Origin of the sequence: Giesbergeria sinuosa, from assembly GCF_042652905.1 — a bacterium.
GTDB classification, from domain to species: Bacteria; Pseudomonadota; Gammaproteobacteria; order Burkholderiales; family Burkholderiaceae_C; genus Simplicispira; species Simplicispira sinuosa.
The window spans coordinates 1-57066 of sequence record NZ_JBHSHJ010000015.1; the positions used below are offsets into that span (position 1 = coordinate 1).

A 57066-nucleotide genomic window follows, 5' to 3' on the forward strand; every position below is an offset into this window, starting at 1 on the left:
CATCGGCCAGCTCCACTTTGCTGGCAAAGGTGGCCTGGGGCAGTCCGGCCAAGGCGGCCAGCATTTGGCCGGTTTGGTTGGCATCGTCGTCGATGGCTTGCTTGCCCAAAATGATGAGGCCGGGTTGTTCTTTGTCCACCAGCGCCTTGAGCAGCTTGGCCACGGCCAGCGGTTGCAGTTCGGCCTCGGTTTCGACCAAGATGGCGCGGTCGGCGCCAATCGCCATAGCCGTGCGCAGGGTTTCCTGGCACTGGGCGGTGCCGCAGGAGACGGCGATCACCTCAGTGGCCAAGCCTTTTTCTTTCAGACGCACGGCTTCTTCGACGGCAATTTCGTCAAAGGGGTTCATGCTCATTTTGACGTTGGCGATGTCCACGCCGGTGCCATCGGATTTGACACGCACTTTCACGTTGTAGTCCACCACGCGCTTGACTGGGACCAATACCTTCATTGCTGCGGCTCCTAAGAGAGTTGTCGATTGAATTGACGTTACGTAAACTGAGACATTCTATGTCCTACTGCGCTGCTTGGGCAGACTGTGCATAGTGTGCACATGCAGTGGCCTGGCTTAATGGCTGGCTTGCGGCGTAAAGCACAGAGGAGATACTGCTGTCTCAAGAGGCGATTGGCCCCACCGATGGGGGTGGATTTTGTCCTACCAATTCCACCACTCGGCGCGGATAAGGAATATCGATGGCATGGGTCTGCAAGGCGCGCAAAATGGCAAGGTTGATTTGCGAGCGCAAGCCCAACAGGCCATTTTCTGGATCAGCAATCCAGAATCCTACGGTGAACTCCAAACCATCGGCGCCAAAGGCCGACAAAGCCACACTTGGGGCTGGATCGCGCAATACGCGATCACTGACCAATGCCGCTTCTTGCAACAAACGCATCACCAAATCGACATCACTGTCATAGCCCACACTGACCACTGTGGAATGCCAAACACGCGGATCGGCAAGCGAAAAATTCTCTACCCGCTGTGTAATCAGCATCTCATTGGGCACGATGGATTCACGGCCAGCACCAGAACGGATGACGGTGTAACGGGTGGTGATATCGGTGACGCGGCCCTCAAAATTGTCGATACGGACATTGTCACCAATGCGCACACTGCGTTCGGCCAAGATGACAAAACCACTGACATAGTTGGCCGCCAGTTTTTGCAAACCGAAGCCAATACCCACGCCCACAGCACCACCCAAGACAGACAAAGCCGATAAATCAATGCCCACGGTGGATAAGGCGAAGATCAGCCCAAGAAACACGAACACGGCCCGGGCCACGTTGCTAAGGGCTTTGCGCACTGACAAATCACTGCCACTGGCCGAATGCAGTAAACGGGCCTCGATAGTGGAAGATACCCACAGCGTCAGGATCAGCACCGCACCCGAGGTCAGGATGCCCTCCAAAATGGTACGCACTGACAAGGTAGAACTGCCCACCTTCCAGCGGATGTCGTCTAGATCCTGCAACACCAACGGCAGCAGCCCTGTGACCCACAACACCATGCAGCCCCAAGCCAGCCAAGAAATAGTACGCTCGATGGGGTGCAACCAAGTGGCCCGCGGAAAGGCCACTTGCAACACTTTGACACCGATGCGAATCACCATCAATGCCATTAAGACTGGAATGGCAACCTTGAAGACAGCCAGCGTAATCCATTGAGTCAGCAGGGCTTGGGCCAGATAGCCCAGTCCCAAGAGGACGGCAGGAAACAGCGCACCATCCAAGATCTTGTGACCAAACAAGATGGATTGCGTGTCACTGCGGCCCAAAGCCCGGCGCAGCCCCGACACCAGCAACCAAGCCAGCAGCACACACAGCGCCAGCGAACCCAATTCGATCAGCACGGTGGGTTGCAAGAAGGCTTGGAACCAACGTCCTACATCGTCAAACATCACTGGTGGGGGAGGTGTCTTGGCCATTGCTAGCGCGGGGTCCTTGCTTCGTGTTGGCTGGGAGGCTTCCACGCGGGGGTGCGTTTCTCAACAAAGGCACGGGCACCCTCTTGAGCCGCTGCGTCCATCATGTTGACTGCCATGGTCTGGCCTGCCAATTGGTAGGCGGCATCCGTGCCCAGCTCGCGCTGTTGGTACACCAATGCCTTGCCCATAGCAATGGCAGCACGGGGCTTCTCCAAAATGGAAGAGACCAGTTTTTCCACCTCGGCGTCCAGTGCCTCCACAGCAACCACCCGGTTGAGCAGCCCCCGCTCCAGCGCCGTACGGGCATCCATAAAATCACCGGTGAGCAGCATTTCCATTGCCTGCTTGATAGGTACATTGCGCACCAAAGGCACACTGGGCGTGGCACAAAACAAACCGTAATGGATGCCACTGGTCGCAAAAGTGGCCTGTTGCACCGCTACAGCCAAATCGCACTGCGCAACCAACTGGCAGCCCGCAGCAGTTGCCATGCCCTGTACTTTGGCAATGACGGGCACGGGCAACCGCTGAATGGACAACATCACTTTGCTGCACTGGGCAAACAGTGCTTGGTACCAAGCCAACTCGGGGTGGGCAGCCATGTCTTTCAGGTTGTGCCCAGCACAGAATGCCTTGCCAGTAGCGGCCAGCACCACTACCCGAACACTGTCATCGCGGGCGATAGCGTCGAGCGCCTGCTGCAAAGCCACCAGCATCTCGGCACCCAAGGCGTTGAAGCGGGTGGGGTCGTTCAGTGTCAGGGTGACAACGCCACGGGCATCGTGCTCCACCTGCAACACGGTCGTGGAAAGGGAGGTAAGGGTGCTCATGGGCGTTACAGGTCAGCCAACACGCGCAAATGCGCCTCAACGCTGCGCGCCAAGGCGCTGGGCACATAGCCACCCTCCAGACAGGACACAATGCGCCCTTGGGAAAAGCGGCGGGCAATATCTTTGATACGCAAAGTGATCCAAGTGTAGTCTTGCTCGACCAAACCCAACTGGCCCATGTCGTCTTCGCGGTGGGCATCAAAGCCCGCGCTGATAAAGATCATTTCGGGCTTGAACTCCTCCAAACGTGGAATCCAAGTCATCTCGATCATCTCGCGGATGTCCATCCCTTTGGTGTAGGCCGACACCGGGACATTGAGCATGTTGGCGGCGGGGTTTTGGTCGCCGCTGTAAGGAAAGAATGGATGCTGAAAGAAGCTCACCATCAGTGCGCGCTCATCGCCCGCCAAGATGTCTTCAGTCCCATTGCCGTGGTGAACGTCAAAGTCGATCACGGCCACACGTTGCAGGTTGTAGCGTTGCAGAGCGTACTTGGCAGCAATAGCCACATTGTTGAAAAAACAAAAACCCATCGCCTTGTCACGACAGGCGTGGTGTCCGGGTGGACGCACCGCGCAAAAAGCGTTTTCCAATTCGCCAGCCATCACCGCATCGGTGGCCGCCAGTGCCGCCCCTGCCGAACGCAGCGCCGCCTGCCAAGTATGGACGTTGATGGAGGTATCAGGGTCTACCTGAGTGTGGGTAGGGCCACCAGCGGCCACTTCTTCGCGCAGCCAATCGGTCAAGCCACGCATTGCAGCAATGTGCAGGCGCCCGTGGGCCAACTCGATATCGGCCAGTGCCGCCTCGGGCGCTTCGCAACGCTCCAACGCATCACTGACACCCGTCACCAGTAAACGGTCTTCAATAGCGTCCAAACGCTCAGGGCACTCGGGGTGGCCTGGGCCCATTTCATGTTTCCAGCAATCGCGGTGGGTGTAATAACCTGTCTTTCCCATAGGTGTGTCTCCGTCGGTCGTTTTTTTCGGATAACGTTGCGCTATGCATGCACAGCAAAAAATCAAATCGCTTTTGGATCAGCTTAACACGGTGATTGTGGGCAAGGCAGCACGCGTGCAAGACTGTGTGGCCTGTTTGCTCGCGGGCGGGCACCTGCTGATTGAGGACGTGCCCGGTGTGGGCAAGACCACTTTATCTCACGCATTGGCACATACTTTTGGACTGCAGTTTGCCCGTGTGCAATTTACAGCCGACCTGATGCCCAGCGATCTCATCGGTGTCTCGGTCTATGAGCGTGGGCAGGAAGCGTTTGTCTTTCATCCTGGCCCCGTGTTTACACAGGTGTTGCTGGCCGACGAGATCAACCGTGCCAGCCCCAAAACACAAAGCGCACTGCTAGAAGCCATGGAAGAAAAACAGGTGTCGGCAGAGGGAGAAACACGCCCATTGCCACAGCCCTTTTTTGTCATTGCCACGCAAAACCCACAAGATCAGTTGGGTACCTATGCCTTGCCCGAGTCGCAATTAGACCGTTTTCTGATGCGAATTTCACTGGGCTACCCCGACCGACGGTCTGAGCGGCTGCTGCTGGCAGGCAGCGACCGACGCGCGATGGCAGCCACTGCCAGTCCAGTGCTTTCAGCGGCAGACTTGGCTGCATTGCAACAGCAGGTACTGGCTATTCATGCCGCCGATCCGCTGCTCGATTATGTGCAAGACCTGATTGCCGCCACCCGCTCTGGTCATTGGTTTGTGCAAGGGCTGTCGCCACGCGCAGGCATTGCCTTGGTGCGAGCTGCCAAGGCACAGGCACTCATCAGCGGGCGCGACTATGTGGCACCCGACGATGTGCAGGCCATCATCGCCCAAACCATTGCCCACCGCTTGGTGCCTGTGGGCAATGCTGGGCGGGGTGCCATAGAGCAGGTGCGGGCTATGGTCGATAGCGTACCGCTGCCCTGACCATGCGTTCTATTGCCCAAGCCACCGCTGCCAGCCCAGCCACTGCTCGGGGTTGGCAGGCACGGTGGGCTGCCATCGACCCACTGGCCGCTGCACGGCGCCGACTGGCGCGCTGGTGGCAGGCACGGCTACCACTGTCCGACACCTTGACGCTGACCCAGCGCAACGTCTACATCCTGCCCACCGGGCCAGGATGGATGCTGGCCTTGACACTGTTGGTGCTGCTGGTGGCATCCATTAACTACCAGCTCAATCTGGGCTATCTGCTCACTTTTCTGCTGGCTGGCAGCGCCGTGGTGGGCATGCATGTCTGTCATGGCACTTTGCGTGGATTGACCTTGCATCTACAAGCCCCAGAAGCCCATTTTTTGGGCCAAAGTGCCGTGCTAGATGTGCAGCTGAGCAGCGAGCGACATACACCTCGCTTTGGCATTGCCGTGGCAGTGCATGGTAGTAGCCAATGGGCGTGGACGGATGTGCCCGCACAAGGATCGGCCAAGGTACAGATTGCCTTCGCACCCAGCCACCGAGGGCTACACCCAATACCCATGCTGACGGCAGAGACTCGCTTTCCACTGGGCACGTTCCGGGTCTGGACGCTTTGGCGCCCAGCAACGCAGGTACTGGTGTACCCAGCCCCCGAAATTCCAGCGCCGCCTTTGCCTCCGGGCGAACCCCATGCCAGTGGCACAGGCAGTACCCATAGCCAAGGTATGGGAGATTTTGAAGGCGTGCGCGCCTACCGCCGTGGTGATGCCTTGCAATTGGTCGTATGGAAAAAAGCGGCGCAGGCTTTGGCCAGCGGCAGTGATGCCCTGGTCAGCCGTGACAGCCTACAGATGCAGCGGCATGAGCTGTGGTTGACCCCAGAGCGCACAGGCCTGGCGGATACCGAGGCCCGCCTATCTCGCCTGACGGCCTGGGTACTCCAAGCAGACCGACTGGGACTGGACTACGGCCTGCGCCTGCCAGGCTTAGAAATTCCCCCGAGCAGTGGTGCTGCCCAGCGCCAACGCTGCCTGCAAGCACTGGCTCTGTGCTGATAGCAGGCCGCCCCTTTTTGCTGCAACGCCCATGTCTGTGACTTCTGCACCACCACCAGCCTCTTCTGGCCATCTGCGCCAAACGCTGGCTACATTGCCACGCGACACCCGCGACACCTTGTTCATGCTGGGCGTGATTGCTTGGGTGATTGCACCACAGGTGGGACGCCTGCCTTGGTGGGCCAGTGCCTTGGCCGCATCCTTTCTGTTCTGGCGTGGCATTCTGTCTTGGCGCGGACAGGCACTGCCCAACCGCTGGCTGTTATTAGGGGTAGTGGTGATCGCTGTGGGGGCCACGCTGATCACCTATCGCACCATTCTGGGGCGGGATGCGGGTGTTACCTTGATTGTGCTGCTGCTGACGCTCAAAACACTGGAACTGCGTGCCCGACGCGATGCACTGGTGGTGTTTTTTCTGGGCTTTTTCACCATGCTCAGCAATTTCTTTTTCTCGCAGTCGCTGCTCACTGCCGTGGCCATGCTAGTGGCCTTGATGGGGCTACTGACCGCATTGGTCAATGCCCACATGCCTGTAGGCCGCCCCCCCCTGCTGCTGCCTTTGCGTACCGCAGGCATGATGGCGGTGTTGGGAGCGCCGATTATGTTGGCGCTGTTTGTTTTCTTTCCGCGTATGGCACCGTTGTGGGGGATGCCCAGCGATGCCCTGAGTGGGCGCAGCGGCTTGTCGGGAACCATGGAGATAGGCCATGTAGCCAAACTGGCACTGGACGACAGTGTGGTGATGCGTATTCGCTTTGACACCCCTGGTCATGTTGCACCACCCGCCTCGCAGTTGTATTTTCGTGGCCCGGTACTGTCGGAATTTGATGGTTGGCAGTGGCGTGCCCCCACATTGCGTCAAGACCCGTGGCTAGGGCAATGGAGCCTGCTGACGCAAATGCGTGTGCAGGGGGAACCGATACGGTATACCGTGACATTGGAGCCGCACCAGCGGCCCTGGCTGATGGTGCTGGAAGCAGCCACCGAAAAACCAGCACTCAACGGGGCCAACCCGTTCATGACCCCAGACCTTCAATGGCTGTCCACACGCCCCATCACGGATGTCGTGCGTTATAGCGCCGAAAGCTATCCCGATTTTCAGCATGGCCCAACGCGCATGACAGATGCTTTGCGTGACTTGGCCCTGTTACCAGCCAGTTCTAACCCACGCACCGTGGCATTGGCGCAGACACTGCAAGCCGACCCAGCCATTGCCCAAGGCGGCACACAGGCTTTGGTCGATGCCGTACTGCATCGTTTGCGCACAGGTGGCTACGAATACACACTAGAGCCAGGCCTCTATGGTCAACACAGTGCTGATGAGTTTTGGTTTGACCGCAAAGTCGGTTTTTGTGAACACATTGCGTCATCTTTTGTGATTTTGCTGCGTGCCGCCGGTGTGCCAGCGCGCATTGTGACCGGCTACCAAGGCGGCGAGTCCAACAATGTTGATGGTTATTGGACTGTACGCCAGAGTGACGCACATGCTTGGGCAGAAGTATGGATGGAGCAGCGTGGCTGGGTTCGTGTTGACCCTACAGGCGCCGTGGCTCCAGGGCGGATAGGCCAGTTCCAGCGCCTGACAGCCCCCAGAGGCGTGTTCGGCGAGGCGATGGGCACAGTCATCAGCCCCGGCATGGTGCAGCAACTGCGTGCGGTCTGGGAGGCCATGAACAACCACTGGAACCAATGGGTGCTGAACTACACACAAAGCCGCCAACTGGATCTGCTCAAGGCGCTAGGCTTTACTGCGCCCAGCTGGCAAGACCTGGCCCGTGTATTGGGTGGTCTGCTGGGGGTGGCTGCACTGCTCGGGGCCGCCTGGACACTCTGGGAGCGCCGCCAGCATGACCCTTGGCTGCGCCTCTTGGCGCGTACCCGCCAACGGCTGGCCCAGGCCGGACTGGTACTGCCCGATAGCACCCCACCACGCACCATCGCCACGCAAGTACAGGCGCAATTTGGTGACAGTGCCCATGCCCTGTGCGCTTGGCTGCTGGAGTTGGAACAATTGCGCTATGCGCCATCTCCTGCGGCGTCTGGGCAACTGCGGCAGTTACAGCGGCGCTGGCACAGCCTGCCTTGGCCTGCCCCCCGCAGTTCTTGAACCTTTTGCTGAAAGTAGTCTGCCAATGCGCTCTCTTGTCTCCCACCTGATTTTTCTGCTGGCCGCCAGCACATTGCCTGCCACCGCTATAGCAGAAAAGTTACCCCGCTCTGGCCATGCCGCACCAAGCCACCATGCCTATGCGGGTCGGGCAGATGCAATGCTGTTGGCACAGGACATGGCCGCACGCCATCAATGGGATGTGGATTGGGTACGCGACGTGATCGGTCAAGCCCGATTTTTACCCCAAGTTCCACCCTTAATGCTGCCCTCAGGCGCTGCTGGAGCCAAGAACTGGCAGCTCTATCGCAGCCGCTTTGTCGAACCCGTCCGCATTCGGGCTGGGGTGCGTTTTTGGAAAAAATACCGCGCCACGCTGGCCCAAGCCGAGCATCTGTATGGCGTCCCTGCCGAGATCATTGTGGGCATCATTGGTGTAGAAACCCTATATGGTCAGCAGATGGGCAACTTCCGCGTCATCGATGCCTTGGCAACGCTGGCTTTTGACTTTCCAAGCGCCCACCCACGCGCACAGGCACGGCAAGCCTATTTCCAAGGGGAACTCGAGCAGTTGCTGACCTTAGCCCAGCAAACGGGCATCAATCCACTGGTACCACGGGGCAGCTATGCTGGGGCGATGGGCTTGGGGCAGTTCATGCCATCGAGCTGGGTACGCTATGCTGTAGATGGCAATGGCGATGGCCATATCGACCTGTTTGACAACGTGCCCGATGCAATTCACTCGGTGGCCAACTACTTTGTGGCACATGGCTGGCACCCAGGCATGCCCACCCATTACCCCATCGAATTTAACCCTGCGGGTGTAGACCTAGAGACACTACTGGCCCCCGACATACGCCCCACCTTCAGTGCCCGTGACATGGACGAGCATGGCGTGCAACTGGGCGCCACAGGCCAAGCCCACGGGGGATTGCTAGCACTCATTGAACTCAAAAACGGTCAGCAGCCTGCCACCTATGTGGCAGGCACCGACAATTTTTATGCCATCACGCGCTACAACTGGTCTAGCTATTACGCAATGGCAGTGATTGAACTGGGGCAGGCTGTCCAACAAGCTCTGCGCCAACGCGCTGCACCTTAGTCGCTGGCTGGCGTTGGGTGGGGGGCCGCTGCCTGCAACCAGCCGTTGGCCAGCTCCACAGTGGACACACGGTCGGCACCCGCCAAAGATTGCAGGCGCAATTGGGAGACCAGGTACAAATAACGGGCCTGTGCCAAATCGCGCAAGGCCAGTGTTTTTTGCTGTTCGGCATTGAGCACATCAATCGTAGTGCGCACACCTGCCTCAAAGGAGCGGCGGTTGGACTGGACGGCCTGCTCTGCCGAACGCACAGCCTGCTCCAGCGCCTGGATGCGCAGCACCCCCTCCGTCACACCACGGAACTCACGGTGAACGCGCACACCCAAGTCACGCCGAGTGGCCTCTAGCATCTCCTGCGCCCGCTCTTGGGCGGCCAAAGACTGGCGCACCGTGGAGCTGATCTGCCCACCCGCATACAACGGAATCGACAGTTGCAAACCAATGGTCTTGTTGTCGTAGCGGGTGTTGACGCTGGTGACGTTATCGCTGTTGGTACGAGACCATTGGGCCACCGCGTCCAGCGTAGGCAAATGGCCAGCACGGGCTTTGTCCACCTCTAGGCGTGCAGCCTCCAACTGGGCGCGCAAGGAGCGCAACTCGGGGCTGTGTGCCTCGGCACGCTCCATCCAGGCCTCTACTGCACCGGGCACAGGGGCGCTGGCCTGAAAACGTTGCACATCCAACCGCGCCAGCACATCCATCGACTGGCCGGTCAGCACCTCCAGGCGGTGGCGCGTGAACTCCATGTTCTGCCGTGCCTCCAGCTCTTGCGCCACCGTCATGTCTAGGCGGGCCTGCGCTTCGTCAATGTCGGTGCGGGTGCCTGTGCCAGCAGCAAAGCCTTTGCGGGCTGCATCCAATTGCGTACTGTAGGTGGTCTTCTGCGCCAAAATCAGCGCCAGCTGGTCTTCAGCCAGCAGCGCATCAAAATAGGACTCGCCCACACGCACGACCAGATTCTGCTCATCACGCTCTAATGTGGCGTCGGCATCTTCCACCTGGGCTTGGGCTTGCCGCACCTGCGCTTGCTGATAAGGCCGGTAAATGGGCTGGCGCACCGACAACGACTGGTTGCTGGAATAGTAGTGGGTCTGGGTGGTGACTGGGCTACCCAGCAAACCGCGCCCAGTGGTGGTCAAGTCGTTGTAATTGCGCCCCATATTCACGGCCACATTGGGCCGCAGTTGTGCTTTGGCTTGGGGCAGGCGCTCACGGGTGGCATCGGCACCGGCACGGGCAGCACGCACTTGGGCATCATTGGCCTGCGCTGCTTCATAGGCTTGGCGCAAATCCATGGCCCAACCCGCTTGGGGAAAAGCCGCCACCACCCCAGCGACCACGGTGCTCAAGGCCAGCAGGCGAGGAATTTGCAGGGATGTTGTAGCCTGGCGTGGTTCAACACAATAGGGCATGGCTCACTCCTCTTTCATGGCCGCAGAGATGCGCTTGGTCAATGGGTGCAGCAAATAGGTCAACATGGTGCGTTCACCTGTTTTGAACACCACTTCTACTGGCATACCCGGCTGCAACTGGCGCGCTCCAAGCGCCTTCATGCCTTCGGGCGTGACTTGCACCCGCGCCAAGTAGTAGCTCATGTTGGTTTGCGGCTCGGTGAGCAAATCGCCCGAGACCGACACCACCTGACCATCCACCACCAACTGTGGCGAATGGGCAAACGAAGAGAAACGCACATCCACTGGCAGCCCAGCCTTCACACGGTCAATCAGGTGTGGCGCCACATGGGCTTCGAGCAGCAAGGGCTCCTTCTCTGGCACGATATCCATCAGTTTCTGGCCGGGCTGTACCACCCCCCCGACGGTTTGCACCGCCAGACTGACTACCTGACCAGAGACGGGTGCCTTGATCTCCGTGCGTCCGAGATCATCGGTCACGGCTTTGAACTTCTGCTCTTCGGCCAACACATCACGGCTCACATCTGCCAGCTGGGTTTCCACCTCACGGCGAAAATCCTGCTGGCGTGACAACGCGCGCTGACGCAATTCACCAATAGTGCGCTGCGCCCGTACGGTATTGCCTTGGAGATCGGCAATGGAGGAGCCGGACTCGGCCACCATGCGCTCAAGCTCCAGTTGACGATTGCGTGGCGCATAGCCTTCCTTGACCAACCCCCGAATCTGGCCCAGCTCTTCATTGAGCAAGGCCTGCTGACTCTTGCGATTGATCAAAATGCTCTCGTAGCCCTGCAACAAACCATGTTGCCCCTGAATGCTTTCTTCAATCGATTGCAAATCAGAACGCAACAGACTGCGCCGGGTCATAAAAAGCTGTTCTTGGTTGAGCATCTGCTGGCGAATCAGTGGATCGCTGCTGGCCTGCTGCAAATCTGGGTGATAGCGAATGCTGGGCTGGCCGGCCTGCTCAGCCTGCAAACGCCCCTGCATGGCCCGCAAACCCAAATAACGTTGGCGTACCGACTCGTAGTTGGCACGGGCCACGGCCTCGTCCAAACGAATCAACAACTGGCCGTCTTTGACGATATCGCCTTCACGCACCAACACCTCCTTGACGATGCCACCACTCAGGTGCTGCACCGCCTTGCGCTTGGTGTCAATGGCGACCATGCCTTGACCGGGCACCCCCTCATCCAAGGGAGCCAAACCCGCCCAGAGCAAGAAACCACCAAAACCAACACCCAAGGCCCACAAGCCCATGCGCCCAATACGCCGGGCATCACCCGGTGTCGGGGCGGTAGCGCCCGCCAGACCACCCACTGCCACCGGTGCCTGTGCGGCACTGCTGGAAGAACTCAAAGTTGCTTTACCCATGTCAAAACTCGACCGTGTTTGGATTACAAAAAAAGAGGGCGCCAGAAATGGCGTTCAGACAGGCTGCACAGCCATGGCCGTGCCAGGCTGGACAGGTGCCGCCGCTGCGCGCAAGGCAGCCAATACCTGATCGCGGGGGCCATCAGCTTGCACCTGACCATCGCGCAAAATCAACAGCCGGTCTGCCACAGCCAAAATGCCAGGGCGGTGGGTGATCAGAAACACTGTGCGCCCTGCGGCCTTCAAGCCCTGCACCGCGCGCACCAGTGCGGCTTCACCCACATCGTCGAGGTTGGCATTGGGCTCATCAAGCACTACCAGCACGGGATCGCCGTAAATGGCACGGGCCAAACCGATACGTTGGCGCTGCCCGCCCGAGAGCAAGCCCCCCGCTTCGCCAATCGGGGTGTCATAGCCTTTGGGAAAGCGCAAAATCATGTCGTGCAATCCCGCACTGCGTGCCGCGGCAATCACCTTCTCTGAGTCCACTTCGCCAAAACGGGCAATGTTCTCGGCGATGGTGCCTTCAAACAATTCAATATCCTGCGGCAGATAGCCCAAATGGGGGCCCAGTTCGGTGCGATCCCAGCCCGCCAAGGGCAGACCATCGAGCAACACCTCGCCCGATACATCAGGCCAAATACCCACCATAGTGCGCGCCAGTGTGGATTTGCCCGAACCAGACGGCCCCAACACCACTGTGACGGTGCCTGCTTCTACCGCAGTGCTCACGCCTTGGAGGATAGGGGTCTTGCGACCGGGGGCACTGGCGACCACATTGCGCAAAGTCAACGCCCCCTTGGGTGCCACCCGCGACAGTGCAGGGTCACGCTCAGGATAGTCACGCAGCAAGGTCTCGAGCCGCTCAAAAGCCGAACGCGCCCCAATAAAAGCACGCCAAGTGCCCACCATCATGTCGATGGGGGACAACGCACGGGTCATCAGCACATTGGCGGCAATCATGGCCCCCGGAGAAATTTGACCATCAATGACCAACAAAGCCCCTGCGCCCAACGACAACGATTGCTGCGAATACCGAATGAACTTGCTCCAAGCCGTGATACGGTGCGTTAGCGACTGGGCATGGGACTGCAACGCCAATGCCGTTTGGTGGCGCTCGGCCCAATGGGGACGCAGGTTGTGCACCATGCCCATAGACTCCAGCACCTCGGCATTGCGCAACTTGCTTTGCAAATAAGCACTGGTCTCTGACGTGGCCTTGGAAGCCACCTCGGAGGGTTCCACCATACGGCGGTGGCCAAACCAAGCCAGAGCCAACTGCACCAAGGCAAAACCAATCGCCAACCAACCCAACAATGGGTGCAGGAAGAACAACACGGCAATGTAGATCGGTGCCCAGGGTGCGTCAAAGAAGGCAAAAATACCATTGCCAGTAATGAACTGCCGAATCTGGATCAGATCATTGAAAGCCCGGGCTGGGCCACTGCTGGACTGGCCCAGATACGACTCAAAGCTGGCATTGAACACGCGGGTGCCCAAGGCAGAATCGAGCTGCACCCCAGCGCGCACCAGCACCCGCGAGCGCATCCACTCGGCAAAGGCCATGACACCAAATAAGAACAGTGTGATCAACGACATGGCCAGCAGGGTCAGCTCACTGCGGCTCATCATCACCCGGTCGTAGACCTGCAACATATACAGCGTGGGCGAGAGCATGAGCACATTGGCCACCATGCTGAAAATACCCACAGTGATGAACTCACGGCGAAAACTCCACAACACCTGTGTGAGTTCGCTGCGCTGGAAAAAAGAAGGCTTGCTCATAAAATCGTTTCTGTTGCCATCACTCAAGCCGCTGTGACCACCGCAGTAGCCGGACGTTGTGGGGGCTGGGCTTGTTGCTGGGCGGCCTTTTGTAGAGCGGCCAGCACTTCGTCGCGCGGGCCAAAGGCTTGCATCTGGCCGTCACGCAGCACCATCATTTTGTCGGCCACTGCCAGCACGCTGGTGCGGTGCGTCATCACCACAAAAGTGGTGCCGCGCGCCTTGAGACCAGCAATGGCACGCGCCAAGGCGGCATCGCCCTCCTCATCCAAACTGGAGTTGGGCTCATCCAGCACCACAAACACCGGATCACCATAAATCGCACGCGCCAACCCCACGCGCTGGCGCTGGCCGCCCGACAGCATGGCCCCTTCGCGCCCTACGGGGCTGTCGTAGCCCTGTGGCAGCGCCATGATGAAGTCATGCAAACCGACCGCACGTGCTGCAGCTTCTACTTTGGCCCTGTCCACTTCGCCAAAACGGGCAATGTTTTCGGCCAAAGAGCCATCAAACAATTCGATGCCCTGGGGGAGGTAGCCCACATGGGGGCCAAGTTCGGCCTTGTCCCAAGCAAAGACATCCACGCCATCCAAGCGGACTTTGCCCATTGCAGCAGGCCACAACCCCACCAATAGACGTGCCAAGGTGGTCTTGCCCGAGGCAGAAGGCCCCACCACCGCCAATACCTCGCCGGGAGCCAAGGCAAAGGCCACGCCTTTCAAGATACTGTTGTTGCCGGTGCCAGGGGCACCGGCCATGAGCTGCTCTACCTGCAACAGGCCACACGGTGCAGGCAAGGCCATGTTGTCGGGGCGGGGCGGAATAGCCTCCAGCAACTGTTCCAACCGATCCCAAGAGGCCCGCACATTCACCACGCTTTGCCACTGGGTAACCACCTGCACCAGCGGCGCCAGCACCCGTCCCCCCAGCACCGAGGCAATGATCAACATGGCATCGCCACCGTTGAGGCTGTTGTGCAGCAGCAGCCAGCAGGCCAGCCCCAGCAGTAAAGAACTCAAGACGTTTTGCAACAACTTGGAGACCGCTTGGTAACCCCCAGCACTTTCCGATGCTTTGGCTTGCAAGTTCAGAAATTCGCGCTGCTTGTTCATCCAGCGGGCGTGGATGTCACGCAACATCCCCATAGACTCGATGACCTGTGCATTGCGCAAAGAGCCATCAGCATATTGCTGCGCAGCCATTGCACTGCGGTTGGCGGCCATCAGCGGGGGTTTGGTGCTGCGCTCGTTCATCCACCCCACCAGGGTGAGCACCACCGAGAAGGCCACCGACGACCAACCCAACACCGGACTGATCAGGAACAGCAACACCAGAAAGACGATGGATACCGGCGCCTCCATCATCGCCAACAGTGCAGGAGAGTAAAGAAACTCGCGCACCTGCTTAAAGTCGTTGAAGGGCTGCTGGTTGCCACCCGGAATCCGCTTGAGATTGGCTTCAAACACCGCACGAAAGATGCGGCCAGACAGGCGCTGGTCTAGCTCTACGCTGGCGGCACGCAACATTTCGGCACGCGCCCATTCCAGCATTTCCATCACTACATACACGCCCAATATCAACAGGGTCAGCATCCACAGCGTCATGTGGCTGCGGCTGTTGACCACCCGGTCATAAACTTCGAGCATGTAGCCCGATGGGGCCAGCACCAACAGGCTTGACAGCAGGCTAAACCAGCCAGCACGGACAAAATAAGGACGCAAATCGGCCAAGGCCGTGCGCAATTCAGACGGGGGTTTGTTGGGGTTCATACCGCTTCTTCAACCATCACATACTCGGGAATTTCTGCATCCACCGCAGCCGGGGCTGCACTGGAGGCCACAGGCTCATCAGGATCGACCAGCACAAAAGAAAGCTCATACACACCATCAGGCCGACGCGCCAGCACAATCTCGCGCAATTTGCTGGCATGGAATGCGGCATCGTCTTCGGGGCGCAGCGCCAACTGGAAACGCATCCGGCCATCCAAGGTGAACATGGACAATTGCCCGCCTTTGAGGCTCAGGGTGTGGCGGTCAAAGTACACCGGGCAGGAATCGGCAAAGCGCAAGAGTGGCAAGGGCTTGTCGCCCAAGCGGGTCAGATGGAACGGGCTGCCGGGATGCTGGAATACCAACCGACAACTGCGCGAGACCGAATAAATGGCATTGCATACCATCTGGGAGCCCATCTCGGGAAAACGCTCACGCAATTGCCGATAGGCCAAGTGGTGCAGGGCCACCCGGTTCCAGATTCTGGTCTGCTGCACCAGCGGTGCCAGCGCATTGCACACCTGCGCAAAGCCTTGCTGCAAAGCTTGTAGGCGCTGCACCTGTTCGGGTGAAGCGTTGAGCGGAATGCGCAAAGTGGAATTCATATAGGAAGCAGAGTATATCTGATTCCTATATGAGATTCATATAAGACTTTTAAAGGCCAGCGCGGTTGTACCCAAAAACTGTGGATAACTCTGTGGGGAACCCTCCATCGATAGGCCGCAAACCCGCATCTTTATTGAGTCTCTACACTTTGCTCAAAAAAAAGGCAGCACGCTGTCACGACAGGGCGAGAGTCAAAAGACTATAATTTTGTCCCTCCTGGCGGCGCTGGTGGGGCGGTTGATCTGCGTTTTAAGCTACAGGGTAGGCATTAAAAGTGCCGCTGAGCAGCTCCGACAAACGCTCAACACCCATCCGAAAACCACAAGCTTGGGCATGCCCGCCGCCACCCATGCTCTCGGCCAACGCAATGCAGTCGAACTCGCTGCGTGAGCGCAGTCCCACCTTCACCCCTTTTTCTCCCGCACTCCACATCAGCGCAAAGGTGCCAGACTTGCGCGCCAAAATATCGCCCACCAAACTGTGAAACATGCCAGGGGCATTGACCATCAACCCGGCAATGCCGTTAAACACCAAGGGCTGGGCGTTTTCAGCCAGATCGGCACACAGTTTGCGGTATTTTTCGTCCATCGCCGTACCACGGGCCACAAAAGCGGCACGCTGCTCGGCGTCGAAACTGGCAATCTCCTGCCAGCGGGCCAGGTCTTGCGGCTCCATATCCAAGGCAGACAAAAAGGCTGCGCTTTCTGGGAACTCCCATTTCCAGATGTCGCGGTCTTCGATGTAGCGCAGCAAATCAGGAATCGGCCGATCAGGATGAAAAAACTCCCAGGCCAAGCGAGCACCCGACTTGTGCATGTCAAAGTGAATGACACCACAGCGGCAGGCAAAGCCAGTGAGTTTTTCGGCTGCACTCTTATGGTGGTCGAGCATGACCAACTTGGCGGCCTGCTCCTCAATACCGCGCAAAATATCGGCACTGAAAGAAAAGTCCAAGATATACACCGCACGCCCCGACACCGGGGGCAAATCGGCCAAGGTTTGCACATCGCCGTGGTCTAGGCCCACCAGCTCGGCTTGGCCGCCGTAATACAACCAAGCCGCCAAGGCTGCGCCAAACCCATCCGGACAACGACGGCCGTGGTAGAGAATCAGAGGACGGGGGTCATCCAGCGCGGGAGCCACCAGCAGTTGCAGAGGAAGAATGGTTTTCATGGGGTGCCATTGTCGCGCTCTGCACAGACTCTGGCGCTGGCATGTCCAACAGACTGCCACAATGCTGACAATAGCGTGCATGCAGGCTGTGGTCACGACTGCCGCAGCCAGGGCAGGGGGTCTGTAAGGCAGGTACCTCATGAACGCGCCGCTGCCAGCTCATCTCGGCAGTGACGATGCCCGTGGGCACCGCCAATGTGCCCCAGCCCAACAACATCATCAACGAGGCAATCAATCGCCCCAGATCGGTCTTGGGCGTGATGTCACCAAAACCCACCGTCGTCATGGTGGTGATGGCCCAATACACAGCGGTGGGGATATTGGTAAAGCCGTGGGCCGGCCCTTCAATCACATACATCAAGGTGCCCATCACCAGCACAATCATCAGCACCACCGATAAAAACACCATGATTTTGCGCCAGCTCGCGGCCAAAGCACCGCCCAGCGTTTGGTATTCCATGACGAAGGCGGTGAGCTTGAAGATACGAAAGACCCGTATCAACCGCAGCACGCGCACATCAATCAGCACATGCAGGCCAGGCACCAACAACGCCAAATAGGTGGGGAGGATAGAGAGCAGATCAATGATGCCAAAAAAACTGCGTGCATAGCGCCAAGGACGGCGCACACACAGCAGCCGGGCCAAATATTCGAGCGTAAAAATGCCCGTAAATACCAGCTCTGCCACCGCCAGCGTTTGGTGCAACCAAGCAGGCAACGCCTCCATGCTCTCCATCATCACCACCAGCACGCTGGCAACGATCAAGACAATCAGTACCTTGTCAAACCATAACCCCGCAGGCGTATCAGAGCGAAACACCACCGTATGCAGGCGTTGACGCCAACCCGCATCGGGGGTGCCGAAATAATCGGTATGGGACTTGGGTACCGGCACAGCGCCAGCAGAACGATTGGAAGGTGAAGCAACAACAGACATGGGCCTGAAGATAACGCAGCCACAGCCCATCTGACCGTTGTCAGGACTCCACGACAGGGCTAGACACCCCCTTGCGACCTTTTTTTCGGGCTTCACGGGCCTGCTTTTTTACCGCGCGTTCCGCATCTTGCAAGGCCGCAGCTGCGCGCCAAGCCTCAAACTCCTGTGGCGTCTCTAACGTAATACAGCCCAAAATAGCAGTACGAAAATCGGTCAACACGATCTCGGCGGCTTTTTGTAGGTTGATCCGTCCCCCCCCCATCATCGCGCCACGTTTACGACCAATGGCCTCCAGCAGTTCGTCATCACGCATGGTGGCTAACCTGTCAGCAAGCTGCCCCAGCCGATAGCGCGCCTCCAGCAAAGGTGCATAGGACACTTGCAACCGCCGCAACAATTCCAGTGCCACCAACTCTTCGTCATAGGCATTGCGCCCCACAGCCCCACTGGCTGCGAGGTTGTAGCCACTCTCGACCACGCTGATGCGCGGCCACAACATCCCTGGGGTATCCCAGAGATAGAAATCATCTGCCAGTGTGATGCGCTGCTCCAGCTTGGTGATACCGGCCTCATCGCCCGTTTTGGCTTGGCGCTTGTTGCTCAGGGTATTGATGAGGGTGGATTTGCCCACATTGGGTACGCCACAAATCAGTACACGCATCGGCTTGGCCATACCACCCCTGTGGGGTGCCAACCGATGGCAGGCATCAATCAGCTTGCGCGCCGGTGCAGGATCGGCTGCATCGAGGGGCACGGCAGCGGTATCGCTCTGGGCGTTGTACCAATCTACCCACAGCGCCGTGCGCGCTGGATCGGCCACATCCTGCTTGTTCAGCACCTTGAGCGTGGGCTTGTGCCCAGTCAGTTCGGCCAACAATGGATTGGCGCTGGAGCCGGGCAGACGCGCATCTAGCACCTCAATCACGACATCGATGTCCTTGATGCGTTCGGCGATGGCCTTGCGGGTCAGATGCATGTGGCCAGGAAACCATTGGATAGACATGGATTGCGCTCTTTCTGGGAAATGGGGGGTGTTGTATACAGGCTGCCATTGTCGGCCGGTGGCGCCCTTCAAGGTGCTGCCCACCACAAACCCACCGTCAATGCCAGACCATGCACTACCGCAGCAGCAATGCCCAGCACCAAGGCAGGCCGCAAACGCTGGGGTTGGGCGCCATGACGCCACAGCAGCGCGGCGGCTGCCAGCGCCAGCGGTGCCGCCAGCAAGGCCCAAGCGGCTCCTGGGGGCAATACACGCCACCACACCAGCACCCACACCCAACCATGTGCCAACAAGGCCAGTCCAAGGTACAAGCGGGCCGCCCCACGCCAACCCAAACGCACAGCCAAAGTGCGCTTGCCCACCAGTGCATCGGCAGCCGCGTCCGGAAAGGCATTACCCACCAAAATATTGGCAATCATCAGTCCGTAAGCTAACGCCACCAGCATGGGCACTGCTGCAAAATGGCCCCGCTGCACATAATCGGCTCCCACTACCATCAAGGCCCAAGCCAGTGCCACGGCCCCCTCCCCCAAGCCACGCGACATCAACACCAGTGGGGGCGCTGAATAGGCCCAGCCCAACCCCACCCCGGCCAGCCCCACCCAGAGCAGCCCTGGCCCACTGTTCCAGGCCAACCACAGTCCTCCCAACACCAACACCACCAGCAGCACCCACGCCAAACGCTGCATATCTTGCATTTGCACCACACCCGTCTGAATCAGACGCGAGCCGCCGGTAAAAGGAAACAACCCCTGTGTGTTTGCGGCATCGGCACCGTTACGTGCATCTTCATGGTCATTGAGTACATTGGCTGCCGCATGGGCCACCAAGGCCAACACCAATGTCACTACAGCCTTGCCCGCCGACAACGCCACACCCGCCTGTGCGGCACAAGCAAGGCCCAACAAACACGCCACCGCCGTAATCACCAAAAAACCGGGGCGCACCATAGAGGCCCACCATCCCAAACGACGCCACAGATGGCCTAAGGTGGACAAGAAACGAACAAATGGATTCATGGGTGGGAACGGGCTGCCCACCGCAGCCCAGAAAATGCAACCACAGAATTGTGCTGCACCACCTAGCCAACGTGGCACATTTCTGCGCCACGTTTTGGATAATGGTGCCATCCGAACCTGCCCCCCCTGATATCCCCAGACCCAGGCACCCTCCATTCCTTTGGCACGGCCCCCATGTTATGCACCACCCCTCACCTCTAAACCTTGGCGCTCTGCACCCCCCAACGCCTTGGCAGCGGATGGTTCAGAGTTTGCTGGCTCCCTCGCTGATGGCTCTCATCTGCTGGTTGGGCACCAAGGTGAGCTACCTGCTGTTTCATGCACTGGCAGAACTGTTCTCGATTGTCATCGGTACTGTGGCTATGGTGGTAGCCACCACGTCCCTGCGCTTCACACGCAACCACTTTGTGGTCTATGTGGCTGTGGGCATAGGTTGGTGTGGGGCCATTGATCTGGCCCACCTGCTCGCGTTCCAGGGTATGCAGTTGCTGCCGACTGACAGCGCCAACCCAGCCACCCAACTCTGGTTGGCCGCCCGCTGCCTGCAAGCCCTGGCCCTACTCAGTGCACCGCTGTTTTTATTGCGCAGCGTGCATGTTGTCTGGCTACATTTGGGTTTTGGTGCCGCTGCCTTGCTGTCGATTTTGGCGGTAGCCAGCGGCCATTTGCCTGCGGCCTACATCGACGGTCAAGGCCTGACACCCCTGAAAATTTACGCCGAGTACGCCATCATCAGCATGATGGTCGGGGCCATGCTGCTGTTCTGGCATTACCGCGCCCTGATGTCACCGCAGCTCCTGACCAATCTGCTGCTGGCCGCCGCATTGCTCATGGCAGCAGAGTTTGCCTTTACCCGCTACGTGAGCGTTTATGCCCAAGCCAATCTGATTGGTCATGTGCTCAAGATATTTGCCTATTGGCATGTGTATTTGGCGCTGGTGCACAACACCTTGGGCGAGCCGTTTGACATGCTGACACGCACCGCCAGCACCTACGATGCCGTACCCGATCCCACTTTGGTCATTGGCACCGATGGCACCATTCGCCAGGCCAACCAAGCCGCAGCCCAGCATTGCCAACTGCCCACAGAAAAACTGGTCAACCAATCCAGCCATGCTCTGTTTCACAACGCCGCTGTGGCACCACAAGACTGCCCCGTCTGCCAACACCTCCTGACCCAACACACAGCCTTTACCGTCGAGCTAGAGCGCCACCAAGATCAACGCACCATTGAATGCAGTCTGGCACCACTGCATTTTCCGGGCGATGGGCGAGGCTATGTACAGGTAGTGCGCGACATCACAGAACGCCAGCGCATGGAAACAGAGCGCCAAGCTTTGGTGTTTACCTTGGGTGAACGCATCAAAGAATTGCGTTGTCTGCATGCGATTGCCCAATTGGTGGAAACGCCTCAGCTGCAACTGCCTCCGTTGCTAGAAGGTGTCGTGCGTCTGTTGCCTGCAGCCTTTTTGCGGCCAGAGCAAATTCAGGTGGCCCTGCACAGCACCTGGGGCCATTTTGGCTTACCACTGCCCACCCCCCTGCCCGCTGTCCGCAAAGAGCGCACCTTGCGCATCCACGGACAAGCCCAAGGCCAATTGTTGGTCTGGTACCCCTGCCCTGCCGATGGCAGCCCTACACCCCACTTTCTGCCCGAAGAAGACCCCCTGCTCGACAGCGTAGTGCAACAAATCGCCGATTGCATCGAACGGATACAGGCGGCTGAGAAGGTGCAACGCCTGTCCAACCTCTATGAACTGCTCAGCACCACCAACCGGGCTGTGGTGTATTCACAAAACCGCGACGAACTGCTCGACCGTCTGTACCAAGGGCTGATTGCCCACAGCACCTTTCCCATGCTGTTTTTGGCCTTGCGCACCACGCCAGACCAGCCTCTACAGCTAGCACACACCCACGGCATCGCGGCCACAGTGCTACCCGCCCTAGAGCAGACCATCCACCACCACGGCAGCGCCTTCAACACCTTACTGCCCACGTTGGTCGATGGGGAGATACGGGTCTATGACGTTCCTGCCCTCCCCAACGCCCCCCTCACCGATCCTTGGCTGGCCTTTCTGCACGAGCAACATATTGGGCAACGTGCCCTGTTACCACTGTTTTACGATGGGCAACTGTTGGGTGTGTTTGGCCTGTACGCCAGCCCACAAAACATCTTTGAGCACGATGAGATGCTGCTGCTCAACGAAATGGCGTCCGACCTGTCTTTTGCACTGCGCAACTTTAGCAACGCACAGCATCTGCGAGCAGCCCAAGAGCAAGTCAGCCTGTCAGAGCACCGCTTCAGTGAACTGTTTCAAGCGTCGCCCTCCCCGATGCAAATCTACAGCCTGAGCACTGGAGAGCTACGCACGCTGAACAAATCGTTCCAGCAGTGGCTAGGCTACACCCCACAAGACATTGCCACCATCAATCACTGGTTTGCTGCGGCCTATGCCACCCCCCAAATTCGTGACGAACTCCGGCAGCATTGGGAAGAAAGCCTGACCTTGGCCCGCCAAGGCACCGTGGCTGAATCGCCCGAATTGGTGCTGCGTTGCAAAGACGGCAGCGCCCGCATTGCACGGGGCACGGTGGCCTTGGTGGGCGATGAAGCCATCATCGCTTGGACTGATCTCACCGACATTCGCTGCAGCCAACGCACGCTGCTAGAGAGTGAAAAGCGTTTTCGCAGCATGATTGAACAAACCATCAGCGGCATTTATGTGCGCCGGGGCGGGCGCATCATTTATGTCAACCCCAGTTACTGCGAGATGATGGGTTGGTCGGCCCAAGAGCTGCTCAACAACGATATTTTGTCTTTCACCACCACCGACTCTCCCACGCTAGAGCGTATCCATGCCGCATGGCACCGCTTGGAAGAAGGCGAACGCAATGTCTCCTACAGCGTCCCCATGCGCCGCAAAGACGGGACGATGATAGAACTAGGGCTCAACGCCAACCAGATTCTTTGGGACGATGGCGAGGAAGCTACGATTGTCATGGCCCAAGACGTGACCGAACGCAAACGGGCCGAAGAACAAATTGCCGGTTATGTCCACCAGCTGGAAGACTCCATGAAGGGCACGCTCCAAGCAGTCTCGAACATGGTAGAAATGCGCGACCCCTACACCGCAGGCCACGAACGGCGCGTTGGACTGATTGCTGGCGCCATCGCTCGGCAAATGGGCTGGGATGAGGCCCGCTGCACCATGCTGGAGCTGGTCGGGCTGGTGCATGACATTGGCAAAATTGCCGTGCCCGCAGAAATCCTCACCAAGCCCAGCCGCCTGAGTGAACTGGAAATGGAAATCGTGAAATGCCATGCCCAAACCGGCTATGAAATTCTCAAGGACGTCCATTTCCCAATGCCAGTGGCCGATATCATCCGCCAGCACCATGAACGCATGGACGGCAGCGGCTATCCACAGGGGCTGCACGGTGATCAAATCATGCCCGAGGCACGGGTGCTGGCAGTGGCGGATGTGCTCGAATCTATGGCTGCCGACCGCCCTTACCGCCCAGCCCTAGGACTGGATGTGGCCTTGGCCGAGATTGTTCGGGGCCGGGGCCATATCTATGATCCGGTGGTAGCCGATGCCTTGGTGTCTTTGGTGCGCGAGCACGGCTACACCCTGCCCCAATAACGCCCCCTCCATGACCACCCGCCCATGCCACAGCCTTCCCGCCTTGAACGCCACACCGCCCCTGAGGGCGATAAAGAACTGTTAATCAAAGGCATTACCTGCGCACTGATCGGACTGCTGGTGCTGCTGGCTCCGTTTATCGCGCGTTCAGCCAGCGTGCAAGAGATGATGGCCCAAGCGGTGGCCGTTGGCTGGTTCGCTTTGGTGTTGGGGTGCGCCTTCATTGTGCAATACGGTCTGCGCCGTGCCCGCACCAACACCAAAAACCAACAGCCACCTGCTCCATGATGCCAACGCCCCTCTGGCCCACGCAGGCCACTGACCTACCCCAAGCCCGAGAGCTCTTCAAGCAGCTGCAAGCTCTGGCAGCAAGCCAAGCAGGAATCGTCTTGCGCCCGCCGCCACCAGAACCCACCAGTTGCTGTGGCAGGGGCTGCAATGGATGCGTTTGGGAGGGCTTTTATGCCGCCACCGAATACTGGCGCCAAACGGCATTGCTGCAACTGGATGCACCCCACGCTCAGCCCAGCTCACTAGGGGCCATATAACGCTGGCGCCACTCCTCAAAGGGCAGGGTATCGGCGGCCTCCAACGCTTTTTGCGCCGCAAGCGATTCCACCGCCAAGGCCTCAAAATGGGCTTGTTGATTGACATCCCAAGGCAGCGCCAACACGGCATCGCGTGCCACCATCGACTGTTGCAAGGCAAACGCACTAAAACTGTGGTTCATCACCCCAGCCATGTCATGCAATACCCGAGCCGATGGTGTTTGCTCTGGTGTAGCCAAGCGATGGCGGGCTGCGTCCAAGGCGGCACTGTAATCCTCGGTTGCATGGGCCATATCCAACGCTTCAGCCACTGGCACACACTCGGCCAAAATCTCAGCGGCCCAATCGTTCAACGTCACCCACTGCCCCATACGCTCCAAACGCAGCCCTGGCTCACGGCCCTGTTCAGCCGTGCTGTGCTGATTGCGCTTGAGCTGCTCAATCTCATCGGGCGTATCTGCGGGGCTGTCCGTCAACAGGCAGTGCAGCAAGAAGATATCCAGAAAACGCATGGTCTGTGCAGCAATGCCCACAGGCTCAAATGGATCTAAATCCATCAGCCGCACCTCTACATACTCGACGCCCCGCTCGCGCAGGGCATGGAGCGGGCGCTCGCCAGTGTGTACCGTACGCTTGGGCCGAATGGTGCCATAGAACTCGTTTTCTATTTGCAACAAGCTGGTGCCCAACTGGTTGTAGTCTCCCCCCGGATTACGCACCCCAACGGCCTCATAGGCGGGGTAGGGTTGGGTTAAGGCTTCGTGCAGGCTGTTGGCATAGCCCTCCAGCCCGTTGTAGCTCACCGCCAGCGACGCCTGTGCATCACTTTGGTAGCCCAACCGGCCCATGCGCAAAGAGGTAGCGTAGGGCAGGTACAGCGATTGCCCCGCATCACCCAAAGGTTGCAGGCGATGTTCACGCCCTTGCACAAAGCATGGGCACAGTGCAGGCGAAGCACCAAACAAATACAGCAACACAAAAGCATGGCGGCGGAAATTTCGGATCAACGAAAAATACGCTTCGCTCCCTACACCCGGTAAAGACCAGTTGTAATGCAATCCTGAAATAGTCTGCATACGGCGACCATAACGGTGGCCCAGCCCCATTCGGTAAACGCTTTTGGCTCGGCCCACATTGGAGCTACCAAAGCGGGCCAATGGGATGGTCTCATCCGTGGGCAAACCACACGGCATGCTCGACACCCACAGCATTTCTCCTCCTTGGGCCTGCAAGGTGCGCAATACAAACTGGTGGATATGGGTCAGCTCGTCCAAACATTCCTGCACCCCCCGATGGGCACCAGTGATCAATTCAATTTGCGACTCGCTGTAGTCGGTAGTGATATGCGGATGCGTCAGGGCAGCGCCCAGCATCAATGGGTGCGGTGTCAGGGCCAACCCACCGCTGGGCAAAACCCGCAGCCCCTCTTTTTCGATGCCCCGGCGTATGCCGGTCAGACGTGCAGGAGATTGCTGGCGGATGCGCTCTTGTAGTGTGCTCATATTCTCGGTATCCATCTAACGCGATGGGTTGGAACTTAGCACGTCCGGGCGCGCAGGCCAGAACCCCAACCAAGATGCCTTATGAACGCAATCTCTTCAGGGTTATCCCTGTATTCGTTGGACAATCCTGTGGACAACTCTCCAAAATGCCCCCTATTTCAATCCAACTGGTTGATTCTTAAAGCACCTCTACAAATTGCCTATTTTTTAGGCAATCGTCCACCATGTCCCTGCCTGTTACGCCACCAGCCATCCCTTTTTTCATTGCACGCACCACCCCAGACGGCCAGCAATGCGATGCTTGGCCCGAGCAACCACTGCTCACCTCACTAGAGCAAGGCGGCATTGACTGGCCCAGCTCCTGCCGCAATGGCACCTGCCGAACCTGCATTGGCCAACTGATCGAAGGCCAAGTGCGTTACACCATCGACTGGCCGGGCCTCACCCCAGAAGAACATGCCAGCGGTTGCGTTCTGCCCTGCGTGGCGCATCCATTGTCTGATGTGGTGCTCGAAATGTCCGTCCTCTGAATAACCCTCATCACATCTGCCATAGAGCACCGTCTCGTGCGGCGCTAGAATCTTCTCTTTTTGGGCCAGCCTGTGCAACTTGGGCTGGCCTACCGTACGGCGGCGCCGTATCGCATGTTCTTTGGGGCGTTTTCCGGGCCAGCAAGCCCCAAGCGCCAGCACCAGGGGCTTTGCGCTGCACCACGCTCCACCCTGCGGCCTACCGACGAAAGCCCCCATGAACACCCCCCTCACCCCCGTACCGATCTCGCCGGTACAAGACATCGTGGCCGAAATGCGCGCTGGGCGCATGGTCATTTTGGTTGATGAAGAAGACCGCGAAAACGAAGGCGATCTGGTATTGGCGGCTGACCATGTTACGCCCGAGGCCATCAACTTCATGGCCCGTTTTGGTCGGGGTCTGATCTGCCTGACGCTCACCCGCGAGCGTTGCGAGTTTCTCAAATTGCCCCCTATGGCAGCACGCAATGGCACGGTCTACAGCACCGCCTTCACGGTATCTATCGAAGCGGCTGAAGGCGTCACCACCGGCATTTCAGCGGCTGACCGCGCCCGCACCGTACAAGTAGCGGTTGCCAAGAGCAGCCAGCCCACCGATTTGGTGCAACCGGGCCATATCTTCCCGCTACAGGCCGTTGATGGCGGCGTGCTGATGCGGGCTGGTCACACAGAGGCCGGCTGCGACCTGTCGCTGATGGCAGGGTGCAGCCCCAGCTCCGTGATCTGCGAGATCATGAAAGACGATGGCACGATGGCCCGTCTGCCTGACCTGCAACTGTTTGCGGCCGAACATGGCCTGAAAATCGGCACCATTGCCGACCTGATCGAATACCGCAGCCGCCATGAGTCACTGGTCGAAAAAGTAGGCAGCCGCACGCTGCAAACCGCCTTTGGCGAGTTCACAGCCCATGCCTACCGCGACAAACCGAGCCAATCGGTGCATCTGGCGCTGGTCAAGGGCCAATGGACGCCTGAAGACGTGGTGCCCGTGCGCGTACACGAACCGCTGTCCGTACTGGATGCACTGGAAGTGAACCGTGCCATGCACTCTTGGGGTTTGGACACCAGCTTGGCCTATTTGCACCAGCAGGGCAAAGGCGTGGCCGTATTGCTCAACTGTGGCGAAAGCGCCAGCCAACTGCTGGCACAGTTTGAAGGCACAGCCCGCTCGGCACAGGCTCCCGAACGTGGACGCATGGATTTGCGCACCTATGGCATTGGTGCGCAAATTCTGCGCGAATGCGGCGTACACAAAATGAAGCTCATGGGCCAACCCCGGCGCCTGCCCAGCATGACCGGCTACGGACTCGAAATCACCGGCTATATCCCCAAGGAATAAACCATGTTGAATGCAGACAAAGGCGCTACACAACAGCTGGACGGCAGCAAGCTGCACATCGGTATCGCGCAGGCACGCTTTAATGAAGGCATTACCAATGCGTTGGCAGCAGCCTGCCGTGCAGAACTGCTGGCGCTGGGCGTGGCCGAAGAAAATATCACCCATGTGTTTGTGCCTGGCGCCCTAGAAGTGCCCTTGGCTTTGCAGGCTTTGGCCGACCGTGAAGAATTTGATGCCCTGATTGCGCTGGGCTGCATCATCCGGGGCGAAACCTACCACTTTGAACTGGTTGCCAACGAATCGGGCGCTGGCGTCACCCGCATCGCCTTGGACTACCACCTGCCCATTGCCAACGCCATCCTGACCACCGAAAATCTGGAACAGGCCATTGCCCGCCAAACCGAAAAAGGTGCCGATGCCGCCCGAGTGGCGGTAGAGATGGCCTGTCTGCTGGAGGAATTAGCATGAGCGAGCCATCCACCCCCCCACGTCAACGTCCCCCTCGGTCAACGCGCACAGGCCTGACCAGCACGGGCGCCCGCAAGGCCACATCCAAATCCAGCCGCAGCCGGGCGCGCGAGTTTGCGTTGCAAGCCCTGTACCAGCACTTGGTGGGCGGCAACCATGCTGAAGCCATTGACGCCTTCACGCGCGATCTGTCGGGTTTTCACAAGGCCGATGCCGCACACTACAGCGCCCTGCTGCACGGTTGTATCAACACAGCCGCCGATCTGGATGCCCTGATCACCCCCCTGCTAGACCGCAAGCTGGCCGAGATCTCGCCCATTGAGCATGCGGCCATGTGGATTGGTGCCTTTGAATTCCAACACTGTGCCGATGTGCCGTGGCGTGTGGTGATCAATGAGTGCATTGAACTGGCCAAAGAGTTTGGTGGCACTGATGGGCACAAGTATGTCAATGGCGTGCTGGGTGGCCTGGCGCCCCAACTGCGTGCCACCGAAGTAGCTGCCGACACCCATGCCAGCCCGCGCAACCACGGTTCCGCTACCACAGAACCTACTGCATAAGACTGAATTGCAGCCACACCCCCCATTTGCGGGGTGTTTTGGGTTGTCTACCGCTCCACCTGTGTTGCGCTCTCCATTCTCCTGCCCATGAAAATATCCTCCCGCGCCCAACGCATTGAACCGTTTTATGTGATGGAAGTGGCCAAGGCTGCCCAAGCCTTGGCGGCACAGGTGGCCCACAGCCACCAGCCGATGGTGTTTCTGAACATTGGCGAGCCAGACTTTACGGCTCCGCCTTTGGTGCAGGAAGCTGCTTTGCGCGCCATCCGTGATGGCCGTACACAGTACACCCCCTCGCTAGGCTTGGATGTCTTGCGCGAACGCATCAGTGGCTGGTATGCACAGCGTTTTGGCATTGCAGTGCCAGCACGGCGCATTGTGGTCACGGCGGGTGCCTCAGCAGCCTTGCAATTGGCCTGTTTGGCCCTGATTGATGCGGGCGACGAGATACTCATGCCCGACCCCAGCTACCCTTGCAACCGACACTTTGTCAGTGCTGCCGAAGGCCGGGCGGTGCTGATTCCCACTACTGCAGCCGAACGCTACCAACTCAGTGCCGACAAGGTGCGTTCCGCCTGGAACAAACACACACGGGGCGTGCTGCTGGCCTCGCCTTCCAACCCCACCGGCACCTCCATTGCCCCTGATGAACTGGGCCGCATCCACCAAGCAGTCCAAGAGCATGGAGGCCTCACGCTGATCGATGAAATTTATCTGGGCTTGAGCCATGACGATGCCTTTGGTCAGACCGCCTTGGCCATCGATGACCACATCATCAGCATCAACAGCTTCAGCAAATACTTCAATATGACCGGCTGGCGTTTGGGCTGGATGGTGGTGCCAGATACTCTGGTGCCGGTGGTGGAACGACTGGCCCAAAACCTGTTTATTTGTGCCAACACGGTATCGCAACATGCGGCATTGGCCTGCTTTGAGCCAGAGAGCCTACAAGAATACGAGCGCCGCCGGGCCGAATTCAAGGCCCGGCGTGACTATTTCATCCCGGCCTTGGAGTCGCTGGGCCTGCCTGTGCCCGTTCCGCCCGATGGTGCTTTTTATGCTTGGGCTGATTGCACCACTGCTGCACACAAACTGGGTGTGCAAGGCAGTTGGGACTTTGCCTATGCCCTGATGCAACGCGCCCATCTGGCCGTGACACCGGGGCGCGACTTTGGCAACGCCGAAACCCAACGTTTCGTGCGCTTTTCTACGGCCAGTTCATTGGCTCAATTGCAAGAATCCGTGGCCCGACTGCGCTCTTTGCTCGGCTAAGGTGGGGGACTCCAGCACCATGACCACGGCCTTCCAGCTTCCCATCCGTATCTACTGGGAAGACACCGATGCGGGTGGCATTGTGTTCCATGCCAACTACCTGAAGTTTTTTGAACGCGCTCGCACCGAATGGCTACGGACACTGGGCATCGGGCAACAGGCACTGCGTGAACAAAGTGGCGGTATGTTTGTGCTCACCGATGCCCAGGTGCGTTACCTTGCGCCCGCACGATTGGATGATGAACTTATCGTGACCTCCCAACTCCAACAAGCGGGACGCGCCTCTTTGACATTGTTGCAGGAGGCCTTCCTGTCTGCGTACCCATTCAGTGCTTCGGCTCCGCTGCTTTGTGCAGCCACGATTCGTATTGGCTGGGTTGATGCCAGCACGATGCGCCCTGCAAGAATTCCCGCTTCCCTTCTGGAACAAATCTCATCATGAATTCCCAAGACATGTCCATCCTGAGTCTGGTACTCCATGCCAGCTGGGTGGTGCAACTCGTCATGCTGCTGCTGCTGAGCGTGTCTGTCGCCAGCTGGGCTGCCATCTTCCGTAAGCTGTTTGCCCTCAAACGGGTCAAAGCCTTGAATGAGGACTTTGAGCGCGATTTCTGGTCGGGCACCAGCCTGAACGATCTTTATGCCAGTGCAGCACAAAATGCCAAGCAAGGTGGCCCCATGGAACGCATCTTTGCCAGCGGTATGCGGGAGTTTCAAAAACTGCGTGAGCGCCGCATTATTGATCCTGGTGTTTTACTAGACGGTGCCCGTCGGGCCATGCGGGCCAGCTTTCAACGCGAGATGGATGTGGTCGAGTCCAGCCTGTCATTTCTGGGTTCGGTGGCCTCGGTGTCGCCCTATGTGGGTCTGTTTGGAACGGTCTGGGGGATCATGCACGCCTTCACTGGCTTTGCAGGCATGGAGCAAGTCACGCTAGCCACAGTGGCCCCAGGCATTGCAGAGGCGCTCGTTGCCACTGCCATCGGTTTGTTTGCCGCCATCCCCGCCGTGATTGCCTACAACCGTTTTGCCCACGATTGCGACCGCGTAGCCAATCAGCTCGAAACCTTCATTGAAGAATTCTCCAATATCCTCCAGCGCAATCTGGGGGCACAACCCGCTCATTCGGCCTCGGGCCACTGAGGCAAGGAATCCGTCATGCCTGCCATTGCATCGCGCGGTCGTGGTCGCCGCACCATGAACGAGATCAACATGGTGCCTTTCATCGATGTGATGCTGGTGCTGCTTATCATCTTCATGGTGACAGCCCCCATGCTCACACCTGGCATGGTGGACGTACCCACTGTGGGCAAAGCCAACAAACAGCCTGTCAAATTTGCCACCGTGGTCGTAGGCAAAGATGGTCTGCTGCAACTGTCTGTCGATGGTTCGACCCGCACCGTCACTGAGAAAGAAGCGGCCCAAGCGGCGCTGCAATGGCAGCAAAGCCAACCCGATGGCACAGCCGCAGTCATCATTGCAGCAGAAAAAACCGTGGCTTACGAAGCGGTGGTCAAAGCCATGAGCGCACTACAGAAAGCTGGTGTCCAGCGTGTGGGGCTGTCTGTGAAACAAAGCGGCTCCTGATCGCTGCGACCTCGCTTTTTCTGCACGCCATGCCCACGCACCACGACCGCGAGCAGTTTTCACCGCCCCGTCCACCGGGTCGGCTGCGCGCCATTTCTCTGGCTGTACTGGCCCATGTTCTACTGGTGGGCGCCTTAACTTGGGGCGTGAATTGGAAAACCCATGAAGAAGAGAGCGGCTCTGTGCAAGCAGAATTGTGGGCTGCTTTGCCGCAGCAGGCAGCGCCACGCCTGACAGAACAGCCCCCGCCACCAGCCCCCACGCCAGCACCGGCTCCCTCCGCAGAAGCGCCACCACTCCCCCCCGCACCGGCACTCCCGGCTCCACCACCTGCGCCTGCCGCCATCGCCAACACCCGCGACGCGGATATTGCCATCGAGCGTGAGAAGAAGCGTCTGGAAAAAGAGAAAAAGGACAAGGAACGACAATTACAACTAGAACGTGAAAAAGAGCGCGAAAAAGAAAAAGCCAAAGAACGTGAAAAAGAACGCAAGGAAGCCGAGCGCCAAGAACGCCTAGAGAAGGAAAAGAAAGAACGGCTCGAACAAGAGAAGAAAGAGCGCCTGCAAAAAGAAAAAGCCGCTAAAGCCGAACAAGAAGAAAAAGCACAAAAAGCTGCTCGCGAGAAAGAACGAGAAAAAGCCGAAAAGGCCAAAGAACGTGAAAAAGAACGCGAACGTGAACGCGACAAGGAACGAGAACAAGAACGGCGCGAACAACAAGAAAAGCAAAAACAGCAGGCCGAAGAAAAGAAGCGCCAAGCCCAAGAAGCACAACGCAAACAAGAGGCCATCGAACAGGCCAATGCCAAAGCAGCAGAAGCCCGGCGCCAAGAACATTTGCGCCGCATGCAAGCACTGGCGGGTGCCAGCGGTGGCGACGATGCCACGGGCAACGCCAAACACAGTGGTGGCCCCCAAGCTGGGGGCGGCAGCGGTGCGGGCGGTAGAGGCAACAACAGCACCGGTGCCGGTGGGCCTTCGGCCAGCTATGGCGGCAAAGTGGCTTCCAAGGTCAAACCTAACATCATCTACCCCGATGATGTGGCGGGCAACCCACGCGCAGTGGTCGAAGTGCGCGCGGCCCCTGACGGCACCATCGTTGGCACCAAACTCATCCAATCCAGCGGTGACAAGGCCTGGGATACAGCCGTACTGCGCGCCCTGCAAAAGACTGAAAGTCTACCCCGCGACACTGATGGTCGGGTGCCCTCTACCCTAGAGATCGGCTTCCGGCCCAAAGACTGAACGCCACCCCTGCTTACACAGTAAACAAGGCCACCCCACTGGCGTTTTGCTGTTTAGCTTGGTACATCGCCGCATCTGCATGGCGCAGCAACTCCACATCACTGCCACCATGATCTGGACACAGCGCCACCCCAATACTGGCAGAAATACTCACGACCACACCCTGCAAATCAAACGGCTGTGACAAGGCCACCCGTATCTTTTCTGCCACTTGCAACGCCGCCGCAGTCGACTGCACTATGGGCAACAGCACCACAAACTCATCACCACCAATACGTGCAACCGTATCTGCCGCACGCACTTGGGTCTGCATACGTTGCGCAGCAACACGCAACAACAAATCTCCAACCGCATGACCATACTGGTCATTGACAGGTTTGAACTTATCCAGATCTAAAAACATGACGGCAAGTTGATGATGATGGCGCCTGCTCGCCAGCAAGGCTTGACGCAAGCGATCTTCCAACAGCATCCGATTGGGTAAATCAGTCAACGGATCATGGCGAGCCATGTAAGCAATACGTTGTTCGTTGCGCTTGCGCTCACTGATATCACGGGTCACACCCAAAATGCCAATAAACTCACCCGAAGGGCTGTAAATACCCGAAGTGGTCACCTCCGTCCACACGGTAGAACCGTCCTTACAGGGCTGCTCCAACTCTTGACGCAATTCCGGGAAAGACTGGCCGTGCATGACCGCCTCAATGGCCGCATGCAGGGCCGCCTTGGCCGCCACCGCAGACTCGGCAGTCAAAGCCTCATCAATACCTTGGGCCATGACTTCGGCCACGGTATAACCCCGCAACTTTTCGACAGAGGGACTGACATAGGTAAAACGGCCCTCCAGATTCATGGTCCAGATGACATCAGAAGCATGGTCGGCCAGCAGCCGGTGCCGCTCTTCACTGATGCGCAGCGCCTCCTGCGAACGCGCGCGCTCGATGGCAATCGCAGCCAGATGGGCCACAGCCTCGATCAGTGCAATCTCTTCGGCGCCCGGCGCTTGCACAGTATCAAAATACATGCCAAAGGTGCCCAGCACCTGCCCATTGGCCGCACAAACAGGCTGTGACCAACAAGCCCGCAAGCCTGCGCGCTCCGCTAATGCTCGGTACGGAGTCCAATACGGATGAGACTGAATATCTTCTACCACTACCCGGTGAGCACCCCACGCAGCAGTACCGCAAGAACCCACCGCAGGCCCGATGGTCAGGCCTTCAATGGCTGCCAAATAAAAATCAGGCAGACTGGGCGAAGCCCCATTGGTCAAATGCATGCCGTCAGGGGTTAATAACAAAATGCTGCACAACATGGCAGGCCGTTCTGCTTCTACGCTGCGAACAATGGCATACAAAATATCGTTCAGAGGTGCGTCGTGGGCCAACATTTCCAATACTTGGCTACGGGCTTGCTCGCGCTGTGCCTGACACCGACTCTGCTGCAACACCCCCCACAAACGGCGGTTGGTGCGCCAAACATACAGCGTCATCCCACCCCCCAGCCCCATCACCAACACCGCCCCCACTATCCATTCGTAGGGCAAGTGTGTGCCACGGCCATCCTGTGGCTGGTACAAGAACCCTTCCAGAGGTATCCCTGCAGGCAGCAATCCGAGGCTGGCATAGGTATCAGCAATATAGCGCCAACGGCCTGGGTGCATATAGCCCAGCTCCACCAGATCAGCCCGTACCAAAGCACGGGTCTGTTCGGCCTCAAAGGCCAAAAACTCTGGCGTATGCAGTCCAGGATAGGTTTGACGTATCCAAGCATTGATCGTCTCTGGGTGATCTAACGCATAGCGCCAACCGCGCAAACTGGCCGCCACAAAAGCAGCCACACGTTCTGGCTGCTCACGCAACAAGCGGTCTGATGTGAACAGGTTGTCGCCATAAAAATCAATACCGACCGAACGCGGGGTATAAATCTGGTGGGGCACCCCTGCCTGCCGAAGGAGAAACACCTCGTTGGACAAATAAGCCGAGATGGCATCCACTTTGCCATCAATCAAGTCCTGTACCTGAAAGCTGTGGGGCAACTTGGCATACTCAGATGGTGCCAGCCCTGATTGGCGCAAATAGGCTTGTAATTCTTCTGACTGCGGCTCCAGCATGACCCGCTTACCCGCCAGATCATGCACACTTTGTCCAGGTGCATTGCCACGGGCGATCAATACCAGCGGTGAATGTTGAAAGATCGCCGCCAACACCACCACCGGCTTACCTGCCGCACGGGCCAGCAACAAACTGCTGGTGCCCACGCCAAATTCTGCCTTGCCAGACACTACCTGCCCGACCACATCAACCCCTGGCTTGCCCGCTGCCAAGGTAACCTCAAATCCGGCATCGCGGTAGTAGCCCTGCTCCAGTGCAGCGTAATAGCCTGCAAACTGAAAAGCGTGCTCCCATTTCAATTGCAAGGTCACACGATCTTGGGCGCGGGCAGACACAGAAATGAACAGCAGCAATGGGCTGATCAGCAGCCACAGACCCAAGGTCTGTAAACAGTGTGGCAGCATCGGAGAACGGCTCAACTTCACAACACCCAAAGCCCTGACATCCATACGAAAAAGCCCGCGCATTGCGCGGGCCTCGACAAAACGGTTCACACCGGCGGCATTCTAGCCCCCGGATGAATCAACCGATGACAGAATCAGGCAGCAACGCCTTGGGCAGCTTGCGCGTACTCCTCGATCTGGTCGAAGTTCATGTAACGGTACACGCTGGCTTTGTCGGCGTCAATCACACCCATTTCCTTGAGGTATTCCTCAGGAGAAGGCAGACGACCCAAACGCGAGGCAATCGCTGCCAGTTCTGCCGAACCCAAGAACACATTGGTGTTCTTGCCCAAACGGTTGGGGAAGTTACGGGTAGAGGTAGAGATCACCGTGGCACCTTCGCGCACTTGGGCTTGGTTACCCATGCACAGCGAACAACCGGGCATTTCAGTGCGGGCACCCGAGGCACCAAAGGCGGCGTAATGGCCTTCTTTGATCAGCTCGTTTTGGTCCATCTTGGTGGGTGGAGCAACCCACAACTTGACGGGAATGTCGCGCTGGCCGCCCAGCAGCTTGGCTGCAGCACGGAAGTGCCCAATATTGGTCATGCACGAACCAATAAAGGCTTCGTCAATCTTGGTGCCTTGGACTTCCGACAGGAACTTGGCATCATCGGGATCGTTAGGGCAGCAAACGATAGGCTCTTTGATGTCGGCCAGATCAATCTCGATCACCGCAGCGTATTCGGCATCCTTGTCGGCTTCGAGCAGCTCGGGGTTGGCCAGCCAAGCTTCCACCTTTTCGATGCGGCGTTGCAGTGTCTTGGCATCTTGGTAACCATCGGCAATCATGTTCTTCATCAGAACAATGTTGGACTTGAGGTACTCAGCCACTGGCTCTTTGTTGAGCTTGATGGTGCAACCAGCAGCAGAACGCTCGGCAGAGGCATCCGACAACTCAAAGGCTTGCTCTACCTTCAGATCAGGCAGACCTTCGATTTCGAGAATCTTGCCCGAGAAGATGTTCTTCTTGCCTGCCTTGGCTACCGTCAGCAGACCGGCCTTGATGGCGTACAGCGGAATGGCATGCACCAAATCGCGCAGGGTCACACCGGGCTGCATTTCACCCTTGAAGCGCACCAGCACCGATTCGGGCATATCCAGCGGCATCACGCCAGTGGCCGCACCGAAGGCCACCAGACCAGAACCTGCGGGGAAGGAGATACCAATCGGGAAACGGGTGTGCGAGTCACCGCCTGTGCCCACGGTATCGGGCAGCAGCAGGCGGTTGAGCCAGCTGTGGATCACGCCATCACCGGGACGCAGGGCCACGCCGCCACGGTTGCTGATAAATGCGGGCAGTTCGCGGTGGGTTTTCACATCCACTGGCTTGGGATAAGCAGCGGTGTGGCAGAACGATTGCATCACCAAGTCGGCAGAGAAGCCCAAGCAAGCCAAATCTTTGAGCTCGTCGCGGGTCATGGGGCCGGTGGTGTCTTGCGAACCCACGGTCGTCATCTTGGGTTCGCAGTAAGTGCCAGGGCGCACGCCTTGGCCTTCGGGCAGACCTACAGCACGACCGACCATCTTTTGCGCCAGCGTGAAGCCAGCCTTGGTTTCGGCAGGCGCTGTGGGCAGACGGAACAGAGTGGAGGCTGGCAGACCCAAGAACTCACGGGCTTTGGCCGTCAGGCTGCGGCCAATGATCAGGTTGATACGGCCACCGGCACGCACTTCGTCCAACAGCACATCGCTCTTGAGTGCGAACTCGGCCACGGTCTCACCGTTCTTGAGCAGCTTGCCGTCGTAGGGCAGCACGTCAATCACGTCACCCATTTCCAGCTTGGACACATCGACTTCAATGGGCAGCGAGCCAGAGTCTTCTTGCGTGTTGAAGAAGATAGGCGCAATCTTGCCACCCAAGGTCACGCCACCGAAGCGTTTGTTGGGCACGAACGGAATGTCTTGACCAGTAGCCCAAATCACCGAGTTGGTGGCGGACTTGCGGCTGGAGCCTGTACCGACCACATCGCCCACGTAGGCAACAAGGTTGCCTTTTTGCTTCAGGTCTTCGATGAACTGCATCGGGCCGCGCTTGCCGTCTTCTTCGGGCTTGAAGGCCGCGTCAGGACGGGTGTTCTTCAACATCGCCAAGTAGTGCAACGGGATGTCAGGGCGGCTCCACGCATCAGGGGCGGGCGACAGGTCATCGGTGTTGGTTTCACCGGGCACCTTGAACACGGTGACGGTGATCTTTTGTGCCACTTCAGGGCGGCTGGTGAACCACTCAGCCTCGGCCCAGCTTTGCATCACATCTTTGGCGAAAGCATTGCCCGCCTTGGCCTTTTCTGCCACATCGTTGAAGAAGTCGAACATCAGCAGTGTCTTCTTCAGCGCGGCAGCGGCCACAGCAGCCACTTCAGCATCATCCAACAATTCAATCAGCGGATGTACGTTGTAACCACCCACCATCGTGCCCAGCAGCTCAGTGGCCTTGGCTTTGGAAATCAGGCCAACGGCAATGTCACCGTGGGCTACAGCAGCCAAAAAGCTGGCCTTGACCTTGGCGGCATCGTCCACGCCGGGCGGCACACGGTGTGTGAGCAAGTCGAGCAGGAAGGCATCTTCACCGGCGGGTGGGTTCTTGATCAGTTCGATCAATTCGGCCACTTGTTTGGCATCCAGGGGCAGCGGGGGGATACCCAGCGCGGCGCGCTCGGCCACATGGTCACGGTAGGCTTTCAACATCAATTTCTCCGGTGGTTTTGTAGGTGTGGGGCGATTTCAACGTACAGGAACAAAGCCTCAGCGGGTAGCTGTGGGCTGCGCATCCAGCACGCTGGGCGGGGGATTCTTTTTGATGGCTTGGGCCACTTGGTATTGCTCAGGGCTCATGCACTCGTCGGCCAACCGCTGGCCGCGCTTTTGATCCATCAGCATGGATTTGTTGGCAATTTGCAACCAAACGGCACCCGCTTTCTGGTCTTCGAGGCGCACGGTGCCCGTGGTAGTGGCTACCGGAGCCATGTGGTACTTAAAGCCTTTTCCATCTACATGGAAGTGGCCGGGGGCTTGCGGGTCAGCAGTCACGCGCACCGAAGCACCCAACTCACAAGCAATGGTGCCGGTATGCACGCGCTCTGCCACCGACAAAGCCTCGGGCGACAAAGAAGCAGCCGCCACAGGCGTACTAGCCAATGCCGCAGCACCCAGGGCGCCAGCACCCACAGCTGCTGCACCCACGGCCACCGCACGGCCTCGGTTGCTGCGGGTATCCGCTTTGGCCACCACCACTTTTTGGCTGGGCTTGGCTTTGACAGCAGCCGTCTTTTTGACGGAAGTTCCAGATTTGGACGCAGAAGGAACAGCCAACACCAATGCGGGGGTCAAGGCCAGCAGGGCGGATGCAAACAAGGCTTTCATGGAAAACTCCAGCAGGAAAATCAGATCTGATCAGATCAAGGTTGAACAGGTAACAACCAGTGTTGTACCTCAACTGGCAAAGACCGACCTGTCTGGTGGGCACGCTCTAACAGTTGCCAAAAATAGCGGTAACTGGCCCGGTCATGCAAAACACCATCGACACTGATAGGTGCCCAGTCGGCAGCAACAGCCGCCGCAATGATGCGTGCGGCTTGGTCAATCTCGTTGGGGGCTGGGGCGAAGGCAGCCAAAATGGGGCGAATTTGGGCCGGATGGATGCTCCACATCCGGGTGTAGCCCAACTCAGCGGCAGCACGGTGGGCTGCAGCCTGCATGGCCGCACCATCGGTAAACTCGGTCACTACACAATGTGATGGCACCTTGCCGTGGGCATGGCAAGCCGCAGCAATTTCCAGCTTAGCGCGCACCACCAACGGGTGCGTGAACTGCCCTGCAGAAGTCATGCCCGAGGCCGGAATAGCCCCCCCGTGCGCCGAGACAAAATCCATCAAGCCAAAACTCAGGCTTTGCACGCGCGGATGTGCGGCGATGTCAAAGGCGCGATGCACAGCAGCGGGCGACTCAATCAGCACTTGCAACGGCAAATGCGCAGCCCCTGCACGCTCCAACGCCTTTTCGGCCAGCAGCACATCATCGACCGACTCCACTTTGGGCAGCATGATGTGGCACAGCTTATGCCCAGCCTCACCGGCAATGGTAGCCATATCGTTGGCAAAGGCAGGATGATCAACGGGATGCACACGGGCCGCCACACGGGCACCCGGAGCGGCTGCACGGGCCAAGGCAGCCACCAAGGCAGCGTGTGGTGCCTCACCGCCCACGGGAGCACCATCTTCACAGTCCAGCGTCACATCAAAGACGCAGGTACCCAATTCTTCAGTCATTTCAGCCTGCAATTGCAGGCTTTTGCGCATCCGCACTTCAACGCCACTGTAATGGTCACAGACGGGCAAAAAACCAGTTTGCGCCTGGGCACCAAGGAGAACGTCGCGGGGATGGGTCATGGAAAATTACACACTAGGCCGAGAAAAAGCAAAGCGCAGCCCCAGAATACACACAGGCATCTGGGTCTGCGCTCTTAGGGGCGTTTACAGCAGGTGTTTCACGCCATCGGCTTCGCCTTGCAGCTCGGCCAAAGTCTTGTTGATGCACTCTTGCGAGAAGGCATCAATTTCCAGACCTTCGACGATTTTGTATTCGCCGTCAGGGGTAGTGGTGACGGGGAAGCCAAACACGATGCCAGCAGGAATGCCGTACTCGCCGTTGGAAGGCACACCCATCGTGACCCACTCGCCATTGGAGCCCAAGGCCCAATCGCGCATGTGGTCGATGGCAGCGTTGGCAGCCGAAGCAGCCGACGACAGACCACGGGCAGCGATGATGGCAGCGCCACGCTTGCCCACGGTGGGCAGGAACACTTCAGCGTTCCAGACTTGGTCGTTGATGGTTTCTTTGACCGAAGCGCCATTGATGGTGGCAAAACGGTAGTCGGCGTACATGGTAGGAGAGTGGTTGCCCCACACAGTCAGCTTGCGAATGTCGCCCACGGCAGAGCCTGTCTTGGCGGCAATTTGCGAAGCAGCGCGGTTGTGGTCCAGACGCAGCATGGCAGTGAAGTTCTTGGCTGGCAGATCGGGGGCCGACTTCATGGCAATGTAGGCGTTAGTGTTGGCAGGGTTGCCCACCACCAGCACCTTGACATTGCGCGAAGCCACGGCATTGAGCGCCTTACCTTGCACGGTGAAGATGGCAGCGTTGGCGGCCAGCAGGTCGGCACGTTCCATGCCGGGGCCACGAGGACGGGCACCGACCAACAGCGCGTAGTCGGTGTCTTTGAAGGCCGTCATGGGATCAGAGTGGGCCTCAATGCCAGCCAGCAGCGGGAAAGCGCAGTCTTCCAGCTCCATGATCACGCCCTTGAGGGCGTTCTGGGCTTTTTCGTCTGGGATTTCGAGCAGTTGCAAGATGACGGGCTGGTCTTTGCCCAGCATTTCGCCGGAGGCGATGCGGAACAACAGGGCGTAACCGATTTGACCTGCTGCGCCGGTGACGGCCACGCGAACGGGTGCTTTGCTCATGGTGGAAAACTCCAGGAAGTGAAGGAAAACAGGGGAGATTGCAGCGGTTGCCACCTGCGCCTGTTACCAGCAACATGTGCCCCGCAAACAGGTGAAGATTGTAGCGTTGATTTTTGCTACCAGTCAATTTGTCTTATGTCTTATATAAGATATGATGCGCCTGCGTCACCATGTCGTCATTGCCCTTTCCCTCCTCTGATAATCCCATCTCGTTGCCCAGTGCTGCGGGGCTTTCTGTGCCTGCGTTCAGCCCGTTGTATCAACAGATCAAGGGTTTGATACTGCACAGCCTCCAAGCAGGCGAATGGAAGCCCGGCGAAGCCATCCCCAGCGAGATGGAGTTGGCTGCACGCTTTCGCGTCAGCCAAGGCACCGTGCGCAAGGCCATTGACGATCTGGCTGCCGAAAACTTGGTGGTGCGCCGCCAAGGCAAGGGCACCTTTGTAGCCACCCATGCCGAACAACAGGTGCAATACCGCTTCCTGCGACTGCTCCCAGACAGTGGTGATGCCAACGTGGAGCGTCCAGCGCAGCGCCACATCATCGATTGCAAACGGGTGCGCGCCAATGCCGATGTGGCCCGCATCTTGGGTCTGCGCGCTGGCGATCCAGTAGTGCAAGCACGTCGGATACTGTCGTTCAGTGGCGTGCCTACTATCTTGGAAGACATCTGGCTGCCTGGCGTTTCGTTCAAAGGACTGACTGCCCACCAAATGGCCAGTTACCCCGGCCCCACTTACGCCATGTTTGAACTCAACTTTGGCGTGCGCATGGTGCGGGCTGCCGAAAAAATTCGTGCCGTTCTCCCAGACCCTGAGCAGGCAGAGCTGTTACAAGTTTCGCCCGATACCCCCTTGTTGAGCGTTGAGCGGCTGGCCTATACCTACAACGATGTTCCAATGGAGTTACGCCGTGGTTTGTACCGTACCGACACCCACCACTACCGCAACGACTTGAGCTAAACAGGCGGTTCCATCAGCGCCATGTCAGCAAACCATCGAGAATACGCGCCGCGCCAAATCCACGCCTTGTTGCATTGCAATAGAATTTTGGCTTCCTTTGCCTGCGCAAAAATTACCACGCAGTTACATCCACGAAAGCATTTGCCATGACTGAGCTAGCCAAAAAGCGGCCTGAATTCCGCAACATCAACGCCTTCAAGGACCTGACGACTTATCGCATGGCCCCGGCTGCATGGGTTTCGATCCTGCACCGTGCCAGTGGTGTCATCATGTTCTTGTTGCTGCCGTTCATTCTCTGGATGTTCGACATGTCGCTGTCGTCCGAAATCTCCTTTGCGAGTTTCACGGCTGCCTTTAGTGCTGGTCTGGGCTTTTTGCCCGGCTGGTTCGTGAAGCTGGTGGCACTGGCCCTCATCTGGGCTTACCTGCACCACTTCTGCGCTGGTGTGCGCCACCTGCGTATGGATATGAACCATGACTCGGTCACCAAAGAGTCCGGCAAGTCGTCTGCCGTGGTTACGCTGGTGCTGAGCATTGGCCTGACCTTGGTTCTGGGTGCCAAGCTGTTCGGCTTGTACTGATCGCCCTATCGCCATCACTGCATCCCAGCCTACTCCCTCATTCAAAAGGAATTTCACCATGTCCGTCAATTACGGCTCCAAGCGCATCGTCGTCGGTGCCCACTATGGTCTGCGCGACTGGCTGAGCCAGCGCGTCACAGCGGCCCTGATGGCGCTGTTCACAGTGGTTGTGCTGGCACAACTGATCTTTACCAAAGGCCCCATTGGCTACGCTGCTTGGGCAGGCATTTTCTCCAGCCAATGGATGAAAGTGGTCACTTTCTCTGTCATCGTGGCATTGGCTTGGCACGTCTGGGTGGGTGTCCGTGACATCTGGATGGACTACATCCAACCCGTGGGACTGCGCCTGGTATTGCAGGTTTTCACCATCGTCTGGCTGGTCGGCTGTGCTGGCTGGGGTTTCCAAGTTTTGTGGCGTCTCTGATTCCCGCGACTGAAGGTAAATAATGAGCTACACCAACGCTAACATCACTAAGCGCAAATTTGACGTCGTCATCGTCGGGGCCGGCGGCTCTGGTATGCGCGCCGCCCTCGAACTCTCCCGCGCTGGCCTGAATGTGGCCTCGCTGTCCAAAGTGTTCCCCACCCGTAGCCACACCGTGGCCGCCCAAGGTGGCGTATCGGCCTCTTTGGGCAACATGTCGGAAGACAACTGGCACTATCACTTCTACGACACCATCAAGGGTTCTGACTGGCTGGGCGACCAAGACGCGATTGAGTTCATGTGCCGCGAAGCCCCCAACGTCGTGATCGAGTTGGAACACTTCGGTATGCCATTCGACCGCAACCCTGATGGCACCATTTACCAACGTCCGTTCGGTGGTCATACCGCCAACTATGGCGAAAAACCCGTGCAACGCGCTTGCGCAGCGGCTGACCGTACCGGCCACGCCATGCTGCACACGCTGTACCAGCAAAACGTCAAAGCCAAGACCAACTTCTTTGTTGAGTGGATGGCACTGGACTTGATCCGCAACAGCCAAGGCGATGTGGTCGGCGTCACGGCGCTAGAGCTAGAGACTGGCGACCTGTACGAGTTGCACGCCAAAGCTGTGCTGCTGGCTACGGGTGGCGCTGGTCGTATTTTTGCTGCTTCGACCAACGCCTTCATCAACACTGGCGATGGCTTGGGCATGGCGGCCCGCGCAGGTATTCCGCTGCAAGACATGGAATTTTGGCAGTTCCACCCCACCGGCGTGGCCGGTGCAGGTGTGCTGCTGACCGAAGGCTGCCGTGGCGAAGGTGCTATTTTGCTCAATAGCAATGGCGAACGCTTCATGGAACGCTATGCGCCTACCCTGAAAGACTTGGCACCACGCGATTTCGTGTCGCGCTCGATGGACCAAGAAATCAAGGAAGGCCGTGGCTGTGGCCCCAACAAGGACTACATCCTGATGAAGTTGGACCACCTCGGCGCCGACACCATCCGCAAGCGTCTGCCCTCGGTGGAAGAAATCGGCCACAACTTCGCCAACGTCGACATCACCAAAGAGCCCATTCCCGTTGTGCCCACCATCCATTACCAAATGGGCGGTATCCCGACCAATATCAATGGTCAAGTGGTGGTACACGATGGTGTGCAAAACCATGTGGTCAATGGCCTGTATGCAGTGGGCGAATGCTCCTGCGTGTCGGTGCATGGTGCTAACCGTCTGGGCACCAATTCGCTGCTCGATTTGTTGGTGTTTGGCAAGTCGGCTGGTAAGCACATCGTTCAGTTTGTTAAAGCGCATGGCGACCACCAACCCGTGCCCGCCAATGGTTCTGAGCGTACCCTGACGCGCCTGAACCAACTGCAAGAATCCAAGAGCGGCACCTATGCACAGGCACTTGCCAACAACATCCGCACCTCGATGCAGCAACACGCTGGCGTGTTCCGCACGCAAAAGGGTATGGACGAAGGTGTGGTCAAGATCAACGCCCTGCGCGAGCAAGTGTCCTCCGTGACTTTGCAAGACAAGTCCAAAGTCTGGAACACCGCCCGTATGGAAGCTCTGGAAGTGGACAACCTGATCGAAGTGGCACAAGCCACCATGACTTCGGCAGCTGCCCGCAAAGAATGCCGTGGCGCCCACACCGTATACGACTACGAGCATCCTGCCGACCACGCCGAATTCCCACTGGGTCGTAACGACAAGGAGTGGATGAAGCACACCCTGTGGCACAGCGCCAACAACAGCTTGACCTACAAGCCCGTGAACCTCAAGCCCTTGACCGTGGACAGCGTGCCGCCCAAGGTCCGTACCTTCTGATCGCAGCGAACTGGAGCAAACAATGGCAAAACGCACTTTCAAAATCTACCGCTACGATCCAGACAAGGATGCCAAGCCCTACATGCAAACCGTGCAGATCGATCTGGACGGCCACGAACGCATGTTGCTCGATGCACTGGTCAAGCTCAAGGAACAAGACCCCACCATCTCTTTCCGGCGCTCTTGCCGTGAGGGCGTGTGTGGCTCTGATGCCATGAACATCAATGGCAAGAACGGTTTGGCCTGCCTGACCAACATGAACACCCTGCAAGGTGACATCGTGCTCAAGCCCCTGCCCGGTCTGCCCGTGATTCGCGATCTGATCGTGGACATGACGCAGTTCTTCAAGCAGTACAACTCGATCAAGCCCTACCTGCAAAACGACAGCCTGACCTCGCCCACCAAAGAGCGCCTGCAGTCGCCCGAAGAGCGTGAAGAACTCAACGGCCTGTACGAGTGCATTTTGTGCGCCAGCTGCTCGACCAGCTGCCCTAGCTTCTGGTGGAACCCCGACAAGTTTGTTGGCCCCGCTGGTCTGCTGCAAGCGTATCGCTTCATCGCCGACAGCCGTGACGAAGAAACCGCTGCACGCCTAGACAATCTGGAAGACCCCTACCGTCTGTTCCGCTGCCACACCATCATGAACTGCGTCGATGTGTGCCCCAAGGGTCTGAACCCCACCCGGGCCATTGGCAAGATCAAAGAGCTGATGGTGCGTCGCGCCATCTAAGGCACAGACAGATCATGGGTGAAATTCCATCCTCCGACGCGGTGGCAACTTTGCCACTGCTGGATGAGCGGGCGGTAAGCATGTTGCGCTGGCGCAGTCGGCGTGGCATGGTGGAGAACGACTTGTTCATCGAACGGTTTTTCACCCGCTTTGCTTCTCAATTGACCCAACGCCATGCCAATGGCATGAATGCGTTGATGGATTTGGCAGACAACGACCTGCTGGATCTGCTGCTACAGCGGCGTGATCCCGAAGGTGCGTTGGACACCGAAGAAGTGCGTGAAGTGCTTGGCATGATGCGCCAAGGTGGCAGTGACGCACCCGCGCCAGCGCACTAAACCCACACCGCTCCCCAGCCCCGACCATCGGCAACCTACCCCAAGGAAATTAGCAATGAAGTTAGCTGACAACAAAGCCACCCTGTCGTTCTCCAACGGCAGCCCCAGCGTGGAACTTCCTGTGTACCATGGCAACATCGGCCCAGATGTCATTGACATCCGTAAGCTGTACGGCCAAACAGGCATGTTCACCTACGATCCTGGCTTCCTGTCCACCGCCTCCTGCCAATCGGCCATTACTTATATTGATGGCGATAAGGGTGAGTTGCTCTACCGTGGCTACCCCATCGAACAACTGGCTACCAAGTGCGACTACCTCGACACCTGTTACCTGTTGCTCAAGGGTGAACTGCCCAGCGCCGGCCAGCGTGCCGACTTCCACAAGCTGGTGCTGGATCACACCATGGTCAATGAGCAAATGCAGTTCTTCCTGCGTGGCTTCCGCCGTGATGCCCACCCGATGGCTGTGCTGACCGGCTTGGTGGGTGCCATGTCGGCCTTCTACCACGATAGCACCGACATCAACAACCCCGAGCACCGTGATGTGGCCGCAATCCGCCTGATTGCCAAGATGCCTACCTTGGTGGCAATGGCTTACAAGTACGGTAAGGGTGAGCCTTACATGTACCCACAGAACAACCTGAGCTACGCTGGCAACTTCCTGCGCATGATGTTTGGTACGCCTTGCGAAGAGTACAAGGTCAACCCTGTGATCGAACGTGCGATGGATCGCATCTTCATCTTGCACGCTGACCACGAGCAAAATGCCTCCACCTCCACTGTGCGCCTGTGCGGCTCTTCGGGTACCAATCCGTTTGCCGCTATCTCTGCCGGTGTAGCTTGCCTGTGGGGCCCTGCCCACGGCGGCGCCAACGAAGCCTGCCTGAACATGCTGGAAGACATCCAGCGCCAAGGTGGTGTGTCCAAGGTTGGCGAGTTCATGGAAAAGGTCAAGGACAAAAACTCCGGCGTCAAGCTGATGGGTTTTGGTCACCGCGTGTACAAGAACTACGATCCCCGCGCCAAGCTGATGCAAGAAACTTGCAACGAAGTGCTGGCCGAACTGGGTCTGGAAAACGATCCGCTGTTCAAGCTGGCCAAGGAACTGGAAAAGATCGCTCTGGAAGACGATTACTTCGTTCAACGCAAGCTCTACCCCAACGTAGACTTCTACTCCGGTATCGTGCAACGCGCCATCGGCATCCCCGTCAACCTGTTCACTGGTATTTTTGCTCTGGCCCGTACCGTGGGCTGGATTGCCCAACTGAACGAAATGATCAGCGACCCCGAGTACAAAATTGGCCGCCCACGCCAACTGTTCACCGGCTCGCCCCGCCGCGACGTGGCCTAAAAAGCCTCAATGGTCTTTTGCAGCGCCTAGGTGCTGCAAATGTTGAAAACCCGCCGTGCCCCGGCGGGTTTTTTCTTGCCTGTCGTTTGTTTAATTGCCGTGGCAGACAATGTGCTACCGCTGCTTTTTTAGTTTTGGTGACAAGATCAAAGTGCTGTATTTTAATTCAAAGCATTTTTCAACTCACTGAAAGTGCAATAATTATTCTGCACACCAAGTGCTTCGTTTACAAAATTGTAAAAATTTGGATGTTTTACGGTATCTATATATGCCGAAGAAAGAAGTTCTGTAAATTTTTCATCAATTGTTATTGGGTAATTTTTGCACTCCTCGTGCAAAGAAATAACTTCAAATTTGCCCGCAGAACTTTTAAAAACAAGAATATCTTTGATTTTCGCAACAAATGAATCTGCCCGGAATTTATTGCCTCTCGGGTTTCTTGTTGCCACCATATTTATGCAAAATACAATTTTTCCGTTTGGTGAAAGCTCCAATCTATTTCGTATTTGATTGCACTGCCTATCAGCATCTTTTTTATTATCATAAGTGCCTTCCTCAAAATATTCAATTTCATTACCATAACCTCCTTGAATTTTCGCTTCATCTTCTTCATTGAGTCTCGGCCTAGAGTGATAATAAAAGGAAAAAATACAATCTGCACTGAGGGGAGTGTTTTTCAAAAACTCTGACAGTGGCTGCTGTTCCAGTATCTCAGGCGGTGGTGACTCAATCACATCCTCACCATCTCTAGCTCGATTCCTCCGACTCCATTTTTCTGCTGTCTCTTTCAGGTCTTGATCGGTGATTGGATGTGCGCTTTCCCATAAATTATGAAACCAATCTAGGCTACGTTTTCCACTGGGCTGATCGAGATTAAATTTATATCCTGCTTCGCGCAACGCATTGGGCTGGGTACCAAGACCATTGTTAGACATGTTGGCAGAACCGACAATTGCATACTCAGAACTGATGTAGAGCTTGGCATGAAGATTGTCGATTTGTCTGATGTTTTCCTTGCCGAATTGCTCAATAAGTCTTGCAACTTCTACGGGATTGGTGCCGCCCATGGTCAAGTTGCAGACAATCCTAACATCTCTCGCCATCGGATTGATTAATCGGCTTGCTCCATTGCCAATAAAAGCAACGGCAATACGCAACGTATTGTCTCCGCTCAAAAGTTTTTTGATTTCTCTGCTTAAATTATCTTCCAGCAACAGCATATTTACCCTTAAAAATACCGATTTGATATCAATCAAACGCGATTGTTTAAATTGAATATGTTGAAAATATTAAAAATTTTTACATGGATTACATAAAATTATTTATACAGCCTCAGGCTTGATGCAACGGTGTTGGTTTTGATTGGCAACTATATTCCCCCTTAGGCAAAAAAACGCTCATCACCGCTGCCCCCTCCTGTTCGGCCACAGGCACAGCACTGAACAGCATTTCGGCATCCAACGACAGCGTTTTGCGAACAGTAGCCATCAAATCGCGCACCTGCCAAAGCTGTAGCATTTCCGGCACGGCCTCCAGCACCACCAACACAGCATCCGCCTGGCGCAACGTTTCAGCGTTCAGCAAGGGGCCATCGAGCGCCGCCACAAAAGCACGCAAGGGAGCTTGTGGCCCAGTCGCTGTGCCTTTGCCCATCACCAGCACTTCGGAACCAAAGGTTTGCTGGATGTCTTGCCAATCCAAAGCCACCAAACCACCCGGATCCAACAGCGCCAAGACACTGCGACAAATCTGCTCCGTCCATTCCGTGGTGGTTTCTGCGGCTTCCGTCTGCGTGATGTCTGAGTTTTGTTCCAGTATCAGGTCGCCTGATACCTCGCACAGCATGGGCGCCCGCCCCTGTAAAGACTGTAGAGACTCGTTGGCACGCCGCTGCCTGCGTCCGCCTTCGTACTCAAACGGCGTTGTCACTACGGCCACACAGGGTGATTTTTGTGCTGCCAGCAGGTCGGCTAGGGTGGGGGACAAGTGGGCACTGATTTCATCGCCCAAATGGGCCAGCAGAAAGACCACCTGCAGCGTAGCTAAAACTGGCTGCAAAGTGTGAAGTTGCGCCTGTAGGTCTTCTGGCCAAGCCTCTTTGGCTGTGTTGTTAAAGTGCAGCCGGTGTTGGGCCAGACTGGCCGCCAGTTCTTCGGTATCGGTATGGAGGGCAATGGTACTCATAACCGTTTGGCCCAAGGCTGCGGCTACCTGTGGCAACATTTCACAGCCGCCATACCCTACGGCGATGATGCCAACGCGCAGAGCGGCTACTTCAGACACGGAACCATCCTTGGTAATTTTCCACTGGAGCGGAGTCAGAGCAGTCGTTTTCATGTATGGACTTGGCATGGAATAAAACGGTGCCCCATTATGGGCTGGCAGGACGAAGGCCCATTTCGTCCTGTTGCGCTGCATCGGCTTGCCCCATCGTCCAGTGCTGGCCTATAGTTGCGAGTCTATGCGGCATGGCTATGCGCTGCTGCAACCTTCTTTTCACCATCCTTTCAGAATATTTACCCCATGAAATCCAAAGCTGCTGTTGCCTTCAAGGCCGGTGAACCCCTGCAAATCGTTGAAATTGATGTGGCACCGCCGCAAAAAGGTGAGGTGCTGGTCAAAATTACGCACACCGGCGTATGCCACACCGATGCGTTTACCCTGTCGGGTGAAGACCCAGAAGGTATCTTTCCGGCGGTGCTGGGCCACGAGGGTGCAGGCATTGTGGTGGAGGTGGGCGAAGGCGTCACCAGCGTCAAACCCGGCGACCATGTGATTCCGCTCTATACCGCCGAGTGCGGCGAGTGCTTGTTCTGCAAATCTGGCAAAACCAACCTCTGCGTGGCCGTGCGTGCTACCCAAGGCAAAGGTGTGATGCCCGATGGCACTACGCGCTTCTCGTACAACGGCCAGCCCATTTACCACTATATGGGCTGCTCTACTTTCAGTGAATACACCGTGGTGGCCGAAGTCTCACTGGCCAAGATCAACCCCGAGGCCAACCCAGAACAAGTATGCCTACTCGGTTGTGGCGTCACCACCGGCCTAGGGGCCGTGAAAAACACGGCCAAAGTGCAAGAGGGCGACAGCGTAGCCGTGTTTGGTTTGGGTGGCATTGGCTTGGCCGTGATTCAAGGGGCCAAGCTCGCCAAAGCTGGGCGCATCATCGCCATTGATACCAACCCGGCCAAATTTGATTTGGCCAAGGTGTTTGGGGCCACGGATTTTGTCAATCCAAAAGATTTTGACAAGCCGATCCAGCAAGTGATTGTCGAGATGACCGGTTGGGGCGTAGACCACAGCTTTGAGTGCATTGGCAATGTCGAGGTGATGCGTGCGGCGCTGGAGTGCGCCCACCGGGGCTGGGGTCAGAGCGTCATCATTGGGGTAGCTGGTGCGGGTAAAGAAATCTCTACCCGCCCCTTCCAATTGGTCACTGGGCGCAAGTGGCTGGGCTCTGCCTTTGGTGGGGTCAAAGGCCGCAGTGAGTTGCCCGGCATGGTGGAAGATGCAATGAGCGGCAAAATCCAGCTGGCACCTTTTGTCACCCACACCATGCCACTGAGCGATATCAATAGCGCATTTGACTTAATGCACGAGGGCAAATCGATCCGCTCGGTAGTGGTTTACTGAGCAACGCCCTTCATCTCTCAGGCTTGGCACAACATTAATCTGCACTTAAGGCAGCGGCACAACAATCGCCGCCTATGCCCCAGACCCTGACCCGCTGGCTGTCTTTTTTAGCCAGCTCTCGCCTCCGCCCCCGCTCCTCAGACACAGCCAGCGTCAACAGTACCGCACCTCTGGCCTGGCATCCTGCCTGGCTGATGGTGCTGGTCAGCGCCTGGTTGGCTACGGTGTGCAATGCCGCCCTGTGGCGCGAAGTCACGGCCTTACCCAGCGGTGGAGGCCTGCATGGCTGGGGGTTTGTGCTGGCTTTTGCGGTGATTGTGGCGGCAGGCAACGTAGCCGTGTTAAGCCTGTTGGCTTGGGGTCGTGCCACCAAGTGGGTGCTGGGCAGCTTTGTGATCATGGCCGCTTTTGGCAGTTACTTTATGCTCAACTATGGCATCGTGATTGATGCCAGCATGTTGACCAATGTGCTGCAAACCGATGTGCGCGAAGCTGGCGATTTGCTCAACTGGCGTTTGCCTGCCACCGTGGTGGCACTGGCTGCGCCCCCGCTATGGTGGTTGTGGCGCTATCCAGTACGCTCGCTAGGGGTGGTGCGCCATCTGGCCCACAATGCAGGCCTGCTCACAGCTGCCGTGTTGATATTGGTGGCTGCCTTGCTGTTGGTGTTTCAGGACTTTGCCTCCACCATGCGTAACCACACCCAGTTGCGCTACCTGATTAACCCCCTCAATAGCGTTTATGCGCTGGTGCATTTGGTCTCTAAACCGCTGCGCATGGATACAAGCACCCTGCTCCCTCTGGGGCGTGATGCCCAACTCGGTGCCAGCTATGCCCAGCAAGCCAAGCCGCCACTGCTGGTGCTGGTGCTGGGCGAGACCGCCCGCAGCGACCACTTTGGCCTCAACGGTTATGAACGCAACACCACCCCACTGCTGTCCAGTCGGACTGATCTGGTCAGCGCCCGCAATGCGTGGTCTTGTGGCACCAGTACAGCGGCATCGGTGCCTTGTATGTTTTCTCATCTTGGGCGCGAAGGTTTTGAAGGCCGCAAAGCCAATTTCGAGAGTCTGATGGATGTATTGCACCATGCAGGGCTGGCGGTGCTGTGGATAGACAATCAATCGGGTTGCAAGGGTGTCTGCGACCGAGTGGCCCAAGCCAGCACCAGCCGTGACACCGACCCCGACTGGTGCCCCCAAGGCGAGTGCCCTGACACTATCATGCTCAAAGATCTGGATGCCCGGATTGCCGCATTGCCTGCCGAACAACGTGCCCGTGGCACAGTGGTAGTTATGCACCAAATGGGTAGCCACGGCCCAGCCTATTTCAAACGCTCGACCAAAGCACACAAGAGGTTTGAGCCCGAATGCACCTCCAATGCTCTGCAAGAATGTGGACAGGCACAGGTGGTGAATGCGTATGACAACAGCATCGTGGCGACAGACGCCTTTCTGCACGCCACCATTGAATGGTTGCAAGATCGCTCTGGTCAGGCCTCCACAGCCATGATGTATGTTTCAGACCACGGCGAATCTTTGGGCGAGGGCAATCTGTATCTGCATGGTCTGCCCTATGCAATCGCCCCAGACGTGCAAAAGCATGTGCCGTGGATTACTTGGCTGTCTCCAGCCATGCAGACACGCAACCACTTGCAAACCTCTTGCTTACAACAAGAATTGGCCCAAAAACGCATCACCCACGATGCCTATTTCCATTCGGTACTGGGCCTTATGAATGTGCAAACCACGGCCTACCAAGGTGCCCAAGACATCTATGCCCTTTGCCGCCGTCAACAAAATGCCCAAACCATGCCCGCCACCACCAGTTGACATGGGCAATAGCCACAGCGGCTTACGATTGCCCGTGCAGTCCAGTGCGAGATAGACAATGGGCTACATTGCGGCCCTTTGCCTACTGTGAGGATGCCATGAGCCACAAGCCGCCGCTGATTTTGTCTTCCTTGGATCTGGAGCGTCTTGAGGCGCTGCTGGCGGGCATTCCATCGAGTGCGTTGGCAGGCAAAGCAGAATTGCAGGCAGAACTAGACCGTGCCGATGTCTTGCCCCCCGAAGAGATGCCCCCCAACGTGGTGACCATGAACTCCACCGTGCAGTTCACGATGGTAGAAACTGGCAAAGAGCTGCGCCTGACGCTGGTCTATCCCCGTGATTTGGATGGCAGTGCCGACAAAGTATCGATTCTGGCCCCTGTAGGCAGTGCGCTGCTGGGTTTGTCGGTAGGAGACGAGCTGGCATGGCCCGGCCCTGGTGGCAAAGCCATGACCGTGCGTGTCACGGACATTCTCTACCAGCCTGAACGCGCTGGAGAATTGCACCGCTGAGCGGGCACGCAAAGACAGCCCCACCATGCCACGCACGAGAATGCTGCAGGTGCAACGCCTGCGCCACCGCGCACTGGAGCGGCGCATGGCCCAACGGCCAGAATGGTTTAGCTCGTTTCTGGCAGGCAACCATCGAGAAAAAACTCGGCTGCGCCGAGAAATGGCGACGATGAAAGGGTCGGTGGTTTGGTTGTTGCGCCAACGCCGCCAAGGCCAATGGAGTGCCAATGAACGCGCCCAACTGCGCCAAGTGATGCGTTCAGCCTCTTCGGTCAGCCCCTACTTGATCATCTGGATTGTTCCGGGATCGCTGCTGTTATTGCCCTTGCTGGCGTGGTTCATTGACCACCGGCGCACACAACGTGGCAACACCGATACACCCTTGGATTAAGGCGCTGTCAAGCCAACAACTCTAGCCAGACCACCAGCAAGCCCATACCCACCAAACTGGCTTGCCAGCGCCACGCCAATGTCCAAGATGGCACTCGGCACTCTACCCGTAAGTAGAGGATGCGCCCCACCGCCAACGAAAGTGCAAATGCCAGCACCAAGCCAGCACTGTTGACCCACAGCGACTGCGGCCAGAAATGGCTCACAACAGCATTGACCAGCAAACACACCGGGAAATGCACCAAGAAAACCGAATAGGACATCTGGCCCCAACGCTGTAGCAGTGCAATGCCAGGCCATCGCGCCCCAACCCCCGGGCACCGCATCAACAGCACCAACGCCAGCGCGGTGCCCAAGGCGACCGCAATCCGCACCCGAAAATCCAGCCCCAAAGCCACAACACCCAACAACGCCATACCGGCTAACCACAGGCTCGGGCGCGAGGCATGTACCGCCCAATACGACAACATACCTAAACCGTAGGCACCAAAAAAGTACACCCCCCACTGATCCCAGGCAGGGTCACGGTTGAAGAACAGCAAAGAAGCCCCCGTGAGCAGCACCACCATGAGCGTGCTCACAAAAACGGCTCTGTGGTGGTGCTGGCCCGACCAAGCACGACCTGCAGCCAGCAAACCAACGCTGAGGACAAACAGCTGAAAGTCGATTGCTACATACCAAACGCCTGCAGACAGTGCCTCCTCCCCAACAACGTCTTGCAAGAGCAAGGCATGGGCCAACCATTGCGACAGCGAAGGAGCATCGGGCACGCTGGGATGCTCAAACCAAGGCCGCACCAACGCCGCAACGCCGACAGCCAACAACAGCGCCACCGCATAAGGCACGACCAGACGCACAAAACGGCGCAACAATTGCGCACTTGCACTGTCAAAACGGGCCACCTGCTGTGGTGCCAAACTGGCTGCTGCCAGATACCCCCCCAACACCAAAAAGACTTGCACCGCCATGCGGGCATTGTTGTACAGCCACTCTATCAAGGTTGGTGCCTGAAGATGCACCACATCGGACATTGGCCCATAAAACGCCAGATGGTGCCAAACAATCACAGCACAGGCCAAACCCTTGATGACATCAATCAAGGGATTACGGGAAATGGGGGAATTCATAGAGAGAAAAAGCAGCGTGCCCAACCGCCTGCGGGCCGGAAGGCAACCACACCGAAAGCAAATGCCCCCACTTAACGCCTCAGTTTGTCATCTGGTTGACACACCAAGCTGGCGCAATTTTTGCTTGTTTATGGTGCAAAGTTGGTGTTTTGCACCATAAATGTTGTTTATTGCCTCTTGCAAGGCCGAGAGAAAGTCATGGAATCACTCAAACAGGGCACCGACACCCTATTCATCTTGCTAGGCGCCATTATGGTGCTGGCAATGCACGCCGGTTTTGCGTTTCTGGAACTGGGCACGGTACGCAAAAAGAACCAAGTCAACGCCTTAGTCAAAATTTTGGTCGATTTTTCGGTTTCTACCGTGGTGTACTTTGCTGTGGGCTATGGCGTGGCCTATGGCACCCACTTTTTTGTTGGTGCCGATGTACTGGTGCAAAAGAATGGTTTTGAGCTAACACGCTTTTTCTTCTTGCTCACCTTTGCGGCCGCGATTCCTGCGATTATTTCGGGCGGCATTGCCGAGCGGGCCAAGTTCTGGCCGCAGTTGATTGCCACCGCAGCGATTGTGGGTCTGATCTATCCCTTTTTTGAGGGCATTGCTTGGAACCGGCACTTTGGCGTGCAAGATGGAATCAAGGCACTGACTGGCGAAGAATTTCACGACTTTGCGGGCTCTGTCGTAGTGCATGCGGTGGGTGGCTGGATTGCATTGCCTGCCGTGTTGCTGCTCGGTTCACGCGCCAACCGCTACCGCAAGGACGGGGCCATTTCGGCACACCCCCCTTCTAACATCCCCTTCTTGGCTTTGGGAGCGTGGATTTTGATTGTGGGCTGGTTTGGTTTTAATGTGATGAGCGCACAAACGCTAGACAAAATCTCGGGGCTGGTGGCCGTCAATTCGCTGATGGCGATGGTGGGTGGCACCCTGGCGGCCTTGGTATTGGGCAAGAACGATCCTGGCTTTGTCCACAATGGCCCTTTGGCCGGATTGGTGGCCGTGTGTGCAGGCTCCGACCTCTTGCACCCTTTGGGTGCCTTGGTGGTGGGTGCCATTGCTGGCAGCATCTTTGTGCAGATGTTCACGCTCACACAAAACAAGTGGAAGATTGACGACGTGCTGGGTGTCTGGCCTCTGCATGGCCTGTGTGGTGCTTGGGGCGGCATTGCTGCTGGCATCTTCGGCCAATCGGCACTTGGTGGCTTGGGGGGCGTGAGTTTTTGGGGCCAAGTGATAGGCACAGCGATGGGCGTGTGTTGGGCTTTGTTGGGTGGTGCGTTGGTTTATGGTGCCCTGAAGGCTACCGTGGGTCTGCGCCTGTCACAAGAAGAAGAGTTTGACGGGGCCGATTTGTCTTTGCACAAAATCAGTGCCACCCCCGACCGAGAGGTAAGCTGGTAAGCACAAAAACCGTGCAGGCCACTGTTTATGTGGACTGCTGGGCTTGCACCCAGTCTGTGATCGTGCGCTGATCGGTCTGGGTGCGAATTTGCTGGTAGGCTACTTCGGCCTCAGGAAAACGGCGGCGCAACAGGTTCAACCATTGCTTGAGGCGGCCTGCCCGCTGGCGGGGCTCTAGGCCATTGCACACCAACTGCCAGAAGCTGGCAATATGGGGCAACAGATCAGACCATTGCACAGGTGCCGCCATAGTCACTTCAAACGGCAGACCACCAGGGGCGGTATCTGCAGCGCGAATAGCCAGCGCCAGCCCCGGATCAGCCACCATACCGCGCCCCAACATCAGCGACTGACACCCTGAGACCATGCGACAACGCTGTGCGTCTTGTACTGTCCAAATTTCTCCGTTGGCCACCACAGGAACAGACACTGCAGCCTGAATAGCGGGGATTTGTTCCCAATAGGCGGGGGGGCGGTAACCGTCCTGCTTGGTACGGGCATGAACCACAATCTCGCAGGCTCCGTTATCTGCCATGGCCTGGGCACATTCACGGGCCAAGCTGCCATCGTGGTAGCCCAGACGCATCTTGGCCGATACCGGAAGCCCTGCAGGCACAGCACGGCGCACCGCTGCTACCAGCGTCGCAATATGCTCAGGGTCTTGCAGCAATGCTGCACCACCACCGTGGCGGTTGACTACCTTGGCGGGACAGCCAAAGTTCAAGTCTATGCCTTCAGGGCCCAGTGCCGCCAGACGCGCAGCATTTTCGGCCATGCATACTGGGTCGGAACCAAGCAATTGCGCCCGCACTGGCACACCAGCCAACGTGCGACTGCCGTAGTGCAACTCTGGCACATAGCGCAAAAATACCTTGTCGGGCAACAATGTACCGGTCACACGAATGAACTCAGACACACAACGATCTACGCCACCAATGCGGGTCAGCACATCACGCAGCACAAAATCGAGTAATCCCTCCATCGGGGCCAAAAGCAGGGGCATAAAAACACCAAGCAGAAAAAAAGGGCAGTAGGCATTGACCTACAGCCAGCCAAGGCTTCACTGAATTGTCATCGTTGGGCGGTGTAATTGCTTCTTTACCTGACCCAATGGTTGATTTTCATGCTGTTGCAGAAAACTGAAAAAGCCCACCAGGAACTCTCACCCGGTGTGCGCACCCTGAGCCTGCGTGAGCGTTCATTGCTGCTACTGGCCGATGGCAAGCCGGTGTCG

General features: G+C 57.6%; 52 protein-coding genes (1 of these 52 only partly in view). 29 read left to right on the top strand and 23 right to left on the bottom strand.

The features are described 5' to 3' along the window. The 4 genes from ACFO6X_RS14505 to ACFO6X_RS14520 all read right to left on the bottom strand — a co-directional run. On the bottom strand, window positions 1-451 hold a 451-nt coding region (locus ACFO6X_RS14505), incomplete at its 3' end, for an electron transfer flavoprotein subunit beta/FixA family protein (protein ID WP_382434391.1). Window positions 452-614: 163 nt separating this feature from the next. Further along, window positions 615-1928, bottom strand: coding sequence for a mechanosensitive ion channel family protein (locus ACFO6X_RS14510; protein ID WP_382434393.1), 1314 nt, complete (start codon window positions 1926-1928; stop codon window positions 615-617). Window positions 1929-1930: 2 nt separating this feature from the next. Beyond that, a complete protein-coding gene (locus tag ACFO6X_RS14515) occupies window positions 1931-2758 on the bottom strand; it encodes an enoyl-CoA hydratase (RefSeq protein WP_382434395.1) in 828 nt (275 codons plus the stop codon). A 5-nt stretch (window positions 2759-2763) separates the two neighbouring features. Beyond that, entirely contained in the window at window positions 2764-3717 is a 954-nt protein-coding gene (locus ACFO6X_RS14520) for a histone deacetylase family protein (RefSeq protein WP_382434397.1), read from the bottom strand. A gap of 43 nt (window positions 3718-3760) precedes the next feature. Here ACFO6X_RS14520 and ACFO6X_RS14525 point away from each other — a divergent pair, with 43 nt between their 5' ends. The 4 genes from ACFO6X_RS14525 to mltB are packed head-to-tail and all read left to right on the top strand — an operon-like array spanning window position 3761 to window position 8933. Beyond that, window positions 3761-4681 (top strand): AAA family ATPase, encoded by a 921-nt coding sequence (locus tag ACFO6X_RS14525; protein WP_382434399.1) that lies wholly within the window; start codon window positions 3761-3763, stop codon window positions 4679-4681. Window positions 4682-4683: 2 nt separating this feature from the next. Next, window positions 4684-5724, top strand: a complete 1041-nt coding sequence (locus tag ACFO6X_RS14530) for a DUF58 domain-containing protein (RefSeq protein ID WP_382434401.1) — start codon at window positions 4684-4686, stop codon at window positions 5722-5724. A gap of 31 nt (window positions 5725-5755) precedes the next feature. Beyond that, window positions 5756-7831 (top strand): transglutaminase TgpA family protein, encoded by a 2076-nt coding sequence (locus tag ACFO6X_RS14535; RefSeq protein WP_382434403.1) that lies wholly within the window; start codon window positions 5756-5758, stop codon window positions 7829-7831. Window positions 7832-7856: 25 nt separating this feature from the next. Continuing rightward, window positions 7857-8933: a lytic murein transglycosylase B gene (gene mltB, locus ACFO6X_RS14540; RefSeq protein WP_382434405.1), complete on the top strand. Its 1077-nt coding sequence runs from the start codon at window positions 7857-7859 to the stop codon at window positions 8931-8933. On the opposite strand, the gene ACFO6X_RS14545 is transcribed toward mltB, so the two are convergent. The 9 genes from ACFO6X_RS14545 to ACFO6X_RS14585 form a co-directional block, all read right to left on the bottom strand. Beyond that, window positions 8930-10345, bottom strand: coding sequence for a TolC family outer membrane protein (locus ACFO6X_RS14545; RefSeq protein ID WP_382434407.1), 1416 nt, complete (start codon window positions 10343-10345; stop codon window positions 8930-8932). The two genes, mltB and ACFO6X_RS14545, sit on opposite strands and share 4 nt — an antisense overlap. A 3-nt stretch (window positions 10346-10348) precedes the next feature. Continuing rightward, entirely contained in the window at window positions 10349-11719 is a 1371-nt protein-coding gene (locus ACFO6X_RS14550) for an HlyD family type I secretion periplasmic adaptor subunit (protein ID WP_382434410.1), read from the bottom strand. Window positions 11720-11773: 54 nt separating this feature from the next. Next, window positions 11774-13504: a type I secretion system permease/ATPase gene (locus ACFO6X_RS14555; RefSeq protein WP_382434412.1), complete on the bottom strand. Its 1731-nt coding sequence runs from the start codon at window positions 13502-13504 to the stop codon at window positions 11774-11776. Window positions 13505-13527: 23 nt separating this feature from the next. Continuing rightward, window positions 13528-15273 carry a type I secretion system permease/ATPase gene (locus ACFO6X_RS14560; RefSeq protein ID WP_382434414.1) on the bottom strand — a complete coding sequence of 582 codons (1746 nt, stop codon included), beginning with the start codon at window positions 15271-15273 and terminating at the stop codon, window positions 13528-13530. After that, complete coding sequence (locus ACFO6X_RS14565) at window positions 15270-15878, bottom strand: hypothetical protein (protein ID WP_382434416.1); 609 nt, start codon at window positions 15876-15878, stop codon at window positions 15270-15272. Before ACFO6X_RS14565 ends, ACFO6X_RS14560 begins: the two co-directional genes overlap by 4 nt. Window positions 15879-16128: 250 nt before the next feature. Then, window positions 16129-17052 (bottom strand): DHH family phosphoesterase, encoded by a 924-nt coding sequence (locus ACFO6X_RS14570; protein WP_382434418.1) that lies wholly within the window; start codon window positions 17050-17052, stop codon window positions 16129-16131. After that, on the bottom strand, window positions 17003-17989 hold the full coding sequence (locus ACFO6X_RS14575; protein WP_382434420.1) for an ion transporter: 987 nt from the start codon (window positions 17987-17989) through the stop codon (window positions 17003-17005). Before ACFO6X_RS14575 ends, ACFO6X_RS14570 begins: the two co-directional genes overlap by 50 nt. 40 nt (window positions 17990-18029) lie before the next feature. Then, a complete protein-coding gene (gene ylqF, locus ACFO6X_RS14580; RefSeq protein ID WP_382434422.1) occupies window positions 18030-18992 on the bottom strand; it encodes a ribosome biogenesis GTPase YlqF in 963 nt (320 codons plus the stop codon). A gap of 68 nt (window positions 18993-19060) precedes the next feature. Next, on the bottom strand, window positions 19061-20011 hold the full coding sequence (locus ACFO6X_RS14585; protein ID WP_382434424.1) for a prenyltransferase: 951 nt from the start codon (window positions 20009-20011) through the stop codon (window positions 19061-19063). A gap of 269 nt (window positions 20012-20280) precedes the next feature. Here ACFO6X_RS14585 and ACFO6X_RS14590 point away from each other — a divergent pair, with 269 nt between their 5' ends. The 3 genes from ACFO6X_RS14590 to ACFO6X_RS14600 are packed head-to-tail and all read left to right on the top strand — an operon-like array spanning window position 20281 to window position 24203. Next, on the top strand, window positions 20281-23655 hold the full coding sequence (locus tag ACFO6X_RS14590; RefSeq protein ID WP_382434426.1) for an MASE3 domain-containing protein: 3375 nt from the start codon (window positions 20281-20283) through the stop codon (window positions 23653-23655). Window positions 23656-23679: 24 nt separating this feature from the next. Then, window positions 23680-23943, top strand: a complete 264-nt coding sequence (locus ACFO6X_RS14595) for a hypothetical protein (RefSeq protein WP_382434428.1) — start codon at window positions 23680-23682, stop codon at window positions 23941-23943. Beyond that, the gene (locus ACFO6X_RS14600) at window positions 23943-24203 is read left to right on the top strand and encodes an oxidoreductase-like domain-containing protein (RefSeq protein ID WP_382434430.1); all 261 of its coding nucleotides are present in this window, start codon (window positions 23943-23945) and stop codon (window positions 24201-24203) included. Before ACFO6X_RS14595 ends, ACFO6X_RS14600 begins: the two co-directional genes overlap by 1 nt. Here the strand turns inward: ACFO6X_RS14600 and gshA are convergent. Beyond that, window positions 24176-25705 (bottom strand): glutamate--cysteine ligase, encoded by a 1530-nt coding sequence (gshA, locus tag ACFO6X_RS14605; protein ID WP_382434432.1) that lies wholly within the window; start codon window positions 25703-25705, stop codon window positions 24176-24178. The two genes, ACFO6X_RS14600 and gshA, sit on opposite strands and share 28 nt — an antisense overlap. 224 nt (window positions 25706-25929) lie before the next feature. Between gshA and ACFO6X_RS14610 the strand changes: the two genes are divergently transcribed. From ACFO6X_RS14610 to tolA, 9 genes are all read left to right on the top strand, one after another. Next, entirely contained in the window at window positions 25930-26235 is a 306-nt protein-coding gene (locus tag ACFO6X_RS14610; RefSeq protein WP_382434434.1) for a 2Fe-2S iron-sulfur cluster-binding protein, read from the top strand. A 217-nt stretch (window positions 26236-26452) separates the two neighbouring features. Continuing rightward, window positions 26453-27574: a bifunctional 3,4-dihydroxy-2-butanone-4-phosphate synthase/GTP cyclohydrolase II gene (ribBA, locus tag ACFO6X_RS14615; RefSeq protein WP_382434436.1), complete on the top strand. Its 1122-nt coding sequence runs from the start codon at window positions 26453-26455 to the stop codon at window positions 27572-27574. Between the two features lie 3 nt (window positions 27575-27577). Then, window positions 27578-28042, top strand: a complete 465-nt coding sequence (ribH, locus tag ACFO6X_RS14620) for a 6,7-dimethyl-8-ribityllumazine synthase (protein WP_382434438.1) — start codon at window positions 27578-27580, stop codon at window positions 28040-28042. Next, window positions 28039-28602, top strand: coding sequence for a transcription antitermination factor NusB (gene nusB, locus ACFO6X_RS14625; protein ID WP_382434440.1), 564 nt, complete (start codon window positions 28039-28041; stop codon window positions 28600-28602). Before ribH ends, nusB begins: the two co-directional genes overlap by 4 nt. Before the next feature lie 87 nt (window positions 28603-28689). Further along, window positions 28690-29874: a pyridoxal phosphate-dependent aminotransferase gene (locus ACFO6X_RS14630; RefSeq protein ID WP_382434442.1), complete on the top strand. Its 1185-nt coding sequence runs from the start codon at window positions 28690-28692 to the stop codon at window positions 29872-29874. 19 nt (window positions 29875-29893) lie between these two features. Beyond that, window positions 29894-30316: a tol-pal system-associated acyl-CoA thioesterase gene (ybgC, locus tag ACFO6X_RS14635; protein WP_382434444.1), complete on the top strand. Its 423-nt coding sequence runs from the start codon at window positions 29894-29896 to the stop codon at window positions 30314-30316. Beyond that, complete coding sequence (gene tolQ, locus ACFO6X_RS14640; protein ID WP_382434446.1) at window positions 30313-31017, top strand: protein TolQ; 705 nt, start codon at window positions 30313-30315, stop codon at window positions 31015-31017. The genes ybgC and tolQ overlap by 4 nt, the downstream gene beginning before the upstream one ends. Before the next feature lie 15 nt (window positions 31018-31032). After that, complete coding sequence (locus tag ACFO6X_RS14645; protein WP_382434448.1) at window positions 31033-31461, top strand: biopolymer transporter ExbD; 429 nt, start codon at window positions 31033-31035, stop codon at window positions 31459-31461. A gap of 29 nt (window positions 31462-31490) precedes the next feature. Further along, window positions 31491-32708, top strand: a complete 1218-nt coding sequence (tolA, locus tag ACFO6X_RS14650) for a cell envelope integrity protein TolA (RefSeq protein WP_382434450.1) — start codon at window positions 31491-31493, stop codon at window positions 32706-32708. Between the two features lie 13 nt (window positions 32709-32721). Here the strand turns inward: tolA and ACFO6X_RS14655 are convergent, their stop codons facing one another. From ACFO6X_RS14655 to ACFO6X_RS14675, 5 genes are all read right to left on the bottom strand, one after another. Then, window positions 32722-35223, bottom strand: a complete 2502-nt coding sequence (locus tag ACFO6X_RS14655; RefSeq protein WP_382434452.1) for a diguanylate cyclase domain-containing protein — start codon at window positions 35221-35223, stop codon at window positions 32722-32724. 134 nt (window positions 35224-35357) lie between these two features. Beyond that, window positions 35358-37949, bottom strand: a complete 2592-nt coding sequence (gene acnB / locus ACFO6X_RS14660) for a bifunctional aconitate hydratase 2/2-methylisocitrate dehydratase (RefSeq protein ID WP_382434455.1) — start codon at window positions 37947-37949, stop codon at window positions 35358-35360. Window positions 37950-38006: 57 nt separating this feature from the next. Continuing rightward, entirely contained in the window at window positions 38007-38624 is a 618-nt protein-coding gene (locus ACFO6X_RS14665; protein WP_382434457.1) for a hypothetical protein, read from the bottom strand. A gap of 35 nt (window positions 38625-38659) precedes the next feature. Next, the gene (locus ACFO6X_RS14670) at window positions 38660-39649 is read right to left on the bottom strand and encodes an HpcH/HpaI aldolase/citrate lyase family protein (protein WP_382434463.1); all 990 of its coding nucleotides are present in this window, start codon (window positions 39647-39649) and stop codon (window positions 38660-38662) included. A gap of 84 nt (window positions 39650-39733) precedes the next feature. Then, window positions 39734-40723, bottom strand: coding sequence for a malate dehydrogenase (locus ACFO6X_RS14675; protein ID WP_382434465.1), 990 nt, complete (start codon window positions 40721-40723; stop codon window positions 39734-39736). A gap of 170 nt (window positions 40724-40893) precedes the next feature. Here ACFO6X_RS14675 and ACFO6X_RS14680 point away from each other — a divergent pair, with 170 nt between their 5' ends. From ACFO6X_RS14680 to gltA, 7 genes are all read left to right on the top strand, one after another. After that, on the top strand, window positions 40894-41685 hold the full coding sequence (locus tag ACFO6X_RS14680; RefSeq protein ID WP_382434467.1) for a GntR family transcriptional regulator: 792 nt from the start codon (window positions 40894-40896) through the stop codon (window positions 41683-41685). A 146-nt stretch (window positions 41686-41831) separates the two neighbouring features. Further along, window positions 41832-42266, top strand: coding sequence for a succinate dehydrogenase, cytochrome b556 subunit (sdhC, locus tag ACFO6X_RS14685; RefSeq protein ID WP_382434469.1), 435 nt, complete (start codon window positions 41832-41834; stop codon window positions 42264-42266). Between the two features lie 58 nt (window positions 42267-42324). Next, a complete protein-coding gene (sdhD, locus tag ACFO6X_RS14690; protein WP_382434471.1) occupies window positions 42325-42690 on the top strand; it encodes a succinate dehydrogenase, hydrophobic membrane anchor protein in 366 nt (121 codons plus the stop codon). A 22-nt stretch (window positions 42691-42712) separates the two neighbouring features. Beyond that, window positions 42713-44518 carry a succinate dehydrogenase flavoprotein subunit gene (sdhA, locus tag ACFO6X_RS14695; RefSeq protein WP_382434473.1) on the top strand — a complete coding sequence of 602 codons (1806 nt, stop codon included), beginning with the start codon at window positions 42713-42715 and terminating at the stop codon, window positions 44516-44518. Between the two features lie 22 nt (window positions 44519-44540). Next, on the top strand, window positions 44541-45248 hold the full coding sequence (locus ACFO6X_RS14700; protein WP_382434474.1) for a succinate dehydrogenase iron-sulfur subunit: 708 nt from the start codon (window positions 44541-44543) through the stop codon (window positions 45246-45248). Window positions 45249-45262: 14 nt separating this feature from the next. Continuing rightward, complete coding sequence (locus tag ACFO6X_RS14705) at window positions 45263-45586, top strand: succinate dehydrogenase assembly factor 2 (protein ID WP_382434476.1); 324 nt, start codon at window positions 45263-45265, stop codon at window positions 45584-45586. Between the two features lie 55 nt (window positions 45587-45641). Beyond that, window positions 45642-46937 carry a citrate synthase gene (gene gltA / locus ACFO6X_RS14710; RefSeq protein ID WP_382434479.1) on the top strand — a complete coding sequence of 432 codons (1296 nt, stop codon included), beginning with the start codon at window positions 45642-45644 and terminating at the stop codon, window positions 46935-46937. A gap of 161 nt (window positions 46938-47098) precedes the next feature. On the opposite strand, the gene ACFO6X_RS14715 is transcribed toward gltA, so the two are convergent. Together ACFO6X_RS14715 and ACFO6X_RS14720 are read right to left on the bottom strand one after the other, a co-directional pair. Continuing rightward, window positions 47099-48193, bottom strand: a complete 1095-nt coding sequence (locus ACFO6X_RS14715; protein WP_382434481.1) for a phospholipase D family protein — start codon at window positions 48191-48193, stop codon at window positions 47099-47101. Between the two features lie 76 nt (window positions 48194-48269). Continuing rightward, the gene (locus ACFO6X_RS14720; RefSeq protein ID WP_382434484.1) at window positions 48270-49274 is read right to left on the bottom strand and encodes an FtsZ/tubulin family protein; all 1005 of its coding nucleotides are present in this window, start codon (window positions 49272-49274) and stop codon (window positions 48270-48272) included. Window positions 49275-49460: 186 nt separating this feature from the next. On the opposite strand from ACFO6X_RS14720, the gene ACFO6X_RS14725 reads away from it, so the two are divergent. The 4 genes from ACFO6X_RS14725 to ACFO6X_RS14740 all read left to right on the top strand — a co-directional run bounded on the left by ACFO6X_RS14725 (window position 49461) and on the right by ACFO6X_RS14740 (window position 53305). Then, the gene (locus tag ACFO6X_RS14725) at window positions 49461-50570 is read left to right on the top strand and encodes an S-(hydroxymethyl)glutathione dehydrogenase/class III alcohol dehydrogenase (RefSeq protein ID WP_382434490.1); all 1110 of its coding nucleotides are present in this window, start codon (window positions 49461-49463) and stop codon (window positions 50568-50570) included. 74 nt (window positions 50571-50644) lie between these two features. Then, on the top strand, window positions 50645-52402 hold the full coding sequence (locus tag ACFO6X_RS14730; RefSeq protein ID WP_382434492.1) for a phosphoethanolamine transferase: 1758 nt from the start codon (window positions 50645-50647) through the stop codon (window positions 52400-52402). A gap of 98 nt (window positions 52403-52500) precedes the next feature. Further along, complete coding sequence (gene rnk / locus ACFO6X_RS14735) at window positions 52501-52914, top strand: nucleoside diphosphate kinase regulator (protein WP_382434494.1); 414 nt, start codon at window positions 52501-52503, stop codon at window positions 52912-52914. A gap of 25 nt (window positions 52915-52939) precedes the next feature. Continuing rightward, entirely contained in the window at window positions 52940-53305 is a 366-nt protein-coding gene (locus ACFO6X_RS14740) for a hypothetical protein (RefSeq protein ID WP_382434496.1), read from the top strand. 7 nt (window positions 53306-53312) lie between these two features. On the opposite strand, the gene ACFO6X_RS14745 is transcribed toward ACFO6X_RS14740, so the two are convergent. Continuing rightward, window positions 53313-54431, bottom strand: coding sequence for an acyltransferase family protein (locus ACFO6X_RS14745; protein WP_382434498.1), 1119 nt, complete (start codon window positions 54429-54431; stop codon window positions 53313-53315). A gap of 198 nt (window positions 54432-54629) precedes the next feature. Here ACFO6X_RS14745 and ACFO6X_RS14750 point away from each other — a divergent pair, with 198 nt between their 5' ends. Next, a complete protein-coding gene (locus ACFO6X_RS14750) occupies window positions 54630-55832 on the top strand; it encodes an ammonium transporter (RefSeq protein WP_382434505.1) in 1203 nt (400 codons plus the stop codon). 25 nt (window positions 55833-55857) lie between these two features. Here ACFO6X_RS14750 and ACFO6X_RS14755 read toward each other — a convergent pair whose 3' ends face one another. Then, window positions 55858-56835, bottom strand: a complete 978-nt coding sequence (locus ACFO6X_RS14755) for a tRNA dihydrouridine synthase (protein WP_382434507.1) — start codon at window positions 56833-56835, stop codon at window positions 55858-55860. A gap of 120 nt (window positions 56836-56955) precedes the next feature. On the opposite strand from ACFO6X_RS14755, the gene ACFO6X_RS14760 reads away from it, so the two are divergent. Then, window positions 56956-57066: the start of a hypothetical protein gene (locus ACFO6X_RS14760; RefSeq protein WP_382434509.1), read on the top strand. It continues 390 nt past the right edge of the window; the window shows 111 of its 501 coding nt (coding positions 1-111); the start codon lies at window positions 56956-56958; its stop codon lies off the right edge, out of view.

Bases quoted from the DNA above. Each gene is read 5' to 3' on its own strand.
- ACFO6X_RS14585 (WP_382434424.1), bottom strand. From the start codon at position 20,011: ATGAATCCATTTGTTCGTTTCTTGTCCACCTTAGGCCATCTGTGGCGT.
- ACFO6X_RS14745 (WP_382434498.1), bottom strand. From the start codon at position 54,431: ATGAATTCCCCCATTTCCCGTAATCCCTTGATTGATGTCATCAAGGGT.
- tolA (WP_382434450.1), top strand. From the start codon at position 31,491: ATGCCCACGCACCACGACCGCGAGCAGTTTTCACCGCCCCGTCCACCG.
- ybgC (WP_382434444.1), top strand. From the start codon at position 29,894: ATGACCACGGCCTTCCAGCTTCCCATCCGTATCTACTGGGAAGACACC.
- ACFO6X_RS14665 (WP_382434457.1), bottom strand. From the start codon at position 38,624: ATGAAAGCCTTGTTTGCATCCGCCCTGCTGGCCTTGACCCCCGCATTG.
- ACFO6X_RS14545 (WP_382434407.1), bottom strand. From the start codon at position 10,345: ATGCCCTATTGTGTTGAACCACGCCAGGCTACAACATCCCTGCAAATT.
- ACFO6X_RS14550 (WP_382434410.1), bottom strand. From the start codon at position 11,719: ATGGGTAAAGCAACTTTGAGTTCTTCCAGCAGTGCCGCACAGGCACCG.
- ACFO6X_RS14570 (WP_382434418.1), bottom strand. From the start codon at position 17,052: ATGAAAACCATTCTTCCTCTGCAACTGCTGGTGGCTCCCGCGCTGGAT.
- ylqF (WP_382434422.1), bottom strand. From the start codon at position 18,992: ATGTCTATCCAATGGTTTCCTGGCCACATGCATCTGACCCGCAAGGCC.
- ACFO6X_RS14705 (WP_382434476.1), top strand. From the start codon at position 45,263: ATGGGTGAAATTCCATCCTCCGACGCGGTGGCAACTTTGCCACTGCTG.
- ACFO6X_RS14680 (WP_382434467.1), top strand. From the start codon at position 40,894: ATGTCGTCATTGCCCTTTCCCTCCTCTGATAATCCCATCTCGTTGCCC.
- sdhD (WP_382434471.1), top strand. From the start codon at position 42,325: ATGTCCGTCAATTACGGCTCCAAGCGCATCGTCGTCGGTGCCCACTAT.
- ACFO6X_RS14565 (WP_382434416.1), bottom strand. From the start codon at position 15,878: ATGAATTCCACTTTGCGCATTCCGCTCAACGCTTCACCCGAACAGGTG.
- acnB (WP_382434455.1), bottom strand. From the start codon at position 37,949: ATGTTGAAAGCCTACCGTGACCATGTGGCCGAGCGCGCCGCGCTGGGT.
- ACFO6X_RS14535 (WP_382434403.1), top strand. From the start codon at position 5,756: ATGTCTGTGACTTCTGCACCACCACCAGCCTCTTCTGGCCATCTGCGC.
- ACFO6X_RS14600 (WP_382434430.1), top strand. From the start codon at position 23,943: ATGCCAACGCCCCTCTGGCCCACGCAGGCCACTGACCTACCCCAAGCC.
- sdhC (WP_382434469.1), top strand. From the start codon at position 41,832: ATGACTGAGCTAGCCAAAAAGCGGCCTGAATTCCGCAACATCAACGCC.
- nusB (WP_382434440.1), top strand. From the start codon at position 28,039: ATGAGCGAGCCATCCACCCCCCCACGTCAACGTCCCCCTCGGTCAACG.
- ACFO6X_RS14655 (WP_382434452.1), bottom strand. From the start codon at position 35,223: ATGCTGCCACACTGTTTACAGACCTTGGGTCTGTGGCTGCTGATCAGC.
- ACFO6X_RS14610 (WP_382434434.1), top strand. From the start codon at position 25,930: ATGTCCCTGCCTGTTACGCCACCAGCCATCCCTTTTTTCATTGCACGC.
- ACFO6X_RS14555 (WP_382434412.1), bottom strand. From the start codon at position 13,504: ATGAGCAAGCCTTCTTTTTTCCAGCGCAGCGAACTCACACAGGTGTTG.
- ACFO6X_RS14510 (WP_382434393.1), bottom strand. From the start codon at position 1,928: ATGGCCAAGACACCTCCCCCACCAGTGATGTTTGACGATGTAGGACGT.
- gshA (WP_382434432.1), bottom strand. From the start codon at position 25,705: ATGAGCACACTACAAGAGCGCATCCGCCAGCAATCTCCTGCACGTCTG.
- ACFO6X_RS14720 (WP_382434484.1), bottom strand. From the start codon at position 49,274: ATGAAAACGACTGCTCTGACTCCGCTCCAGTGGAAAATTACCAAGGAT.
- sdhA (WP_382434473.1), top strand. From the start codon at position 42,713: ATGAGCTACACCAACGCTAACATCACTAAGCGCAAATTTGACGTCGTC.
- ACFO6X_RS14630 (WP_382434442.1), top strand. From the start codon at position 28,690: ATGAAAATATCCTCCCGCGCCCAACGCATTGAACCGTTTTATGTGATG.
- ACFO6X_RS14575 (WP_382434420.1), bottom strand. From the start codon at position 17,989: ATGTCTGTTGTTGCTTCACCTTCCAATCGTTCTGCTGGCGCTGTGCCG.
- ACFO6X_RS14530 (WP_382434401.1), top strand. From the start codon at position 4,684: ATGCGTTCTATTGCCCAAGCCACCGCTGCCAGCCCAGCCACTGCTCGG.
- ACFO6X_RS14730 (WP_382434492.1), top strand. From the start codon at position 50,645: ATGCCCCAGACCCTGACCCGCTGGCTGTCTTTTTTAGCCAGCTCTCGC.
- ACFO6X_RS14700 (WP_382434474.1), top strand. From the start codon at position 44,541: ATGGCAAAACGCACTTTCAAAATCTACCGCTACGATCCAGACAAGGAT.
- ACFO6X_RS14675 (WP_382434465.1), bottom strand. From the start codon at position 40,723: ATGAGCAAAGCACCCGTTCGCGTGGCCGTCACCGGCGCAGCAGGTCAA.
- ACFO6X_RS14645 (WP_382434448.1), top strand. From the start codon at position 31,033: ATGCCTGCCATTGCATCGCGCGGTCGTGGTCGCCGCACCATGAACGAG.
- ribBA (WP_382434436.1), top strand. From the start codon at position 26,453: ATGAACACCCCCCTCACCCCCGTACCGATCTCGCCGGTACAAGACATC.
- ACFO6X_RS14590 (WP_382434426.1), top strand. From the start codon at position 20,281: ATGGCTCTCATCTGCTGGTTGGGCACCAAGGTGAGCTACCTGCTGTTT.
- ACFO6X_RS14515 (WP_382434395.1), bottom strand. From the start codon at position 2,758: ATGAGCACCCTTACCTCCCTTTCCACGACCGTGTTGCAGGTGGAGCAC.
- ribH (WP_382434438.1), top strand. From the start codon at position 27,578: ATGTTGAATGCAGACAAAGGCGCTACACAACAGCTGGACGGCAGCAAG.
- ACFO6X_RS14750 (WP_382434505.1), top strand. From the start codon at position 54,630: ATGGAATCACTCAAACAGGGCACCGACACCCTATTCATCTTGCTAGGC.
- ACFO6X_RS14520 (WP_382434397.1), bottom strand. From the start codon at position 3,717: ATGGGAAAGACAGGTTATTACACCCACCGCGATTGCTGGAAACATGAA.
- ACFO6X_RS14560 (WP_382434414.1), bottom strand. From the start codon at position 15,273: ATGAACCCCAACAAACCCCCGTCTGAATTGCGCACGGCCTTGGCCGAT.
- mltB (WP_382434405.1), top strand. From the start codon at position 7,857: ATGCGCTCTCTTGTCTCCCACCTGATTTTTCTGCTGGCCGCCAGCACA.
- ACFO6X_RS14725 (WP_382434490.1), top strand. From the start codon at position 49,461: ATGAAATCCAAAGCTGCTGTTGCCTTCAAGGCCGGTGAACCCCTGCAA.
- rnk (WP_382434494.1), top strand. From the start codon at position 52,501: ATGAGCCACAAGCCGCCGCTGATTTTGTCTTCCTTGGATCTGGAGCGT.
- ACFO6X_RS14525 (WP_382434399.1), top strand. From the start codon at position 3,761: ATGCATGCACAGCAAAAAATCAAATCGCTTTTGGATCAGCTTAACACG.
- ACFO6X_RS14755 (WP_382434507.1), bottom strand. From the start codon at position 56,835: ATGCCCCTGCTTTTGGCCCCGATGGAGGGATTACTCGATTTTGTGCTG.
- ACFO6X_RS14670 (WP_382434463.1), bottom strand. From the start codon at position 39,649: ATGACCCATCCCCGCGACGTTCTCCTTGGTGCCCAGGCGCAAACTGGT.
- ACFO6X_RS14740 (WP_382434496.1), top strand. From the start codon at position 52,940: ATGCCACGCACGAGAATGCTGCAGGTGCAACGCCTGCGCCACCGCGCA.
- gltA (WP_382434479.1), top strand. From the start codon at position 45,642: ATGAAGTTAGCTGACAACAAAGCCACCCTGTCGTTCTCCAACGGCAGC.
- tolQ (WP_382434446.1), top strand. From the start codon at position 30,313: ATGAATTCCCAAGACATGTCCATCCTGAGTCTGGTACTCCATGCCAGC.
- ACFO6X_RS14595 (WP_382434428.1), top strand. From the start codon at position 23,680: ATGCCACAGCCTTCCCGCCTTGAACGCCACACCGCCCCTGAGGGCGAT.